The 53970-nt window shown below is 70.2% G+C and carries 60 protein-coding genes, 5 tRNA genes, 1 other RNA gene and 3 pseudogenes (1 of these 69 only partly in view); 42 read left to right on the top strand and 27 right to left on the bottom strand.

Annotated elements, in window-relative coordinates; all coding sequences use genetic code 11:
• Position 1: 1 nt before the first annotated feature.
• From ABCR83_RS17200 to ABCR83_RS17210, 3 genes are all read right to left on the bottom strand, one after another.
• On the bottom strand, positions 2 to 958 hold the full coding sequence (locus tag ABCR83_RS17200) for a hypothetical protein (RefSeq protein WP_462695911.1): 957 nt from the start codon (positions 956 to 958) through the stop codon (positions 2 to 4).
• Between the two features lie 238 nt (positions 959 to 1196).
• Positions 1197 to 1547, bottom strand: coding sequence for a DUF397 domain-containing protein (locus tag ABCR83_RS17205; protein ID WP_462695912.1), 351 nt, complete (start codon positions 1545 to 1547; stop codon positions 1197 to 1199).
• On the bottom strand, positions 1544 to 2359 hold the full coding sequence (locus tag ABCR83_RS17210) for a helix-turn-helix domain-containing protein (RefSeq protein ID WP_462695913.1): 816 nt from the start codon (positions 2357 to 2359) through the stop codon (positions 1544 to 1546). Before ABCR83_RS17210 ends, ABCR83_RS17205 begins: the two co-directional genes overlap by 4 nt.
• Before the next feature lie 245 nt (positions 2360 to 2604).
• On the opposite strand from ABCR83_RS17210, the gene ABCR83_RS17215 reads away from it, so the two are divergent.
• Positions 2605 to 3048, top strand: a complete 444-nt coding sequence (locus ABCR83_RS17215) for a hypothetical protein (RefSeq protein WP_462695914.1) — start codon at positions 2605 to 2607, stop codon at positions 3046 to 3048.
• 12 nt (positions 3049 to 3060) lie between these two features.
• Here the strand turns inward: ABCR83_RS17215 and ABCR83_RS17220 are convergent, their stop codons facing one another.
• The 5 genes from ABCR83_RS17220 to ffs all read right to left on the bottom strand — a co-directional run bounded on the left by ABCR83_RS17220 (position 3061) and on the right by ffs (position 7166).
• Positions 3061 to 3717 (bottom strand): DUF5063 domain-containing protein, encoded by a 657-nt coding sequence (locus tag ABCR83_RS17220; RefSeq protein WP_462695915.1) that lies wholly within the window; start codon positions 3715 to 3717, stop codon positions 3061 to 3063.
• Entirely contained in the window at positions 3710 to 4309 is a 600-nt protein-coding gene (gene recR / locus ABCR83_RS17225; protein WP_462695916.1) for a recombination mediator RecR, read from the bottom strand. The genes ABCR83_RS17220 and recR overlap by 8 nt, the downstream gene beginning before the upstream one ends.
• Before the next feature lie 61 nt (positions 4310 to 4370).
• Positions 4371 to 4712, bottom strand: coding sequence for a YbaB/EbfC family nucleoid-associated protein (locus ABCR83_RS17230; protein WP_462695917.1), 342 nt, complete (start codon positions 4710 to 4712; stop codon positions 4371 to 4373).
• A gap of 150 nt (positions 4713 to 4862) precedes the next feature.
• Entirely contained in the window at positions 4863 to 6995 is a 2133-nt protein-coding gene (locus ABCR83_RS17235; RefSeq protein ID WP_462695918.1) for a DNA polymerase III subunit gamma and tau, read from the bottom strand.
• A gap of 76 nt (positions 6996 to 7071) precedes the next feature.
• Positions 7072 to 7166: signal recognition particle sRNA small type (gene ffs / locus ABCR83_RS17240), an RNA gene on the bottom strand.
• Between the two features lie 110 nt (positions 7167 to 7276).
• Here ffs and ABCR83_RS17245 point away from each other — a divergent pair.
• From ABCR83_RS17245 to ABCR83_RS17265, 5 genes are all read left to right on the top strand, one after another.
• Positions 7277 to 7361 (top strand) — tRNA-Ser (locus ABCR83_RS17245).
• 267 nt (positions 7362 to 7628) lie between these two features.
• Positions 7629 to 10055 carry a helicase-associated domain-containing protein gene (locus tag ABCR83_RS17250; protein ID WP_462695919.1) on the top strand — a complete coding sequence of 809 codons (2427 nt, stop codon included), beginning with the start codon at positions 7629 to 7631 and terminating at the stop codon, positions 10053 to 10055.
• Positions 10056 to 10131: 76 nt separating this feature from the next.
• Positions 10132 to 10347, top strand: coding sequence for a type II toxin-antitoxin system VapB family antitoxin (locus ABCR83_RS17255; RefSeq protein ID WP_361525789.1), 216 nt, complete (start codon positions 10132 to 10134; stop codon positions 10345 to 10347).
• Positions 10344 to 10766 carry a PIN domain-containing protein gene (locus ABCR83_RS17260; RefSeq protein WP_462695920.1) on the top strand — a complete coding sequence of 141 codons (423 nt, stop codon included), beginning with the start codon at positions 10344 to 10346 and terminating at the stop codon, positions 10764 to 10766. Before ABCR83_RS17255 ends, ABCR83_RS17260 begins: the two co-directional genes overlap by 4 nt.
• Before the next feature lie 430 nt (positions 10767 to 11196).
• The gene (locus tag ABCR83_RS17265) at positions 11197 to 12192 is read left to right on the top strand and encodes a PP2C family protein-serine/threonine phosphatase (protein WP_462695989.1); all 996 of its coding nucleotides are present in this window, start codon (positions 11197 to 11199) and stop codon (positions 12190 to 12192) included.
• Between the two features lie 372 nt (positions 12193 to 12564).
• Here the strand turns inward: ABCR83_RS17265 and ABCR83_RS17270 are convergent, their stop codons facing one another.
• Complete coding sequence (locus tag ABCR83_RS17270) at positions 12565 to 13380, bottom strand: helix-turn-helix transcriptional regulator (protein WP_462695921.1); 816 nt, start codon at positions 13378 to 13380, stop codon at positions 12565 to 12567.
• A gap of 124 nt (positions 13381 to 13504) precedes the next feature.
• Between ABCR83_RS17270 and ABCR83_RS17275 the strand changes: the two genes are divergently transcribed.
• Positions 13505 to 14248, top strand: a complete 744-nt coding sequence (locus tag ABCR83_RS17275; RefSeq protein ID WP_462695922.1) for an SDR family oxidoreductase — start codon at positions 13505 to 13507, stop codon at positions 14246 to 14248.
• A 16-nt stretch (positions 14249 to 14264) separates the two neighbouring features.
• Here ABCR83_RS17275 and ABCR83_RS17280 read toward each other — a convergent pair whose 3' ends face one another.
• Complete coding sequence (locus ABCR83_RS17280) at positions 14265 to 15089, bottom strand: helix-turn-helix domain-containing protein (RefSeq protein ID WP_462695923.1); 825 nt, start codon at positions 15087 to 15089, stop codon at positions 14265 to 14267.
• 208 nt (positions 15090 to 15297) lie between these two features.
• Between ABCR83_RS17280 and ABCR83_RS17285 the strand changes: the two genes are divergently transcribed.
• The 3 genes from ABCR83_RS17285 to ABCR83_RS17295 are packed head-to-tail and all read left to right on the top strand — an operon-like array spanning position 15298 to position 18102.
• Positions 15298 to 15507: a ferredoxin gene (locus ABCR83_RS17285; RefSeq protein WP_462695924.1), complete on the top strand. Its 210-nt coding sequence runs from the start codon at positions 15298 to 15300 to the stop codon at positions 15505 to 15507.
• Complete coding sequence (locus tag ABCR83_RS17290; RefSeq protein WP_462695925.1) at positions 15497 to 16864, top strand: NAD(P)/FAD-dependent oxidoreductase; 1368 nt, start codon at positions 15497 to 15499, stop codon at positions 16862 to 16864. The genes ABCR83_RS17285 and ABCR83_RS17290 overlap by 11 nt, the downstream gene beginning before the upstream one ends.
• Before the next feature lie 17 nt (positions 16865 to 16881).
• Positions 16882 to 18102 carry a cytochrome P450 gene (locus tag ABCR83_RS17295; protein ID WP_462695926.1) on the top strand — a complete coding sequence of 407 codons (1221 nt, stop codon included), beginning with the start codon at positions 16882 to 16884 and terminating at the stop codon, positions 18100 to 18102.
• Positions 18103 to 18115: 13 nt separating this feature from the next.
• On the opposite strand, the pseudogene ABCR83_RS17300 reads toward ABCR83_RS17295, so the two are convergent.
• Positions 18116 to 18447: pseudogene (locus ABCR83_RS17300) on the bottom strand (RNA polymerase sigma factor); the annotation flags it as partial.
• 149 nt (positions 18448 to 18596) lie between these two features.
• Positions 18597 to 19802 carry an MFS transporter gene (locus ABCR83_RS17305; RefSeq protein WP_462695927.1) on the bottom strand — a complete coding sequence of 402 codons (1206 nt, stop codon included), beginning with the start codon at positions 19800 to 19802 and terminating at the stop codon, positions 18597 to 18599.
• 243 nt (positions 19803 to 20045) lie between these two features.
• Here ABCR83_RS17305 and ABCR83_RS17310 point away from each other — a divergent pair, with 243 nt between their 5' ends.
• Complete coding sequence (locus tag ABCR83_RS17310; protein ID WP_462695928.1) at positions 20046 to 20807, top strand: SDR family oxidoreductase; 762 nt, start codon at positions 20046 to 20048, stop codon at positions 20805 to 20807.
• Positions 20808 to 20816: 9 nt separating this feature from the next.
• Here the strand turns inward: ABCR83_RS17310 and ABCR83_RS17315 are convergent, their stop codons facing one another.
• Positions 20817 to 21752 carry an AraC family transcriptional regulator gene (locus tag ABCR83_RS17315; protein WP_462695929.1) on the bottom strand — a complete coding sequence of 312 codons (936 nt, stop codon included), beginning with the start codon at positions 21750 to 21752 and terminating at the stop codon, positions 20817 to 20819.
• Positions 21753 to 21868: 116 nt separating this feature from the next.
• Between ABCR83_RS17315 and ABCR83_RS17320 the strand changes: the two genes are divergently transcribed.
• The 3 genes from ABCR83_RS17320 (at position 21869) to ABCR83_RS17330 (ending at position 23986) form a co-directional block, all read left to right on the top strand.
• Complete coding sequence (locus tag ABCR83_RS17320; protein WP_462695930.1) at positions 21869 to 22786, top strand: SDR family oxidoreductase; 918 nt, start codon at positions 21869 to 21871, stop codon at positions 22784 to 22786.
• 137 nt (positions 22787 to 22923) lie between these two features.
• Positions 22924 to 23220 carry a type II toxin-antitoxin system VapB family antitoxin gene (locus ABCR83_RS17325; protein ID WP_004929488.1) on the top strand — a complete coding sequence of 99 codons (297 nt, stop codon included), beginning with the start codon at positions 22924 to 22926 and terminating at the stop codon, positions 23218 to 23220.
• Between the two features lie 103 nt (positions 23221 to 23323).
• Positions 23324 to 23986, top strand: coding sequence for a LytR C-terminal domain-containing protein (locus tag ABCR83_RS17330; protein ID WP_462695931.1), 663 nt, complete (start codon positions 23324 to 23326; stop codon positions 23984 to 23986).
• Between the two features lie 9 nt (positions 23987 to 23995).
• On the opposite strand, the gene upp is transcribed toward ABCR83_RS17330, so the two are convergent.
• Positions 23996 to 24631, bottom strand: coding sequence for a uracil phosphoribosyltransferase (gene upp, locus ABCR83_RS17335; RefSeq protein WP_462695932.1), 636 nt, complete (start codon positions 24629 to 24631; stop codon positions 23996 to 23998).
• Between the two features lie 182 nt (positions 24632 to 24813).
• On the opposite strand from upp, the gene ABCR83_RS17340 reads away from it, so the two are divergent.
• The 4 genes from ABCR83_RS17340 to ABCR83_RS17355 all read left to right on the top strand — a co-directional run bounded on the left by ABCR83_RS17340 (position 24814) and on the right by ABCR83_RS17355 (position 26418).
• The gene (locus tag ABCR83_RS17340; protein WP_462695933.1) at positions 24814 to 25044 is read left to right on the top strand and encodes a hypothetical protein; all 231 of its coding nucleotides are present in this window, start codon (positions 24814 to 24816) and stop codon (positions 25042 to 25044) included.
• A 155-nt stretch (positions 25045 to 25199) separates the two neighbouring features.
• Positions 25200 to 25754, top strand: a complete 555-nt coding sequence (locus ABCR83_RS17345; RefSeq protein WP_462695934.1) for a tRNA adenosine deaminase-associated protein — start codon at positions 25200 to 25202, stop codon at positions 25752 to 25754.
• A gap of 35 nt (positions 25755 to 25789) precedes the next feature.
• Positions 25790 to 26272, top strand: a complete 483-nt coding sequence (gene tadA / locus ABCR83_RS17350) for a tRNA adenosine(34) deaminase TadA (RefSeq protein ID WP_462695935.1) — start codon at positions 25790 to 25792, stop codon at positions 26270 to 26272.
• Positions 26273 to 26331: 59 nt separating this feature from the next.
• A tRNA-Ser gene (locus tag ABCR83_RS17355) sits at positions 26332 to 26418 on the top strand.
• Between the two features lie 67 nt (positions 26419 to 26485).
• Here ABCR83_RS17355 and ABCR83_RS17360 read toward each other — a convergent pair.
• Complete coding sequence (locus tag ABCR83_RS17360) at positions 26486 to 26740, bottom strand: hypothetical protein (protein ID WP_462695936.1); 255 nt, start codon at positions 26738 to 26740, stop codon at positions 26486 to 26488.
• Between the two features lie 452 nt (positions 26741 to 27192).
• On the opposite strand from ABCR83_RS17360, the gene ABCR83_RS17365 reads away from it, so the two are divergent.
• Together ABCR83_RS17365 and ABCR83_RS17370 are read left to right on the top strand one after the other, a co-directional pair.
• Positions 27193 to 28578: a family 2B encapsulin nanocompartment shell protein gene (locus tag ABCR83_RS17365; protein WP_462695990.1), complete on the top strand. Its 1386-nt coding sequence runs from the start codon at positions 27193 to 27195 to the stop codon at positions 28576 to 28578.
• Entirely contained in the window at positions 28565 to 29824 is a 1260-nt protein-coding gene (locus tag ABCR83_RS17370) for a SufS family cysteine desulfurase (protein WP_462695937.1), read from the top strand. The genes ABCR83_RS17365 and ABCR83_RS17370 overlap by 14 nt, the downstream gene beginning before the upstream one ends.
• Before the next feature lie 21 nt (positions 29825 to 29845).
• Here the strand turns inward: ABCR83_RS17370 and ABCR83_RS17375 are convergent, their stop codons facing one another.
• Positions 29846 to 30241 (bottom strand): STAS domain-containing protein, encoded by a 396-nt coding sequence (locus tag ABCR83_RS17375; RefSeq protein WP_462695938.1) that lies wholly within the window; start codon positions 30239 to 30241, stop codon positions 29846 to 29848.
• 631 nt (positions 30242 to 30872) lie between these two features.
• Between ABCR83_RS17375 and ABCR83_RS17380 the strand changes: the two genes are divergently transcribed.
• The 5 genes from ABCR83_RS17380 to ABCR83_RS17400 all read left to right on the top strand — a co-directional run bounded on the left by ABCR83_RS17380 (position 30873) and on the right by ABCR83_RS17400 (position 34304).
• Entirely contained in the window at positions 30873 to 31037 is a 165-nt protein-coding gene (locus tag ABCR83_RS17380; RefSeq protein WP_462695939.1) for a hypothetical protein, read from the top strand.
• A 29-nt stretch (positions 31038 to 31066) separates the two neighbouring features.
• A complete protein-coding gene (locus ABCR83_RS17385) occupies positions 31067 to 31360 on the top strand; it encodes a Dabb family protein (protein WP_462695940.1) in 294 nt (97 codons plus the stop codon).
• A 211-nt stretch (positions 31361 to 31571) separates the two neighbouring features.
• The gene (locus ABCR83_RS17390; protein ID WP_462695941.1) at positions 31572 to 32501 is read left to right on the top strand and encodes an RNA polymerase sigma factor SigF; all 930 of its coding nucleotides are present in this window, start codon (positions 31572 to 31574) and stop codon (positions 32499 to 32501) included.
• A gap of 199 nt (positions 32502 to 32700) precedes the next feature.
• Positions 32701 to 33534, top strand: coding sequence for an RNA polymerase sigma factor SigF (locus ABCR83_RS17395; protein ID WP_462695942.1), 834 nt, complete (start codon positions 32701 to 32703; stop codon positions 33532 to 33534).
• A 68-nt stretch (positions 33535 to 33602) separates the two neighbouring features.
• Positions 33603 to 34304 (top strand): hypothetical protein, encoded by a 702-nt coding sequence (locus ABCR83_RS17400; protein ID WP_462695943.1) that lies wholly within the window; start codon positions 33603 to 33605, stop codon positions 34302 to 34304.
• Between the two features lie 29 nt (positions 34305 to 34333).
• On the opposite strand, the gene ABCR83_RS17405 is transcribed toward ABCR83_RS17400, so the two are convergent.
• The gene (locus ABCR83_RS17405) at positions 34334 to 34555 is read right to left on the bottom strand and encodes a hypothetical protein (RefSeq protein WP_462695944.1); all 222 of its coding nucleotides are present in this window, start codon (positions 34553 to 34555) and stop codon (positions 34334 to 34336) included.
• A 195-nt stretch (positions 34556 to 34750) separates the two neighbouring features.
• Here ABCR83_RS17405 and ABCR83_RS17410 point away from each other — a divergent pair, with 195 nt between their 5' ends.
• A complete protein-coding gene (locus ABCR83_RS17410) occupies positions 34751 to 35236 on the top strand; it encodes a MarR family winged helix-turn-helix transcriptional regulator (RefSeq protein WP_462695945.1) in 486 nt (161 codons plus the stop codon).
• A 94-nt stretch (positions 35237 to 35330) separates the two neighbouring features.
• Positions 35331 to 36881, top strand: a pseudogene (locus tag ABCR83_RS17415) (MDR family MFS transporter); the annotation flags it as partial.
• 123 nt (positions 36882 to 37004) lie between these two features.
• Here ABCR83_RS17415 and ABCR83_RS17420 read toward each other — a convergent pair.
• From ABCR83_RS17420 to ABCR83_RS17455, 8 genes and pseudogenes are all read right to left on the bottom strand, one after another.
• Entirely contained in the window at positions 37005 to 37751 is a 747-nt protein-coding gene (locus ABCR83_RS17420; RefSeq protein WP_462695946.1) for a TetR/AcrR family transcriptional regulator, read from the bottom strand.
• A 269-nt stretch (positions 37752 to 38020) separates the two neighbouring features.
• A complete protein-coding gene (locus tag ABCR83_RS17425; RefSeq protein ID WP_462695947.1) occupies positions 38021 to 39511 on the bottom strand; it encodes an MFS transporter in 1491 nt (496 codons plus the stop codon).
• Between the two features lie 51 nt (positions 39512 to 39562).
• A pseudogene (locus ABCR83_RS17430) lies at positions 39563 to 39904 on the bottom strand (winged helix-turn-helix domain-containing protein); the annotation flags it as partial.
• Between the two features lie 64 nt (positions 39905 to 39968).
• Positions 39969 to 40859, bottom strand: a complete 891-nt coding sequence (locus ABCR83_RS17435) for an amidohydrolase family protein (RefSeq protein ID WP_462695948.1) — start codon at positions 40857 to 40859, stop codon at positions 39969 to 39971.
• A gap of 65 nt (positions 40860 to 40924) precedes the next feature.
• A tRNA-Met gene (locus ABCR83_RS17440) sits at positions 40925 to 41001 on the bottom strand.
• 42 nt (positions 41002 to 41043) lie between these two features.
• Positions 41044 to 41116, bottom strand: a tRNA-Arg gene (locus ABCR83_RS17445).
• A 183-nt stretch (positions 41117 to 41299) separates the two neighbouring features.
• Positions 41300 to 41398: transfer RNA gene (locus tag ABCR83_RS17450), tRNA-Ser, on the bottom strand.
• Between the two features lie 213 nt (positions 41399 to 41611).
• On the bottom strand, positions 41612 to 41842 hold the full coding sequence (locus ABCR83_RS17455) for a hypothetical protein (RefSeq protein ID WP_462695949.1): 231 nt from the start codon (positions 41840 to 41842) through the stop codon (positions 41612 to 41614).
• Positions 41843 to 42015: 173 nt separating this feature from the next.
• On the opposite strand from ABCR83_RS17455, the gene ABCR83_RS17460 reads away from it, so the two are divergent.
• The 10 genes from ABCR83_RS17460 to ABCR83_RS17505 all read left to right on the top strand — a co-directional run bounded on the left by ABCR83_RS17460 (position 42016) and on the right by ABCR83_RS17505 (position 48355).
• On the top strand, positions 42016 to 42489 hold the full coding sequence (locus ABCR83_RS17460) for a hypothetical protein (protein WP_462695950.1): 474 nt from the start codon (positions 42016 to 42018) through the stop codon (positions 42487 to 42489).
• The gene (locus ABCR83_RS17465; RefSeq protein ID WP_462695951.1) at positions 42489 to 42911 is read left to right on the top strand and encodes a hypothetical protein; all 423 of its coding nucleotides are present in this window, start codon (positions 42489 to 42491) and stop codon (positions 42909 to 42911) included. Before ABCR83_RS17460 ends, ABCR83_RS17465 begins: the two co-directional genes overlap by 1 nt.
• A 91-nt stretch (positions 42912 to 43002) precedes the next feature.
• Positions 43003 to 43233, top strand: coding sequence for a hypothetical protein (locus ABCR83_RS17470; RefSeq protein WP_462695952.1), 231 nt, complete (start codon positions 43003 to 43005; stop codon positions 43231 to 43233).
• A 74-nt stretch (positions 43234 to 43307) separates the two neighbouring features.
• Positions 43308 to 44681 (top strand): hypothetical protein, encoded by a 1374-nt coding sequence (locus tag ABCR83_RS17475; RefSeq protein ID WP_462695953.1) that lies wholly within the window; start codon positions 43308 to 43310, stop codon positions 44679 to 44681.
• A complete protein-coding gene (locus ABCR83_RS17480; RefSeq protein ID WP_462695954.1) occupies positions 44678 to 44845 on the top strand; it encodes a hypothetical protein in 168 nt (55 codons plus the stop codon). Before ABCR83_RS17475 ends, ABCR83_RS17480 begins: the two co-directional genes overlap by 4 nt.
• Positions 44842 to 45477, top strand: coding sequence for a hypothetical protein (locus ABCR83_RS17485; protein WP_462695955.1), 636 nt, complete (start codon positions 44842 to 44844; stop codon positions 45475 to 45477). The genes ABCR83_RS17480 and ABCR83_RS17485 overlap by 4 nt, the downstream gene beginning before the upstream one ends.
• Before the next feature lie 15 nt (positions 45478 to 45492).
• Positions 45493 to 45948, top strand: coding sequence for a hypothetical protein (locus tag ABCR83_RS17490; RefSeq protein WP_462695956.1), 456 nt, complete (start codon positions 45493 to 45495; stop codon positions 45946 to 45948).
• On the top strand, positions 45945 to 46727 hold the full coding sequence (locus tag ABCR83_RS17495; protein WP_462695957.1) for a hypothetical protein: 783 nt from the start codon (positions 45945 to 45947) through the stop codon (positions 46725 to 46727). The genes ABCR83_RS17490 and ABCR83_RS17495 overlap by 4 nt, the downstream gene beginning before the upstream one ends.
• Before the next feature lie 339 nt (positions 46728 to 47066).
• On the top strand, positions 47067 to 47429 hold the full coding sequence (locus tag ABCR83_RS17500; RefSeq protein WP_462695958.1) for a hypothetical protein: 363 nt from the start codon (positions 47067 to 47069) through the stop codon (positions 47427 to 47429).
• A gap of 317 nt (positions 47430 to 47746) precedes the next feature.
• Positions 47747 to 48355: an HhH-GDP family DNA glycosylase gene (locus tag ABCR83_RS17505; RefSeq protein WP_462695959.1), complete on the top strand. Its 609-nt coding sequence runs from the start codon at positions 47747 to 47749 to the stop codon at positions 48353 to 48355.
• Positions 48356 to 48594: 239 nt separating this feature from the next.
• Here the strand turns inward: ABCR83_RS17505 and ABCR83_RS17510 are convergent, their stop codons facing one another.
• Both ABCR83_RS17510 and ABCR83_RS17515 read right to left on the bottom strand, forming a co-directional pair.
• Positions 48595 to 48825, bottom strand: a complete 231-nt coding sequence (locus ABCR83_RS17510; RefSeq protein WP_462695960.1) for a DUF397 domain-containing protein — start codon at positions 48823 to 48825, stop codon at positions 48595 to 48597.
• On the bottom strand, positions 48822 to 49685 hold the full coding sequence (locus ABCR83_RS17515) for a helix-turn-helix domain-containing protein (RefSeq protein WP_462695961.1): 864 nt from the start codon (positions 49683 to 49685) through the stop codon (positions 48822 to 48824). Before ABCR83_RS17515 ends, ABCR83_RS17510 begins: the two co-directional genes overlap by 4 nt.
• 262 nt (positions 49686 to 49947) lie before the next feature.
• On the opposite strand from ABCR83_RS17515, the gene ABCR83_RS17520 reads away from it, so the two are divergent.
• The 5 genes from ABCR83_RS17520 to ABCR83_RS17540 all read left to right on the top strand — a co-directional run.
• Positions 49948 to 50421 carry an ATP-binding protein gene (locus ABCR83_RS17520; RefSeq protein ID WP_462695962.1) on the top strand — a complete coding sequence of 158 codons (474 nt, stop codon included), beginning with the start codon at positions 49948 to 49950 and terminating at the stop codon, positions 50419 to 50421.
• 191 nt (positions 50422 to 50612) lie between these two features.
• Complete coding sequence (locus tag ABCR83_RS17525; protein WP_462695991.1) at positions 50613 to 51923, top strand: UDP-N-acetylglucosamine 1-carboxyvinyltransferase; 1311 nt, start codon at positions 50613 to 50615, stop codon at positions 51921 to 51923.
• Positions 51920 to 53149 (top strand): bifunctional UDP-sugar hydrolase/5'-nucleotidase, encoded by a 1230-nt coding sequence (locus tag ABCR83_RS17530; RefSeq protein ID WP_462695963.1) that lies wholly within the window; start codon positions 51920 to 51922, stop codon positions 53147 to 53149. Before ABCR83_RS17525 ends, ABCR83_RS17530 begins: the two co-directional genes overlap by 4 nt.
• On the top strand, positions 53146 to 53685 hold the full coding sequence (dcd, locus tag ABCR83_RS17535; protein WP_462695964.1) for a dCTP deaminase: 540 nt from the start codon (positions 53146 to 53148) through the stop codon (positions 53683 to 53685). The genes ABCR83_RS17530 and dcd overlap by 4 nt, the downstream gene beginning before the upstream one ends.
• A protein-coding gene (locus ABCR83_RS17540; protein ID WP_462695965.1) for a dCTP deaminase crosses the window boundary here: on the top strand, positions 53682 to 53970 show its 5' portion. It continues 248 nt past the right edge of the window; the window shows 289 of its 537 coding nt (coding positions 1-289); the start codon lies at positions 53682 to 53684; the stop codon falls past the right edge of the window. The genes dcd and ABCR83_RS17540 overlap by 4 nt, the downstream gene beginning before the upstream one ends.

Consider the following 53970-nt stretch of genomic DNA (forward strand, 5'->3'; position numbering starts at 1 on the left):
CTCATACGTGGTTACGCACACCCACCCGACTTTGCGAGCCAGCAGGTGAGGACCCTCCCCTGGGCCACCCTGCGGTCTCGGCGATCAACGGGCGCTGTTCACGCGCCAATCGTGCCGCTTCTCGCAGTTCGTCACAGCGTCGGATCACGTTCTCATCGAGTGGCGGCGGTTCGGGGCAGAACATGTCTGGGAGTGACTTCTTTTCTTCGCACTGCTTACAGAAACCCCTGGGCATGGCCACCGCGCTGCCGGGCCGGTCGCAGCCGTAGCACTCGAAGAGCCGACCGATGACGATCTCCGGTTCGCGCAGCGGCGTGCTCTCGGGCGGCATCTTGCCCTCAAGTCGCCTGCGTACGAACCCCGCTGGGCTGTGCACCTGCGGCGGCAGTCCCGCCGCGAGCGTGGCGAGCAGCCGCTTGGGGCTGGCGTCGCGTTCCAGCCACTGCGCAGCGAGCGACTCCAGGGCCTTGCAGTCGGCGGCCGACAGCGTCAGGCGAGGGTCGGTACGACCGAGCGAGGCCAGCGCCTGGTAGGCGGGCGAGGATACGGGCTTGGCTGCCGCCGGTCCCGGTGCGGGTGTAGAGACGGGCTGGTCGCCGAGCTCGAACCGGGCCCACCAGTCCGCGTCGCGGGCGGTGCGGGAGAAGTACGTACGGGTCACCCACCGCGCACCGTGCTCGCCGATCTCGTGCACCCGGGTGCGGCGCAGGTGACCTGCGGCGACCAGGTTGTTGAGGGCGGTGCGGACGGCCGCCTGGCCGTAGTCGGGGAGCACCTTGGCCAGCGTCTTGGCGTCCATGGCGGCCCCTTCGGGCAGCCGGTCGACGAACGCGGCGATGGACGCCTCGCGCCGGGGGAGGTGGCCGAAATCGTGCGGGGTACGGGGCAACTGGTCGGGAACGTTGCGCTTGCCGTAGCCCGGGTTGGCCATGGCGACGGTAGAGTTGGCGGCAGCCACGGATCGACTCTCTCTCGATCTTGTCGGTCAGACCCCGGTTTGGTGTTTGCGCACCGCCGGGGTCGTTTGTTGTTCCGCACGTTAGAGGGTCGGCACGGGCCGTCGCAACCTGATCACAAATAGTCATCTCGGGTGTGATGCACGGGACTTGGGTGGGTGGGTGGGATAAATCCCACCACCCATTCCTCAAAGAGAGCGCTCGGGTTTCGGCGCTCGGAGCGCACCCGTCCCGCGACCTTCAGGAACCCACCGCGAAGTTGAGGAATTCCGCCCATACGGCGGGGGGAACTTCGAGCTTCGGGCCGTCCTTGTGCTTCGAGTCCCGGACGTGGACGGCGTCGGGGAGGCAGGCGGCGATCTCGACGCAGTCGCCGCCTTCATCGCTGCTGTGACTGGACTTGGTCCAGGCCAGGGCTACTTCGATACAGGCGGCGGCTACTTCGACGCAGGCCCCACCCTCGTCGCCGCTGTAGCTGGACTTGCGCCAGGTGAAGGCGACTTCGACGCAGGCTTCGTCTCCATCGCCGCTGTAGCTGGACTTGAACCAGCTCAGGTGTGCGTAACTAGGTATCCTTGACCAACCGTTCATAGCTCTCCTAGCACCTTTTCCAGCAGGCTCGTGCTGTCCTCGGGAGTAAGAGCCTGTGATCGCAAAATGGAATAGCGCATATTCACGTCCGACACGTCCTTGGGGTCGGAGAGCAGCACACTTCCCTTCTGCCCCTCGAAGTAGACCAACCGCTGCTGGTCTCGGGTTTCCAGCACGTACATTGGTCCGGCCAACCCGACATGAGCCTCCCGCTTGGTAGGCATGATCTGCAGATCAACATTGCGTAGCCCTGCCAACTCCAGCAAATGCCGAAGCTGCCCACGCATGACCTCTTTGCCACCAAGCCACCGCTCCAACGTGACCTGCTCAAGCACGACATTGACCACCACAGACGGAGTTCGCGACAGAAGCTGCTGACGCTCCATACGAGCGCACAAACGCTCTTCCATCTCGTCGTCTTCGAGCAGCGGCCGGTTACTACGGAACACCGCCAAGGCATAGTCCTTGGTCTGGAACAACCCAGGGATCACATGGTTGTGATAGATCCCCAGCGAAGCAGCCACTGCCTCGTACTTCGCGTACTCCTCGAACCAGTCAGGGAACTTGCTCACCACAATGTGCCCCGCGGCATCCCGCAACATCCCGCCTGCCCCGCACAACTCCTCCGCCACGTCAATCAACTTGTCCGAAGGGCGCCGCCTCCCCTGCTCCACCGAGCAGATCGTGTCCAGCGAATACCCCGCCGCCTCGGCCAGCTGCTCCCGGCTGACGCCGGCCAGGCGGCGCCAGCCCTGCATCACGCCACCAAACATCCGCATGGTCGCCGACTTGGATTGCCTACTACCGGACATACGTTCTCCTCCCCCGGCCTTCCCCTCGTACAAACCCAAGGAGTACGCGCCTCGTCACCGATCAGGGTAGGCGTGCTCACGCACCGTGTTTGCCGAAAAAACTGAAAATCCCCCACGCGAGCCCACAACTCCAGCAGCACATCGCGCTCGGCGCCAAGCACCACTACTGAACCCCTCGTACTTCCACGAGAGGTACGGCCGGCGTCACTTACCCGTACACAGCGCGCCCGCGCATCGTAGGCACCGTGAGAGACGAGAACTCCCCGCTCCGGTTGCCCCATCGCCCCGACTGGGTTCCCCGGTCCGGGCATCATCTATGGCGCTGTGGCGTGCACTTCGACGTACTGCGCCTGCACGGGGCGCGTGGTGCGGCGGTCGCCGAGTGCCTGGCCGCCAATGCGGAGCCCGACGCCGTCGGCCCGGTCGTCTGCGAGGCGACCGGCTTCCGGATGATGTACTTCCTGTTGCCGCCCGGAAGCGTACGGGAGCGTCAATGGCCCGCGGACATCCAGCAGTTCACCGGCCCCCGTGCCAGTGTGTACATCGGCGTCCCGGCGCTGACCGGCAACACCTGGCCGCTGCACTGGTACTCCCCGCCAACGGCCGCGGCCCCGTTCGTCGAACCGAAGGCGATGCTGCGGGCGCTGGCGGAGTGTCCCGTACCGCCGCCGCGTCTGCCGTACCGGTGAAGCGATCCCGCCTCAGACCGACCGCAGCCCCATCGGCTCGCCGATCTCCGCCGCCATGACCTTCCCGGCCTCCTCGGCCAGTTGCTCCTCGGTGGCGACGGCGTCCGTATCGAGTCCGTCCAGTTCGTCCAGCGGCTGGTCCAGCCGGACGTGGACGACCAGCGACTGGAGTGCGCGCAGGGCGGCGGAGGCGGTGGGGCCCCAGTTGGTCAGGTAGGAGAACTGCCACCACCACAGGGCCTCGCTGACCCGGCCGTTGCGGTAGTGCGCCATGCCGTGGCGCAGGTCGGTGATGATGTCGGCGAGGTCGTCGGAGATCCGGCAGGCGACGGGTGCGGTGCGCGGTACGTAGGGGTCGAAGACCTCGGAGTAGACGTCGACCGGGTCCAGCATCCGGGCGAACCGCTCGCGCAGCTCGTCGACATCCGGCTCGGGGCCGACGTCCGGCTCGTACCGCTCGTCCGGTACGAAGTCCTCGTGCGCGCCCAACCGGCCGCCGGTCAGCAGGAGCTGGGAGATCTCCAGCAACAGGAAGGGAACGGCGCTGTCGGGCTCGTCGCCACGGGACACCTCGGCGACGGCCACGATAAAGCTCTCGATCGAATCCGCGACGGAGACGGCGAAGTCGTCCGGATCGCGCTTGGCGTCATGGAGCGTTGCGTCAGACATCGAGAAGTCGTCTCCCTTCGAAGGCACGCCCGAGCGTGACCTCGTCGGCGTATTCCAAGTCTCCGCCCACTGGCAGCCCACTGGCCAGCCTGGTCACCTTGAGCCCCATGGGCTTCACCATGCGCGCCAGGTAGGTGGCCGTGGCCTCGCCCTCGAGGTTGGGGTCGGTGGCCAGGATCAGTTCAGTGACCGAACCATCCGCGAGGCGTGCCAGCAGCTCGCGGATCCGCAGATCATCCGGGCCAACGCCCTCGATAGGGCTGATCGCCCCGCCGAGCACGTGGTAGCGGCCGCGGAACTCTCGCGTCCGCTCGATCGCGACGACGTCCTTGGGCTCCTCCACGACGCAGATCACCGTGACATCGCGGCGCGGATCCTGGCAGACCCGGCACCGCTCCTCCTGCGCCACATTGCCGCAGAGGGCACAGAACCGGACCTTTGCCTTGACCTCGGTCAGGGCATGGGCGAGCCGGCGAACGTCGGCCGGTTCCGCCTGGAGGATGTGGAAGGCGATCCGCTGCGCGCTCTTGGGACCGACGCCGGGCAGTCTGCCCAGCTCGTCGATGAGGTCCTGGACCACGCCTTCATACACGGATCGGGTTCTCCCTCTTCTTCTGCTTCTGTGCTTCTACCTTCAGGCTGCTCGCCCGGAGTCAGAACGGCAGCCCGGGGAAGCCGCCACCGCCCAGTCCCGAGGCGAGCGGGCCGAGCTTCTGCTGCTGGAGCTGCTGTGCGGTGGCGTTGGCGTCCCGCACGGCGGCGACGACCAGGTCGGCCAGCGTCTCGGTGTCCTCGGGGTCGACCGCCTTGGGGTCGATGACCAGGGCCTGGAGCTCACCGGCGCCGGTGACCGTGGCCTTCACCAGGCCACCGCCGGCCGAACCCTCGACGGGAGTGCGTGCCAGCTCCTCCTGGGCCGCGGCGAGATCCTGCTGCATCTTCTGGGCCTGCTGAAGCAGCTGCTGCATATTGGGCTGGCCACCACCGGGAATCACGGGTTCGCTCCTGATGCTGTCGGCGACAACGGACAGGCCGAGCCTACGTGGTCCCCGGGCGCCACGCCCCATGCCGGGGGAAGAAGTGCGGGAGCGAGCGCGGGAGCGCGCGGGGGCTCCGCCCGGGGCGGGAAGAGCCCCTGCTCCCGCCTACTCGTTGGCGATCTCCTCGACGACCGTCGCGCCCAGCTCGCGGACGATCAGATCGTGGCCGGTCAGCGCGGTGTCGTCGAGATCCGGATCGTCCTCCTCCGGCATGTCGTCCTCGGGCGCGACCGGCGGGGGCTCGGGTTCCCGGTGCACCGGCGCGGAGGCAGGGGCGGGCGCGGGAGCGGCGGGCGGGGCCGCGAGGGCCTGCGACGCGGGAGCAGGTGCCGGGGATGGTGGTGCGTACGGGGCTTGCGGGGCGGGCGGGCGGGGCGCGGCGAAGCCGCCGCCCGCGGGAGCGCCACCGCCGCCGCTGGGATCGACGACCAACTCGACCTTCCACTGCACACCGAGCGCATCGCTCAGCCCCTGGCGCAGGACCTCCTCGCTGCCGCTGTTGGCGAAGCTGTCGCGCGCCCCGGCGGTGGCGAAGGCGACCTGGAGCGTACTGCCGTCGAAGCCGGTGACCTGGGCGTTCTGGCTGAGCAGGATCCAGGTGAAGCGACGGCGGTTCTTGACCGCCTCCAGGATCTGCGGCCACCTCTGGCGCACTTGCCCCACGTCTCCACCGCCCGCCGGCTGCGGCTGCGCGGTCTGCGGCACGGGCGGGGATGCGGGGGCCGACGGCTGCGCGGGGGCCTGCGCCGGAGCGGCGGCGGACGGCCAGGAGCCGGGCTGTGCGGCCCGGGCGCCCTGACCGGGGGCGGCGGCCGAGGGCCAGGCGCCGGGCCGGGCCGCGGGCTGCTGGGCGGGCGGTGCTGCGGGTGCCGAGGGCGCAGGTGCCGACGGGGCGGGAGCGGCGGCGGGCGCGACCGGGGCGGGCGCGGGAGCAACGGGCGCCGGGGCGGGCGCAGGCGCGGCCTGCGCGCCGCCCGGCGAGACCGCCAAGCGGGCCGCGGCCGGGCCGGACAGCCCGGGGGTCGCCGCCGGATCATGCCCCTGCGGCCCCGGTACGTACCCCACTCCACCGCCCGCGAGGGCTCCGCGCTCCAGGCGGTCGAGCCGGGCCCGGACCGAACGTTCGTCGTCGAAGGCGGCGGGCAGCAGGACCCGCGCGCAGATCAGCTCGAGCTGAAGCCGCGGGGAGGTGGCGCCGCGCATCTCCGTCAGGCCCTCATTGACCAGGTCGGCCGCTCTGCTCAGCTCCCCGGGGCCGAAGACGGAGGCCTGTGCCTGCATCCGCTCCACGACATCGGCCGGGGCGTCGATCAGCCCCTTCTCCGCCGCATCCGGCACCGCGGCGAGGATCACCAGGTCGCGCAGCCGCTCCAGCAGATCCGCGACAAACCGCCGTGGGTCGTTGCCGCCCTCGATGACCCGGTCGACCACTTCAAACGCGGCCGCGCCGTCACCGGCCGCGAACGCGTCCACCACGCTGTCGAGCAGCGAGCCCTCCGTATACCCCAGCAGCGAAGTGGCCATGGCGTAGGTCACACCGTCTTCGGCGGCACCGGCGAGCAGCTGGTCCATCACGGACATGGAGTCACGCACCGATCCGGCCCCCGCCCGGACGACCAGCGGCAGCACGCCGTCCTCGACCGGGATGGCCTCGCGCTCGCACACCTCGCCCAGATAGTCACGCAGCGTGCCCGGCGGAACGAGCCGGAACGGATAGTGGTGCGTACGCGACCGGATGGTGCCGATGACCTTCTCCGGCTCGGTGGTCGCGAAGATGAACTTGAGGTGCTCCGGCGGCTCCTCGACCACCTTCAGCAGGGCGTTGAAGCCCGCCGAGGTGACCATGTGCGCCTCGTCGATGATGTAGATCTTGTACCGGCTGGAGGCGGGGCCGAAGAAGGCCTTCTCCCTCAGCTCACGGGCATCGTCCACACCACCGTGCGAGGCGGCGTCGATCTCGATGACATCGATCGACCCCCGCCCGCTGCGCGCGAGGTCCTGGCACGACTGGCACTCCCCGCAGGGCGTCGGCGTCGGCCCCTGCGCACAGTTCAGGCAGCGGGCGAGGATGCGTGCGCTGGTCGTCTTGCCGCAGCCGCGCGGACCGCTGAACAGATACGCGTGGTTGACCCTGTTGTTGCGCAGCGCCTGCTGCAACGGGGTGGTGACATGCTCCTGCCCGATGACCTCGGCGAAGGATTCGGGGCGGTAGCGGCGATAGAGCGCAAGGGACGACACACCTACGACGATATCGGGCCCCACTGACAAGTGGCCCCGCTCACAGAATCCCCCGCCCCGGGACGACCGCCCCACGCAAAGGGCCCCCCACGCACCCGCCAGAGCCCACTTACCCTTGCTGCCTTCCGGCCCTGGGGGAGTTCGGTGAGATAGCGCCACGTGAGGGGCTTGCTTCCACCCTAGCGGATCCCCGGGGGTGCTCAGCACCCCGGTACCGGGCCGATGGATGCCCGGGGGAAGGGGTTCGCGAGCACTCCTTCGCGTCTTGTATTGTTTGCGGCGGAGGATTCGCCTAGAGGCCTAGGGCGCACGCTTGGAAAGCGTGTTGGGGGCAACCCCTCACGAGTTCGAATCTCGTATCCTCCGCAGTCGCCTGACCAGGCGAAACGAAGAGCCGAGCCGCGATTGCGGCTCGGCTCTTCGGCGTGCGCTGGTTGCATTTCTGGTTGCACTTATATGCCCCTCTTCGGGACATTTCAACCCTTCTGTGAGCGACGCCGCTCATGAGATGCCGACGCCCATGGGGAATCCGCCTGCTTCGACACCGGCGGCGAAGTCGAATGCGCCATGCTGGGCCCCTGTGCCGGAGCGGCTCCGGTGCTGTTGCGGCCCGGCGTGACGAGGTGCACCCCTATGAAGTCCCGATCGACGCTGGGAGCCTGGCTGGGCCGTCTCGACGGCCCGCGCCTGGCGCGCGTACTCGCGACGCGGAACGACGCGGTGTCACCTCCGGAGCCGCGCACGGTGGGGGAACTGGCGGACCGCCTCCAGCGCCCGGGGTCGGTGGCTCTCGCCCTGCCACGGCTCACGCTGCCGTGCCTGCAGGCAGCCGAGGCGCTGGCGGCACTGGGAGGACCAGCGACGCCGGACGCCCTGGCGAAGCTGCTGGGAGCGACAGGCGGCGAAGCCGCCCGCGGACTGGACGCCGTGCTGGAGACACTGGCCGATCACGCGCTGGTCTGGCCGGACGATAACGGGACACTCCGCATGGCCGCATCCTTGCGGCAGGCGTGGGACGCCCCTCTGGGGCTGGACGCTCCCCTGGAGAAGCTGCTGGCGGGCGCTTCCTCGGACGAGCTGCGCGGCATGCTGGTGACGCTGGGCATCAAGCCGCCCGGCACCAAGCAGCAGCGACTGGCCGCCTTGGTGGAACACCACAGCGACCCGGAAGCCATCGCCAGAGTGGTGGCACGAGCACCCGCGATCACGCAGAAGCTGCTGGCCTACCGAGCGGGGTCTGCGCCGAGGCAGCCGCAGGTCATCACGTTCGGCACCCCTGACCCCGTCCTCGAACCGGGGGCACGATGGGCACTCGACCGGGGGCTCCTGATCCAGGACCGCCACGGGTACGGTCCTGTGCGCATGCCCGTCGAAGTCGCGCTGGCGTTGCGCGGGCCCGGCTGGCAGGCCCCCTTCGACCCGCTTCCGCCCTCTGCTCAGCTGGTGTCCGTCACCTCCGCCGAGGTGGAGCGGGAGGCCGCTGCAACGGCCACGGCGTTCGCCGCCCATGCCGCCTCGGTCCTCTCGGCCTGCTCCTCGACTCCGCCGGCCAGACTCAAGTCCGGTGGGATCGGCGCACGCGAGCTGGCCCGGATCAGCAAGGCCGCCCAGGCCGACGATGCCGTGGTCCGCATCACCCTGGAGACCGCGTACACGGCCGGGCTGCTGGCCCGGGACGGCGATCGCGTGGCGCCGACCAAGGCATACGACGTCTGGGCGGAACAGGAGCCCGCGGAGCGGCTTGCCATGCTGCTCCAGGCCTGGCGCAACCTGCCGCTCACCCCCACCCAGGCGCGCGACGAGGACAACAAGGTGCTCCCCGCCCTCGCGGGTGCACCGCCCTGTAGCGGCTGCCGCCAGGCCCGGCACGGGCTGTTTGCCGCAGCGGCGCAGCTCCCGGCCGGCCAGGGTGTGAAGGCCGCCTCCGATCTCGGACCGACGGTGGCCTGGCACCGCCCGCTCGCCGACACCTTGCCCATGGACGCCACCCCGTTCGCCGCGGTGATCCGCGAGGCCGAACTGTTCGGAGTGATCGCCCGAGGCGCCCTGTCGGCTCTCGGCGCCCATCTGCTCGCCGACGACACACAAGGACTGGCTGCCGCCTGCCGACAGCTGCTGCCCCCGGCCACTGGAACGGCCCGGATCGGCGCCGACCTCACCGCCGTCGTCGCCGGCACACCGGCCGCGCGGCTCGCCGTGCTCCTGGATGCCACCGCGGACCGGGAAACCAGTGGCGCTGCGTCGGTGTGGCGGTTCAGCTCCGGCAGCATCCGACGGGCCCTGGACGCCGGCCGCGCCCCGGGGGACATCGCAGCCGATCTGGCCGCCATCGCCGCCGGGCCCCTGCCCCAGCCGCTGTCCTATCTCATCGCCGACACCGCGCGCGGCCACGGCCGTGTGCGCATCGCTCCGGCCGCCTGCGTCCTCCATGGCGAGGAGCCGGCGCTCCTCGCCGAGCTCGCCGCCCACCGCAAGCTCGCCAAGCTCGGCCTGCGGCAGCTCGCGCCGACTGTTCTCGTAAGCCGCAGCTCGCTCGACACGACCCTCACAGCACTCCGCGCCGAGGGCTACGCCCCTGTCGCCGAGACGGCCGGGGGAACTGTACGCGTCGAGAAGGTCCGGCCCCAGCGGGCGGCCGCTCCCGTTCCGGCCCCCCGGAAGACCGGCGACAAGCGCGGCACCCGAAGCACGGCCATCCGCACATCGGAGGGCCGGGCCGCCGCCGACATGGATGTCCTGGCCGCCCGACTGCTGGCCGCACCACCGACCGCGCCGGAACCCGACCCGTTCGGCAGTGGGGTCCCCTTCGGAACGGACACCGAGGAGATCGTCGCCGGATACGCGAAACACCTGTCGTACAGCGATGTCCGTCAGCTCGCCCACGCCATCGACGCCGGCACCGCCATCACGGTCGAGTACGTCGCCACCTCGGGCAGTCGCACCGTCCGCACCCTCAGCAGCCTGGAACTCGACCCGCCCTACCTGGAAGCCTGGTGCCACCTGCGCGAAGCCGAGCGCGTCTTCACCCTCTCCCGGATCCACGGCGTGCTGCCCGCATAGAACCCGGCGATCCGACCAGCACCCGATGCGCCTCGCGCGATATACTTGATCCCATATCCGATATCAGGAGGCGCGCATGAGTCGGACCGTCATCGATCTGGACGACGAGCTGGTCGCGGACGTGGCGAAAGCCCTTGGGACGAGCACCAAGAAGGAGACGGTCAACACCGCCCTGCGCGAGGTGCTGGAGAACCGGCGCCGTGCCCTGGCGCTCACCCGGCTCCGCGCCGCGGCCGACGAGGGCGCTTTCGACCTGGAGCTGTTCGAGAACAAGGGGAACTACCGGCGGTGAACGCGGCGCAGTTCCTGATCGACACCAGCGCGCTCGCACGCTTCCTGCGTGGGGACGCGGAGCAGTACGGCTGGGACCAGGCAGCAGCAGCCGGACTCATCGCCACATGTCCCATCACGGAGCTGGAGTTCTTCTACAGCGCCCGCTCGGCCGCGGACCGGGCGCGCGGTATCGAGGACATACGGCTGATCTTCGGCTGGGTTCCCGTCGACGACCGCGCCTACGACCGGGCCTGGCAGGTCCAGGAAGCCCTCACCAAGCAGGGGAAGCACCGAAGTGCGGGAGCGGTCGACCTCGTCGTCGCCGCGACGGCTGAGCTGCAGGGGCTCACCCTGCTCCATCGCGACCACGACTTCGAGTGCATCGCCGCAACGACCGGGCAGCCCCTCCAGTGGTACGGCCCGGAGCCCGGCAAGTAATTCGGCAGTGGTTGCAGTTCTGGTTGCATTCGCCTCCGTCCGGGGCCGCCCAGAGGGAGGCAGCCAGACCGCTACTCCGCAGGCCAGGACAGTGATGGCCCCTGTCGGACGGGCAGACGAACATGTGGAAAGCGTGTTGGGGGCAACCCCTCACGAGTTCGAATCTCGTATCCTCCGCCAGTGCCTCACCGGGCCCGTCGACGTTGTTCGTCTCGGTTTCGGAGCGACGGGACGGCCGGACCGGCTCCGGCCCACCAGCGGCTCTGGCCACCAGGGCGCCATGTCCATTTTGCATGGATATGCTATGAAAGTGAGTAATTCTGGACAGCTGCGGCTCCGTCGTCGTCACGGCCGGGGGCCGCTTACCCTGCTGTCGCCGGTGGTCCTGACCATTGTCATCGCCGGCCTGGCGTACAACACCCCCAGGAGCATGGCCTTCAGCCGCATCCTGCCCGCGGCGCCCGCCCTCGCCGCCGCCATGTGGCCGGTGCTTCCCACCGTCCTGCTGGGGACGGTCTGCCTCCTGCTCATGATCGGCCTCGGCATCATGTTCCCCGACCTGGGGACGGGGTACACGGCAGCGGGGATTGTCGCGGTCACCGTGGCGGCCGCGTATGGAAGTCATGTCCGGCTGCAGCGGGAGCGGACCCTCTTCCAGGTCCGGCTCGTCGCCAACGCGGCGCAGCAGGTGGTCCTCGGCCCGATGCCGCGCCGCTTCGGGGAGATCGAGATCGAGTCGCTGTATCTCGCGGCCGCGGCGGAGGCCCGGATCGGCGGCGACTTCTACGAGGTGGTCGACACGCGGTACGGGGCCCGGCTGCTCATCGGCGATGTGCGGGGCAAGGGTCTGCCGGCGGTGGGATCGGCCGCGGCGATGGTCAACTCCTTCCGGGAAGCCGCCTATGACGAGGCCGACCTGAGCGACATCGCGCGTCGCCTGGAGGCCAGCAGCACCCGATACAACGCCGCGTTTCCCCCCGACGACCTGATGGAGCGCTTCGCCACCGCCCTTCTCGTCGAGATCCCGCACAAGGGCAGCCGTATCGGAATCCTCAACTGCGGGCACCCCTCACCGCTGCTCCTGAACCATGGCGAACTCCGTGTCCTGGAGCCCACCGCTCCCTCACCGCTGCTCAATCTCGCGCAGCTGATCGGCGATGGGTACAGCACCGACACCTTCGGCTTCGCCCCTGGCGACCTGCTGCTTCTCCATACCGACGGGGTCACCGAGGCGCGCAACGGGGACGGCGAGTTCTTCCCCCTGGAGGACTGGATGCGCCGGCAGACCTCGGCAGGGCCCCGCGAGCTGCTCGACACCCTGCACCGCGACCTCCTCCGCCACAGCAGACGAGGCCTGGACGACGACATCGCCGCCCTCGCCGTGCGCTTGCGCGAACCCGCGGAGCGGGGCCGCACCCGGCGGTGACCCCAGGACGGGACAAGGCCCTGTTGACAGGGGCAGAATGGGCAGCAAACACCAAGGCGCAGGGGAGCCTTCGGGCTTGCCCGAGGCGGGCGTCCGTACTGTCGTCCTGAGCGATGCGGCCGGCCTGCGGGTGGAGTTCGTCGAACGGCCCGGCTCGAGCCCGGCCGCCCACCCTGACCCCTTTGCCGCCACCGTCGTGCAAACCTTCACCCACCTCGCCCTTCAAGTCCCGGACCTCGACACCGCGTTCGCCCGTCTGACCGGTGAATGCGGCGCCACCCCGGTGTCGCCCCCGCACCCGGCGCAACCGAGGGCATGCGCTACGCGTACATCGCCGATCCGGAAGGCAACCTCCTTGAGCTGATCGAGACATCACCCGTCTGACCCGCCGAGCAGGGCCAGGCGGCGGGCGTCGGGGCTGCCCGGCTCTGCGGTGCCGACCAGGAGGTACTGGCCGGGCGCGGCCTGCACCTCGAAGGTCTGGTAGGCGAGCGTCAGTTGCCCCGCCTGCGGATGGTGGAAGGTCTTGGTCCTGCTGCCCAGACGGCCGACGTCCTGCCGGCTCCACAGCGCCGCGAACTCCTCGCTCTCCGCGAGCAGTTCATCGATCAGGACGGACATCCGGGGGTCGTGCCGCTCATGGCCGTGGGCCAGCCGCAGCGCGGCGACGGTGTCACGGGCCACGGTGTGCCAGTCGGCGAACAGTTCCCGGGCCGCGGGATCGCAGAACAGGGAACGGGCCATGCCGCGCGGATCCGCAAGCGGGGAGAGCAGGGCACCGGCGAGTGCATTGGAAGCGAGGATGTCCAGGCGCCGGTTGACCACATAGGCCACGGCCGCCGGAAAGGCGTCTATCAGCCGCAGCAGTTCCGGTGCGACCGGTTCCCCATCCGCGGAGGGGACTTGGGGCCTCGGTACCAGCCCGGCCAGGCGGTAGGCGTGCCAGCAGGTGTCGGAATCCCAGTGCAGAGCCTGCGCGAGGGCGTCGACGACCTGGCCGGAAGGATGCCGCTCGCGGCCCTGCTCCAGACGGGCGTAGTAGTCGGCGCTGACTCCGGCCAGGACGGCGACCTCTTCGCGCCGCAGTCCGCTGACCCGGCGGCCTCGGGAGCGGGGCAGCCCCACGTCGGACGGGCCGAGCCGGGAGCGCCGTGCCAGCAGGAATTCCCCCAGTTCATTGCCGCTCATGCCGGGATCGTACGCATCGGTTCCTGGGAGCGGCGCACCCAGGAAGACCCGTCCTGCCGCATGCGCACGGTCGGACGCATCCTGGCAGCACCACTTCGATCCGATTCGATCCGAGGGGAAGAACATGTCCCACCCGTCCTCCACGGTCGCTCCGAAGGTGGTCCTGATCACCGGGGCCGGCAGCGGTATCGGCGAGGCCACCGCCAGGCGGCTCGCCGCCGCAGGCCACCATGTGGTCCTCGGGGCGCGGCGCACCGACCGCCTCGCCGCCCTCGCCGAGGACATCGCGGCCCGGGCGGGCAGCGCCTTCCCGCGCCACCTGGACGTGACCGACCCGGCCAGTGTGCAGTCCTTCGTCGCAGCCGCCCACGACCGGTACGGGCGCATCGACGTCCTGGTCAACAACGCCGGCGTCATGCCGCTGTCGCGTCTGGACGCGCTGCGGGTCGACGAGTGGAACCTCATGATCGACGTGAACCTGCGCGGGGTCCTGCACGGCATCGCCGCCGTCCTGCCGATCATGCGGGCCCAGCGCTGCGGGCACATCGTGAACATCTCCTCCGTCTCAGGACTGAGGGTCGACCCGACCGCAGCCGTCTACGCCGCCACCAAGCACGCCGTCCGCGCCCTGTCGGAAGGCCCGCGCCAGGAGAGCCGGGAACTGCGGGTCACCGTGATCAGCCCGGGCCTGACCCGAAGCGAGCTGACCGGGTCCATCGGCGACAGCCGGGTCAAGGACGCGGTGGAGGAGCAGATGGGCATCGCGATCCCCGCCGCCGCGATCGGCGAAGCGGTGCTCTACGCCATCGCCCAGCCTGCCGACGTGGACGTCAGCGAACTCGTCGTCCGGCCCACGGCACAAGGATGAAGAGCCACCAGCCCGCTCAGCCGGGCGAGGTACCGGCCGCCCCGGCCAGCCCCTTCAGCACCTCGGTGGTGAAGTCGTCGAGGGGGTAGAAGAGTTCGATCGCCAGCTCCGAGAGCGTCACATCGGCCGGGGTGCCGAAGGTGGTCATGGTGCCGAACAGGGCGAGCTCGCCCAGCGGGGTGCGGATGCGCAGCGGCACCTGGATCGGGCTCGGCTGCACCGCCGGGGCGGCGGGCCCGGCCTCCCAGCCCGCGGGGGCGGGGTACCCGCTCACCTCCTCGTGGAGTGCCCGCAGTTCCGCGTCCCCGGTGGCGCTGACCTGGCCCTGCAGCCGGGCCAGGGTGAGGGCCCGGACCTGGTCGAGGTTGGCCAGCCGGGCGGCCAGCCCCTCGGGGTGCAGGGTCAGCCGGAACACATTCGGCCTGGGCTCCAGCAGGTGCGGGGGTATGCCGTCCATCAGCACGGCCATGGCCCGGTTTCCGGTCACCACGTTCCAGAGCCGGTCCACCACCACGGCGGGGTACGGCTCGTGCGCGGTCATCATCATGTCCAGCGCGGAACGGATCGAGGCCATCTCCTCGTCGTCCAGGCTGCTCTCCCGGTACGCGGGCGCGTAGTCGGCGGCCATCAGCAGGGTGTTGCGCTCGCGCAGCGGGACGTCCAGCGCGGCGGACAGCCGCAGCACCATGGTCCGGCTGGGAAGGGCGCGGCCGGTCTCCACACAGGACAGATGGCGTGCGGAGGTGTCCGCCAGGAGGGCGAGCTCCAGCTGGCTAAGCCTGCGACGCTGACGCCACTCCCGTAGCAGGGTCCCCACCCGTGACTGCTGCTGTGCGCCCATGACGGGGAGGATAACGGGCCGGTCACCGGCCCTGACCTCGGAGGCCATCGCGTGCGGGACCGGGCCATCGCGTGCGGGACCGGACGGAAGCCTCGCTGCCCGCCCGTCGCTCCGGGTGACCCCCCGCCCGGCGTACCCCCGGCCGCGCCCCTCGCCCATCGGAGGTAGGACGGAGACGGACGGGTGACGCGACGGAGGAGTGAACCGGATGCGGATCGTTGTCGATCTCAATCGCTGTCAGGGCTACGCGCAGTGCGCGTTCCTCGCCCCGCACGTCTTCGAGCTGCATGGCGAGGAGGCCCTGCGGTACACCCCGCTGGTACCCGACGACCAGCAGGAGCGCGTGCACCGGGCCGCGGCGGCCTGTCCGGTGCAGGCCATCCTGGTGGGCGAACAGGCAGGCCCCCGTGGAGAGTGAGCCGCTCGACGGGCGGATCGTGATCGTCGGCGCATCGCTGGCCGGGCTGCGCGCCGCCGAAACCCTGCGCGCGGAGGGCTTCACCGGCTCGCTGACCCTGGTCGGCAACGAACCCCATCCCCCCTACGACCGGCCGCCGTTGAGCAAGCAGGTGCTGCTCGGGCGGGTGCGCGCACAGGACACCGGGCTGCCGCAGAGCCGTGCGGTGGACGCCCGGTGGAAACTCGGCGTGCGCGCCACCGGGCTCGACCCGGACGGGAAGCGGGTACTGCTCGCCGACGGCGAGCAACTGCCCTTCGACCGGCTGCTGATCGCCACCGGAACCCGGGCCCGCCCCTGGCCGCACCCCGAAGAGGCCACCCTGGACGGGGTGTTCACCCTGCGCACCAGCGAGGACGCGGGCCGTCTCGTCGAGCGGCTGGATGCCGGGCCACGCCGGGTGCTGGTGATCGGCGCCGGGTTCAACGGCTCGGAGATCGCCTCCGTCTGCCGGGAGCGGGGCCTGGAGGTGACGGTCGCCGAGCGCGGTCGGGCTCCCCTGATCGGCGCGCTCGGCGGGACGGCCGGTGACTGGGCCACCAGGATGCACCGGGCACACGGGGTGGACCTGCGCTGCGGGGTGACGGTCACCGCGCTCAACGGCAGCAACGGCCGTCTCACCGGCGCCGAGTTCTCCGACGGCAGCCGGATCGACGCCGAGGTCGCCGTGGTCGCCCTGGGCTCGGTCCGCAATACGGAATGGCTCGCCGAATCGGGGCTCGCCGCGGGGCCTCGCGGGGTGGCCTGCGACGCGGGATGCCGGGTGTTCGACATGCGCGGGATCGTCACCGACGACGTCTTCGTCGCCGGTGATGTGGCCCGCTTCCCCCACCCGCTCTTCGAGTACCAGCTGATCTCCCTCGAGCACTGGGGCAATGCGGTCGCCCAGGCGGAGGTGGCCGCCCACAACATGATCAGCCCGGGGCCGCGCAGACGCCCGCACCTGGCCGTACCGGTCTTCTGGTCCAGCCAGTTCGGCCTCAACATCAAGTCCGTCGGGGTACCGACCTTCTCCGACCAGGTGGTCATCGCCCAGGGCTCCCTGGCACAGCGCCGCCTGGTCGCGGTCTACGGCTACCGGGGGCGCATCACGGCGGCCGTCGGCGTCGACATGGCCAAGTCGCTGGACCACTATCAGCGCCTGATCGAGACGGCGGCACCGTTTCCCCCCGGACCCGGCGCCGCCGACCGGCTCGCCGACCTCACCCCCACCCCCTCCGATGTGCCGGACCCGAAGGTGCTCTCGCACGGGCCGACCGTCACCCTCACCGGCCACCTGCCGGACCGGCGGCTGACCCTGGTCCGTCCGGGCGGCTGATCCCCCAGGAGCGACCCTTGTCCACGGAAACCCTGTTCCACCGGATCACCGACTACGCCAACCGCGCCAACCCCTACCCGCTCTACGCCGAACTCCGGGAGAACGGCGTCTGCCGGCAGGACGACGGCAGCTATCTGGTCGGCACATACGACGAGATCGCCGCACTGCTCCACGACCCGCGCATCAGCTCCGACCTCCGCAACCGCGCCGAGCCGTACCAGGCCGGGCCGGAGTCCCAGGACGACGGACTGCCCCCGCCCTTCCTCCGCCTCGACGACCCCGAACACCACCGGCTGCGCCGCCTGACGATGCGGCCCTTCGGCCCGCCCCACTCCCCCGGCCGGATCGACGCCCTGCACCAGGACATCACCCGGATCGCCGAGGAACTGGCCGACGCCTTCGGGGACCGGGACCGCATCGACCTCGTCGACGACTTCGCCTACCCGCTCCCCGTCACCGTGATCGGCACGCTCCTGGGCGTCCCGCCGGAGGACATGCCACAGCTGCACGCCTGGTCGAACCAGATCATCTCCGGCTTCGACGGCACCCCCGGCGTGGACGACGCCGAGCAGCGCCAACGCGCCGTCCAGGAAGCCCGGCTGACCATGGGCCACTACCTGGCGGAACTCGCCGACCGGCGGCGCGGCCACCCCACCGGCGACATGCTCTCCGACCTCGTCAACGAGCAGGGCCCCGACGGGCGGCTGACCCGGGAAGAGCTGATGGCCACCTCGGTCCTGCTGCTCATCGCCGGGCTCGAGACCACCGTCAACCTCATCACCAATGGCATGCTCACCCTGCTCCGCAACCCGGATGCGCTGGAACGGCTGCGCGCCGAGCCCCGGTTGCTGCCCGGCGCCGTGGAGGAGCTGCTGCGCTATGAACCCCCCGTCCAGTTCCTGCCGCAGCGCACCCCGCTGACCGACATCGAGGTCGCGGGCGTCACCATCCCCAAGGGCGCCCCGCTGATCCTGGTGCTCGCCTCCGGCAACCGCGACCCGCTGCGCTTCCCCGACCCCGACCACTTCGATCCGGCCCGCGAGGACAATGTGCACTTCGGCTTCGGCAGCGGCATCCACAACTGCTTCGGCGCACCGCTCGCCCGCCTGGAGACCCAGATCGCGCTGGGCACCCTCCTGCACCGCCTGAACACCCCCCGGCTGCTCGAGGACCCGCCCCCGTACCGGCGGAGCCCGGTCCTGCGCGGGCCCCGCCACCTGCTCATCGAGCGGCGCTGAGGCGCATCGGCGGCTACCGGAGCCGCCCGCCGCCCGGGAGTTCCTTCTTGGCGTCCCCCACGGCCCGCTTGACGACCATGGTCTGGCCGATCACGGTGCCGGGCTTCACCGTCCCCACCGGCACGTTCAGTGCCTCGGCGGCCTCCGCATAGCTCAGGCCGGACCAGACGCACAGGGTGAGCACTTCACGTTCGGACCGGCGCAGTTTCGCCAAGGCGGTCTTGGCCGCGGCCAGTTGCTCGGCATCGGCCAGCCGCGCAGTCTCTCGCGCAGCCGCCACGCCTCGAGGAACGTCAGCGAGACGATGTCCTCGGCCATGGCCCAGTCGCCGGTCACTCGCACGGCGAATGGTTCACGGTGGGAGTTGTCCGCAGCCCGACGGGCGTTCCTGTGATACCCGTCACTTCAAGGCCGGCTCTGGGTCCTGCCCGGAGCATTTTGCCCCGTCTCGTCCTCCGGGAGGGACCGGGGGCCCGCCCGGAGGGGCCGGGGCGTCACCCCGCGACCGCGCCCTCCACGACCCGGCCGGATGCGCCCAGCGCACCCACCGACACCACCGCCACCACCACCCCGGCCACCAGAAAGGACCCCGGCGCCGAGACATCGATCAGCAGCGGCAGCAGCAGTATCCCGACCGTGCTCCCCGCCTTGGCCGCGGTGTGCTCGACGAGCATCAGCCGCAACCGCTGCGCGGGCGGGAACAGCCCCAGCCGGGCGCGCAGCGTCACCGTGGCCAGCGGGGAGACCAGCCCCGTCGTCAGCGACAGCAACTCCAGCGCCCAGACGTGCCACACCAGCCCCATGCAGGCCGTCGCCACCCCGTCGACCAGCCAGGCACCGCAGCAGACGGCCAGCCAGCCGGCCGGCCTCCAGCTCCCCGCGACCGGGTTGCCGATCAGCGCCCCCACCCCGACCGTGGCGGTGATCAGCCCGTAGACGCCCGCCCCCGCGCCATAGCGGGCGGCGAGCAGCACGGGCATGCCCACCGTCGCCGCGGCCGAGCAGAACGGCACCAGGCCGTGCACCCCGATCGCCAGACCGATCCGGGGGTGCCCCCGGAGCAGTGGCCAGGCCCGTACCGACGGCTGTTCCCCGCCCGGCGGTTCGCGGTCCGCGGCGGCCTGGCGCCGGGCCAGCCAGCCGAGTGCCGCCGCGGACACCGCGAAGGCCGCACCGTTGAGCGCGAAGAGCTCCAGCTTGGAGACCAGCAGGAGCAGCAGCCCGGCACACGCCCGCCCCGTGGTGCGGGCGATCCGGCCGGTCAGGTCGAACAGCCCGGTCAACTGCTGCACCCGCGAGGGCTCCACAAGGCCGGGCACCAGCGCCTCGAGGTTGGGGTCGAAGAGCGCCCCGAGCACACCGAGCACCAGCACACCGGCCAGCAGCACGGCCGTACCCCGGCCGCCGGGCACCCACAGCACCGGCAGGACGACGGCCACCGCCGCCCGTGCGGCGTCCACCCAGGACAGCGCGCGGTACGAGGAGAAGCGGGCGACCACCCGCTGCCCGGCGGTGCCGAGCAGCAGACAGGGCAGCGACTCGACCACCGCCACCAGCCCCATGAGCGAGGCCGAGCCGGTGCTCGCATACACGCTCCATATCACCGCGACTGCGTACAGCCGGTCGCCGAGGACGGAGAGGCTCCGTGCCAGCCACAGCACCAGCACCGGCCGCTCCCGCAGTAGCCGCACATATTCCATGCGCCCTCCTGGCCGAACCGCGGTTCACCCTAGGAGGCAGGGGCACATAAGTCGCCACTTTCCCCTGAATTGCGCCCGATAGGGGCAACTTGGATATACCTCGCCATCGTGGCGTCTCGTCAAGGAGAGCCGACTTCCAAGCCGACCTCCAAGCCGACTTCCAAGTGGTGCGATTCCGGCCGGAAGGCGACACTGATTTCTGAACAAGTGCCAATAAATGCCGCATACCGCAAGGAGGGTCCGGTGCCCGGTGTCCTGGACGGAAAGGTCGCCATCGTGACCGGTGGCTCGGCCAACCTGGGAAGGCGATTCGCCACTGCCCTCGCGCAGGACGGCGCCGATGTGATGGTGCACTACAACAGTGACGGCAAACGGGACCAGGCCGAAGAGGTCGCCCGGGAGCTGACCGGCCTGGGGGTGCGGGCGGCCACCCGGCAGGGCGACCTGACCAGGGTCGGCCAGGTGACCGAGCTGGTCGATGCGACGATCAAGGAGTTCGGCCGGTGGGACATCCTGGTCAACACCGCCGGGATGATCGTCCGCAAGCCCATCGCGGAGTTCACCGAGGACGAGTGGGACCGGATGTTCGCGATCAACGCCAAGATCCCGTTCTTCCTGATGCGCGAGGCCGCCACCAAGATGGCCGACCACGGCCGCGTCCTCAACCTCATCACCACGATCGTCGCCGTCACCGCCCCGACCTACGGCGGCTACGCGGGCAGCAAGAGCCCGCTGGAGCACTACACCAAGGCGCTCGCCAAGGAGATCGGCGGCCGGGGGATCACGGTCAACTGCGTGGCCCCCGGCCCGCTGAAGACCAGCTTCTTCTATCCGGCCGAGACCGATGAGAACATCGCCTGGCTCAAGAGCATGAGCGTCAACGGCGACATCGGCGACCCGGACGACGTGGTGCCGGTCGTCCGCTTCCTGGCCTCCCCCGAGGCAAAATGGGTGACCGCACAGACCGTCTATGTCAACGGGGGGCTGGTCGGCCCCGCCAGCTGACGATCAAGATCACCTGGCGGATCTGCGGAACTCCCCCGGCGGCACTCCGAATTCCTTGCGGAACGCCAAGTGGAAGCCCACCGCGCTCTGATATCCGATCAGTTGGGGAATAGCGGACTGCGGCACCCGCGTCTCGGCCAGCAGGCGCGCCGCCGCCCGCATCCGGTGTCCGGCCAAATGCTGCCCCGGGGCCTCTCCGACCAGTTCGCGGAATGTCTTGGCGAACGCCGACCGGGACATCCCGGCCCGCCGCGACAATGAATCCACGGTCCATGGCTCCGGGAATTCCCGGTATATCGCCAGCAGCGCCTTGCCGACCCCGGGATGACGCAGCGCCCGCAGCCCGGAGGCACTGTCGGTCAGCCTTTCCAGCTCCGCCCGCAGGGCCAGCACAAAGACCAGCTCGAATGCGCGGGTGACGATCAGCCGGGCCCCGGGATCCCGGCGGGCCGACTCGGCCGTGATGCTCGCCAGCGTCCGGGCCAGCAGGGTCTCCCGTTGCACCGCCGCGCGGTCCAGCAGGATGAGCTCGGGCAGCGCCTGGTAGACCGGAAGGCCGCCGACGGCGTCCTGGTGCAGTCCGGCACAGATCAGCTCGGTCTCGGCGCCGTCCGGCCCGCCGAGCTCGAGAATGCCGGAGGTGCCCGGACGGCGGTCCGGAAGCACCGCGTCCAGGGGCCGGTCCAGCGCGCTGGAAGAGTCCGCGATGACATGTCCGGTGCCATGCGGGAACACCGCGAGATCGCCCTCGCGGAGGGTCACGGACGCCGAGCCGCCGGAAAAACCGACCCGGCATTCATTGCGCAGCACATAATGCACGACCGCACAGTTCTCGTCCTCGCCCCGAATCGCCCAGGGCGCGCGAGCGAGCCACCGGCTGTGAAAGACACCGCGCAACCGGACGGGCATCAGCACATCGCTCAGCGCATCGTCAACATCACTCATGGACGATCCTTAACCACCGACGGCTTTTTACTCATTGAATCCTAACCGTGTGCCGGACCAGACTCCTTTACGGCAACCACACACCAACCAGAGCCAATGACCGGAGAGTTGACCTCATGCCCGACCTGACCGACCACTATCTCGTATTCGGCGCCGGCGGCTTTCAGGGCGGCGCGGTGGCCCGGCTGCTGGCCGCGCGGGGTCACCGGGTCCGCGGCTTCGCCCGGCGGCCGGCCGCCGAGGGCCGGACCGTCCCCGGCCTGTCCATGGTCCACGGCGACCTGGCCGACCCCTCGGCCGTCCGCCGGGCCTTCGAGGGCGTCACCCACGCCGCGATCACCCTGCCCCTGGTCTACGACGAGGCGACCGTGCGGGCCTACGCCGTGAACATCGCCGAGGCCGCCCGGGCCGCCGGCACCGTCCGGCGCCTCGTCTTCAACGTCAACACCCCGCTCCCGCGGGCCACGACGCCCCATGCCACCTTTGAGACCCGCCGGGCGGCCGAGGCGGTGCTCAGGGACAGCGGGCTCCCTCTGGTCGTCCTCCGCCCGCCGGTCTATCTGGACAACCTGTTCAGCCCGTGGAACGGCCCGGCGCTGGTCAACGACGGCGTGCTGGCCTATCCGCTGGCCGCGGACCGGCGGGTGGCCTGGCTGTCGCACGCCGACCTGGCCGCCGCGATCGCCGCGGCGCTGGAGCGCGCGGACCTGGCGGGCGAGACCATCGACATCGGCGGCGCGGAGGTCGTCACCGGCCCCGAGCTCGCCGCCGCCTTCGCCCGGGTGCTGGGCCGTGCCGTCGACTACCACCCGCTGCCCCCCGAGGAGTTCGAGGCCGGCCTCGGCGCGGTGCTCGGCCCGGACGTCGCCCGGGGCGTGGCCGGCGGCTACCACCACGCGGCCGGGGGCCACGACCCCGAGCTGTTCGCCGCGGATCCGCACACCACCCGGCAGCGACTGGGCATCGAGCTCACCCCGCTGACCGACTGGATAGCCGCCCAGCCCTGGCAGCACTGGGTGAAGGCCACCGGCTGAACTGCCGTCCACAGCCTGTGCACAATGCCATTCACTCCCCATGACCACCCGATATTTACCGATACACACCTTTTGATCGCCATCCCGCTCCCGTGCCATGGCTGCGCTCGGAGCCACTGGCCCGGTAGGCTTTCCGTGTGATCTTCAAGCGCATCGGAAACGGGCGGCCGTACCCCGACCACGGCCGGGAAAGCACCCGCCAGTGGGCGGATGTTGCCCCTCGCCCGGTACGCCTTGACCAGTTGGTGACCACCAAGCAGCAGCTCGACCTCGAGACGCTGCTCGCGGAGGACTCCACCTTCTACGGCGACCTCTTCGCCCATGTCGTGAAATGGCGCGGCGATCTCTACCTCGAGGACGGCCTGCACCGCGCGGTGCGCGCCGCGCTCCAGCAGCGCCAGGTGCTGCACGCCCGGGTGCTCGAACTGGACTGATGCACGGCGCCCGCCGCGGGCCGTTGGCCCTTTTGGGTTGGGGTGCCCGCAAGCCATTGATCATCTAGTAGGCAGCGGCCCCTGCCCGCACTACGCTGCGGCCATGAGCATGCTTACCCCTCCCGGCATGGGCGGAAAGTATCGCATCACTGGCCATCGCTTCCCCCATATGCGCCGCCGCCCGAGAAGCCCCCGCAGGATCGTGCTGGCGGCCGCCGTCACGGTTGCCGTGCTGGGGCTGGGCGGCTGGGGGACAGCCCAGCTCGTCGACGTCTTCTCCGGGGGCAGCGGCGGCGGCAGCAACCGGGCGGCGCAGCGCACCGGCGACTGCGACCGGGCATCGGGGGGCGATCACGCGGACGCCCGCGCGGCCGGACACGCCGCTCCCCACGACGACCCCCTGCCCAGGCCCGGCGACATCACGGTCAACGTCTACAACGCCACCCCGCGCAGCCGCCTCGCCCAGACCACGGCGGACGAGCTCAGGCAGCGCGGATTCAAGATCGGCAAGGTCGGCAATGCGCCGTCCCAGTACGACAAGAAAGTCACCGGCACGGCCCTGCTGCTGGGCTCCCCCGAGGCGGCCGACGGGCCGGTGAAGGTGCTCAGCGAGCAGTTCGGCGGGGCCGAGGTGAAGAGCGACGTACGCAAGGGGGAGGACGTCGACCTGATCATCGGGACCGGTTTCAAGGAGCTGGCGCCGCAGCAGGGCGGCGGTCAGCCCCCCGCCTCGCCTTCCCCCTCCGCGACCGCCTCGCGGTGCTGACCGGCGGGCTCAGCCCGCGGTGCCGTACATCCGGTCGCCCGCGTCACCGAGGCCCGGGACGATATAGCCGGCCTCGTTGAGCCGCTCGTCCACGGAGGCGGTGACCACGGTCACCGGCGCGCCCTCGAGCTCGCGCTCCATCACCTCGACCCCCTCCGGCGCGGCCAGCAGGCAGATCGCGGTGACATCGTCCGCACCGCGGGCGATCAGCTCGTTGATCGCGGCGACCAGGGTGCCGCCGGTGGCCAGCATCGGGTCCAGTACGTACACCTGGCGGCCCGAGAGGTCGTCGGGCATCCGCGTCGCATAGGTCTCCGCCTTGAGGGTCTCCTCATTGCGGATCATGCCCAGGAAACCGACCTCGGCCGTGGGCAGCAGCCGGACCATGCCGTCGAGCATGCCGAGCCCGGCGCGCAGGATCGGCACCACCAGCGGGCGCGGGTGCGACAGCTTGACCCCGGTGGTCGCGGTCACCGGCGACTCGATGTCGACCTGCTCGGTGCGCACGTCGCGGGTCGCCTCGTACGCGAGCAGGGTGACCAGCTCGTCGGCGAGCCGCCGGAAGGTGGGGGAATCGGTGCGCTTGTCGCGCAGGGTGGTGAGTTTGTGGGCCACCAGGGGGTGGTCGACGACGTGCATCCGCATGACATTGACATTAACCGAGCTTTCGGGCGCGAGCGCCCGCGCTGCGGTGGGCCGGTCATCCGGCGCCGGTCCGGAAGGCACCTGGCATGCGGTGGCATCAAACCACCACTTAGGGGGAAAGTGGGCACGTACGCCCGGTCTGTTCCTCCGGGCGAGGACCTCGGCACGAGGTGGTGCTGCCCATGGCCGACCGCGACCGACGCAAGCCCGGAGACCGGCCGGAAAGACCGGCGGATCCGGTGGAACCCACCGAGCCCGAAGGACCGGAGACCGACGCCGAGCGGCGGCACCGCCGGGCCCAGTTCCTCCGCGAGCTGAACGAGGCCAGGGAGCTGCGCGACCGGGTGCAGCCGCGCCGGGCCAGGGCCGCGAGGATGCGCCAGCAGATGCGGATGCGTACGTTCCGCTGGTGACCCGGCAACCCGGATGGCGGCCGTACGGACGTGGAGTGAGCGGCATCTCTTCGGACTGCTGCACGACGCAGCGCGGAAGACCTCTCGCGACGGCGAGGTTTCTGCCACGATTCCGAGTGGGCGGGGTGCTGTCCCCGTCCGGCCCGGCACCGCCTATGACCAGTGGGAGAGTCACGGTGTACTTCGCCGCACTGCTCGCGCGCACCGAAGACGGGTGGCAAGCGAGCGACACAGACCTCGACAACGTGGAAACCCTGTCCGACTTCGCCGACCTGGCCCGCGAGGCCGCCGTCGACGACGACACGGTCCTGGTGTTCATCGAGCAGGAGGACACCTGGTTCGGCGTCATCCGGGTGGACGGCGAGGACGACCCCCGCATCTATCTCTCGAACGCCGCCGCCGCCAAGCGCAGCTCCTACGGGGCACTGCTGGCCGACGAGCTGCTCGGCCACGACGAGACCGAGGACGACGAACTCGACCGCCTCGACCTCGACGGCACCGAGGACGGCGAGCCCGACCCGGACGAGGAGGACACCGAGGAATCCGAGGAGACCGCCGCCGAGCGGGCACCGCACGGGCCGCTCGGCGATGTGCTGATCCTCGACGACCTGGGAGTGAGCTCCAAGGAGCTCCAGGCCATCGACGAAGAGGCCCTCAGCACCATCACCGAGGCGCTCGGCTGCCCCGACGTCCTGGAGGCGGTCCGCTGACCCCTCCCGGCCGGACGCCCGCTCACACTGGTGCCATGAACGAAGCCGCCCCCGACCACGACCCCGTACGCGCCCCCTGGCACACCCCGATGCGGGCGGCCCTCGAGGAGGCCGTACGGGCCCCCGCCGCCGGCGATGTGCCGGTCGGCGCCATCGTGCTGGCCCCGGACGGCTCCGTCATCGGCCGCGGCCGCAATGAACGCGAGGCCACCGGGGACCCGACCGGCCATGCGGAGATCCTGGCGATCCGCGAGGCCGCGCGGGCCGTGGGCGAGTGGCGCCTGACCGGCTGCACCCTGGTCGTGACCCTGGAGCCGTGCACGATGTGCGCGGGCGCCATCGTCCTGTCCCGTCTGGAACGGGTGGTCTACGGCGCGGCCGACGACAAGGCCGGCGCGGTCGGCTCGCTGTGGGACGTGGTGCGTGACCGACGTCTCAATCACCGCCCCGAAGTGATCTCCGGCGTCCTCACCGAAGAGTGCTCGGCGCTCCTCACCGACTTCTTCCGCACCCGCTGACCGCGGGCCACCGGAATCCGATTTCGGAGCACGGCCCAACGTCCGCTAAGCTCTCTCTCGGTAGCGTGTCCGAGCGGCCGAAGGAGCTCGCCTCGAAAGCGAGTGTGGGGGCAACTCCACCGAGGGTTCAAATCCCTCCGCTACCGCTCTCACCGGAGGGTCCGGCCTTGCACAAGGCCGGGCCCTCCGTCGTTCACATTCGGCAGCCGTTCTCTAAGAGCGGTAGAAGTACAGCGCGAAACGGTCCATCTCCTGCTCGCACTTCCACCTCTCTCCGGAGGTCCTGCCCACTGCGAGGCACTCGTCAGCGGTGTCGTAATGATCCTGGTATACCCACCCGGTCACGCCGGTTGACGACGACCGGTGGGCGGGAGCGGCGCTTGCCGCGCTCGCCGTGGCAAGGCCCGCTCCGAACAGCAGCGCGGCGGTGAGACCCAGGGCGGGGATTTTCCGGCCGATCTGAGACATGGTCACTCCTGTCACATGAGGTACGGCTTGCACGCTGGCTTACTTCTGCCGCACACGTCACAAGGTGCGACGCGGAGGAGCATCGGCCGGACGCTCAGCCGACGTCAAGTGTCAGAGTCAAGTGTTTTCCCAGAATTGACTGGACAGTCTGTCAAATACACCTGGGCGGCGAGCCATGAAGGGCATTCCCGTACGTACGAACAGGCCGTTTCCGGCCAGTTGGGCCCTCCGGTCAAAACCGGTCAGGTCTTGGTACGGGCCATTCCGGAACCCTCCCCTCAGGGAAGATCCACCACCGCCCCCGGCGCGGCCGTATAAGCCGCCTTTTGAGAACCCCCCACCTTCGCCTTCAGGCTTTTCAGGACTCCCTCCGGAATCCGGTGACTTGTGGTCGACCCTCGGTGACCGCACGATCGGGTCTCGCCCCCCGCCACCAGCACCCGGAGGTCTCCATGAACGACCGGCTCAGCCTCGCCCCCGATGCCGCACGGCAGTTGGCCACCACCACCAAGACCACCCCGCAGATGCGCGGCATCACGCCCCGCTATCTGCTGCGCGCCCTGCCCTGGGTGGACGTGGAATCGGGCGTCTACCGCGTCAACCGCCGCCGTACCTTCATCCTGGGCGACGACCGGATCAGCACCTATGCCGAGGGCGACACCCATCGCGTGATCCCCGAGGACCTCCGCGAACTGCCCTTCCTGCGCGAGGCGGACGAGGCGCTGCTCGCCGAGCTGGCCGGGGCGTTCAGCCAGGTCGCCTTCGAGCCCGGCCAGTCGCTGGCCGCCGAGGGCCAGGCCGCCGACCGGCTGTGGGTGCTGGTCCTGGGCCGCGCCGAGAAGCGGGCGGCCGGGCGGTACGACGCGGACGCCCGGCTGGAGGTGATCGGCGACGGCCAGTTCTTCGACGCCGCCGCCTGGGCCCGCGACGAGCCGCTGCCCTATGGCGTCACCGCGCTCACCGCGGGCACCGCGCTCACCGTCGAGCGCACCGCCCTGGCCGCCCTGGCCGACCGGGACCCGGCGCTGCGCGCGGCGCTCGCGGCATACGCCGCCGGACGGCAGGCCGCACCCGGCGCCGAGGTGCCGGTGAACCTCGCGGCCGGACACATCGGCGAGCCCGAACTGCCGGGCACCTACGTCGAGTACGAGGACGAGCCGCGCGAATACCACATGAGCCTGGCCCAGACCGTACTGCGCATGCACACCCGGGTCTCCGACCTCTACAACGGGCCCATGGACCAGACCCGGGAGCAGGCGGCCCTGACCATCCAGGCGCTCCGCGAGCGCCAGGAGGCGATGATGCTCAACCACCCGGAGTTCGGGCTGCTGAACAGCATCGCACCGGGCCAGCGCGTCCAGACCCGGACCGGCGCGCCCACCCCCGACGACCTGGACGAGCTGCTGTCCAAGGTCTGGAAGCAGCCCGGCTACTTCCTCGCGCACCCCAAGGCCATCGCCGCGTTCGGCCGGGAGTGTACCCGCCGGGGAGTGCCCCCGGTCATGGACACCAGGTTCGGCAGCCCGCTGCTGACCTGGCGCGGAGTGCCGCTGCTGCCCTCCGACAAGGTGCGGTTCACCGGCGGCGCGGGCGGTACGGGCGTCACCGAGATCCTGCTGATGCGGGTGGGCGAGGCCGAACAGGGCGTGGTCGGGCTGCGCCCGGCGAAGGTGCCGGACGAGGTCGAACCGGGCCTCGCCATGCGGAACATGGGGACCGACCAGAAGGCGATCACCTCCTATCTGATGACCGCGTACTTCAACACCGCGATCCTGGTGGAGGACGCCGCCGCCGTCCTCCAGAACGTCGAGGTGTCCAAGTACCATGACTACTCCTGAGGTTGCCCAACGCCCGGGGCGGACGGGCTCCTTCACCCCCGAGGCCGCGCGCCGGGACGTCCCCGTCCTGCACCGCACCGTGAACGGCCGGCCGCTGGTCTGGCTGGACAACGGCGCCACCACCCAGAAGCCGCGCCAGGTGATCGAGGCGCTGGCCGCCTACTACTCGGCCGCCAACTCCAACATCCACCGCGGTGCGCACACCATGGCCCGGGAGGCCACCGAGGCGTACGAGGCGGGACGGGCGGCGGTGGCCGGGTTCCTGGGCGCCGGGTCGCCGGACACCGTCTGCTTCGTACGCGGCACCACCGAGGCGGTCAACCTGGTCGCCCAGAGCTGGGGCCGGGCCAACACCGGCCCGGGCGACGAGATCCTGGTCGCGACGCTGGAGCACCACTCCAACATCGTCCCCTGGCAGCTGCTCGCCAAGGAGAGCCGGGCCCGCGTGGTGCCCATTCCGCTGCTCCCGGACGGGAGCATCGACCAGAACGCCTTCGCCGATCTGCTCTCCTTCCGCACCCGGCTGGTCGCGATCAGCCATGCGTCCAACACCCTGGGCACGGTCCCGCCGGTGCGGGAGATGACCGCGCTGGCCCACCGGTACGGGGCCAAGGTGCTGGTGGACGGGGCCCAGGCGGTGGCCCATTTCCCGGTGGACGTCCAGGAGTTGGATGCCGACTTCTATGCCTTCTCGGGCCACAAGCTGTACGGGCCCACGGGCATCGGCGCGCTCTATGGGCGGCCGGAGCTGCTGGCGGAGATGGCGCCCTGGCAGGGCGGCGGGAACATGATCGACCAGGTGGACTTCTCCGGCAGCAGCTATGCGCCCGTCCCGCACCGCTTCGAGGCGGGCACCGGGAACATCGCCGGGGTGATCGGTCTGCACAGCGCCATCGACTGGCTGAGCTCGTTCGGCCGGAGCGAGGTCGCCTCGTACGAGGCGGCGCTGCTGGAGTACGCACAGCGGGCGCTGGGGGCGGTCGAGGGGCTGGAGGTCCTGGGCTCGGCACCGGAGAAGATCGCCGTGCTGACCTTCACCCTGGCCGGCCACGACCCGGCCGAGGTCGCCCAGTGGCTCGACCGGGACGGCATCGCCATCCGGGCCGGGCACCACTGCGCGCAGCCCTCGCTCAGGCACTACGGCCTGGACAGCGCGGCGCGGGCCTCGCTCGCGCTCTACAACACTCCTGAGGAAGTGGACCAGTTGACGGGCTCGCTGCAGCGGCTGCGAGCGTCCGCCCGCTGAGTTCCGGTGTCCGTACCTCCCCTACGCCGGGACGCTGCCGTGGGGGAGGTCGGCCTCGACCGGGGCCGTGTCGAGCCAGGTGAACGCCGTGCCGAGCCCGGCGATCCGGATCACCTTGGACACCCGTGGCCCACCGCGCACGACCCGCAGCCGGCCGCCGCACCGGGCCGCCCGGTCCCGCGCCCTGAGCAACAGCCGAAGGCCGCTCGCGTCCAGAAACGTCACTCCACGCAGGTCGACGACCAGGTCGAGGTGGATCCCCGCCAGCGCCTCCAGGCGCGGAGCCAGTTCCTGGTCCGCCAAGATATCGATCTCTCCCCGCAGTTCCACCATGACCGCTCCCCCCGCCACACGCTCCCGCATGGTGAAGGCGAGCTCGTACCCGCCCATACGAACCTCACCGTTCTCCTTCTTCACTGATCCACCGCACCGGACCATTCCGCGCGCACGGCGGGCCGCCCGCAGGAAGCCGGAGCGGTGCCCTGATGCCGTGTGCCTTTCTGGTGCCCAGGCGGTGGGCGCTTCTCACCTCTGTCGCACAGCCGTGATCCGGCCGCCGCCCCGCCGTGTGGTGTTGGCCAACCACCCGTTGTGCACGGCGCGTTGCCACCGGTGCGGGAAAGCGCGGAGCCCCGGCCCCGAACCGAGTGCGCGAACGGTTCGAAGCCGGGGCTCCGGCAAACGCAGGAGGGGGGAAGCGGCATCGGGGGGACAAGCCGCTTCCCCCCATGAGGACACGGTCTCCAAGTACGGGCCGCAGTCAGGGGGGAAGCTCGCGGCCCGGACCCCGCAGAGAGGCCCATGTCCCAGGCCCTTCGGATTCCTGCCAGATCCGGTGGGCACGTTCCATCCTCCGCCCCCGGGAAGGGCCGGAAGGGCGGCGAAGGGCCCAGCTTGCAGGGCCTTAAGTCCTTAAAAATGGTGTGAGGAGACGGTGCGGGGGAAACCCGCCGCCGCCATTACGGAGACCTCGTCCATATGTGCGCATAGACTTTTGGGACGCTTGGGGGACGGGCGAACAGGCGGTCGGCAGGGGAGGCAGTACGTCATGGCGCAAGCCAAGAGGGTCGTGTTGTGGGCCATTGTCATCTTTGTGGCGTACACGATCATCCATTCCCCGGCCCGGGCCGCCGAGCTGGTGCAGATAGGGTTCCAGGGGATATCCGACGCCGCCAAGAGCGTCGGCGAGTTCATGACCCAGTTGGTCAAGTGAGTCCATGCGTTGCGGAAGGCGGCAGCCCTGTGATCCGTCACCTGGTCCTCTTCAAGCTCAACCAGGGCGTCGAGCGCGACGATCCGCGGGTGACCGCCGGGGTGCGGGCGTTCGAGGAGCTGGCGGAGCTGGTGCCCGAGCTGCGCTTCTGGGAGTGCGGCTGGAACATCACGGACCGGCCGATCGCCCATGACTTCGCCATCAACTCCGCCGTCGAGGACCCGGACGCGCTCCAGCGCTACCTGGGGCATCCGGCGCACCAGGCGGCCGCCGCACGGTGGCACGAATTCGCCACGTGGGTGATCGCCGACTACCCCGTCTGAGCCACTCCGCCCGCCCGGGCCCCTCGCCACCCGGCGGGGGGCTCTTTTCATACCCAACACGGCACTATGCGGTGCTTGCACACAGTGGACATGTCTTGTGATGCTATGACCGCTTTTGACGACCTTGGTGATGACGCTTGTCGATGCCTCATCGACATTGACCACATATGCGCGTTGACCGTGCAGTCGACCGTGAAGGGGTGGTGTGACCGTGCCGGCCCGAACAGCGTCCGAAGCCCCCCTCCACCACCCCGAGCCGACCGCACCGCCCGGCCCGACCCCGAAGGCCCCCGGGAGGGACGAGCACGCCCCGGAGGCCCCCGAGAGGGACGAGCACGACCCGGACGAGCACGACGAGGCCCCCCGCACCCGGGAGAGCCGGGGCGCGGACGCCAGGGCACTGACCCAGGTCCTCTTCAAGGAGTTCTCGGCCCTGGACCCGGGCACGCCGGAGCACGCCCGCGTGCGCGCCGCCCTGATCGAAGCCAACCTGCCGCTGGTGCGGTACGCCGCGGCGCGTTTTCGCAGTCGCAACGAGCCGATGGAGGACGTGATCCAGGTCGGCACGATCGGGCTCATCAACGCCATCGACCGGTTCGACCCCGACCGGGGGGTGCAGTTCCCGACCTTCGCGATGCCCACCGTCGTCGGCGAGATCAAGCGCTACTTCCGGGACAACGTCCGCACCGTGCATGTGCCGCGCCGCCTCCATGAACTGTGGGTGCAGGTCAATGGCGCCACCGAGGACCTGACGGTGCTGCACGGCCGGTCCCCCACCACCGCCGAGATCGCCGAGCGGCTCAAGATCGGCGAGGACGAGGTGCTGGCCTGCATCGAGGCGGGCCGTTCGTACCACGCGACCTCGCTGGAAGCGGCGCAGGAGGGCGACGGCCTGCCGGGGCTGCTGGACCGGCTCGGCTACGAGGACCCCGCGCTCGCCGGGGTCGAGCACCGGGACCTGGTACGTCACCTGCTCGTCCAACTGCCGGAGCGTGAACAGCGCATTCTGCTGCTGCGCTACTACAGCAATCTGACCCAGTCCCAGATCAGCGCCGAGCTGGGGGTCTCCCAGATGCATGTGTCCCGGCTGCTCTCGCGGAGCTTCGCCAGGCTGCGCTCCGCAAATCGAATCGACGCCTAACCCTTACGGGTGACACCCCCCTCGATGTCATGCGGCAGATATGTCGACTTGACGCTACAGCGTGTTGCCGACATGTGACATTCTGCAGGAACTGCGTTTGCCACAGCGCAGCCTCCGGTATTCAGGTGGAGGCTGAACCCCTCGGCCGTACTCTCGACTGGGGGTTGCTGTGACCCGTCCGCGACCTCAAGGGGGTGGCATGTCCGTAGACCTGGGCAGCGCGAAGGTGCTCGCCAATGACGCACCGCACGCCGTGCTCGACGACTGCGAAGCCATCGACACTCGCACCCTCTCCCGCTCCCTCTTCATGCGGCTGGCCGCCCTGGAGCGGGACAGCGCCGAGCGTACGTACGTCCGCGACACCCTCATCGAACTCAACCTCCCCTTGGTGCGCTACGCCGCCGCCCGCTTCCGCAGTCGCAATGAGCCCATGGAGGACATCGTCCAGGTCGGCACGATCGGGCTGATCAAGGCGATCGACCGGTTCGACTGCGAACGGGGCGTGGAATTCCCCACGTTCGCGATGCCGACCGTGGTGGGTGAGATCAAACGCTTCTTCCGGGACACCAGCTGGTCCGTGCGGGTGCCGCGCCGCCTCCAGGAGTTGCGGCTCGCCCTGACCAAGGCCAGCGATGAGCTCGCGCAGAAGCTCGACCGGTCGCCGACCGTGCCCGAGCTGGCCCTGTGCCTGGGCGTCTCCGAGGAGGATGTGGTCGACGGCCTGGCGGTGGGCAATGCCTATACGGCCAGCTCGCTGGACTCCCCCTCACCCGAGGACGACGGCGGCGAGGGCTCGCTGGCCGACCGGCTGGGGTACGAGGACTCGGCGCTGGAGGGCGTCGAATACCGGGAGTCGCTCAAGCCGTTGCTGGCCAAACTGCCTCCGCGCGAGCGGCAGATCATCATGCTGAGGTTCTTCGCGAATATGACGCAATCGCAAATCGGCGAGGAGGTCGGCATCTCCCAGATGCATGTCTCACGACTGTTGACGCGGACCCTGTCCCAGCTTCGCGAGGGGCTCATCGCCGACTGACCGGCCGGCCATCCGGCCGACCGGCCGCGCATCTGTACTTGCTGACGCTTCGTCAGCACACTGGGGTGATGCGACGGAAGACGCACCGCGCGAAGTTCGTCTCCGCTTCAACTGCCGCACTCTGTCTGGGTTTGCTCCTCACCGGGTGCGGCAGCGGTGCGCGCGAGGGCCGCGTCGCACTGTCGGACGCCGGACCCGGACCGTCCGGGCGGGTGCCGCCGAAGGACGGTGTGCGGCTGGTGCCCCTGCCCTCGACCGGCGAGCGGGTACGCACCACCCCGGCACCCGCTCCACGGCGCACCCCCGGCGGCGGCCGTACGCACATCTCCCGGCCGAGTCCCGGCGGTGGGGCCCGTACTCCCGCGCCGGTGCGGTTGCCCTCGGCCCGGCCGCCGGAATCGCCTCCGGCTCCGGCACCCTCGCCGTCGGCGTCCCCGTCACCGGCACCTTCGCCGCCCGAGACGGAGACGCTCACCGTGACCGAGCCGCGCCGGACGCCCGGCGCGCAGCGCTGGTGCGAGGAGGTGGCCCTGGTCTTCGCCAACGCGGGCCGCGCTCCGGTGACGGAGGGCACCGTCATCCTCGGCACCCATGTCATCGGGCCGCTGGGCGCCGACTGGACGACGGTCATCTCGACGCAGCCCCTGCCGGTGCCGATCGCCCCGGGGCAGGCGACCGAGTGGAGCCGGCAGGTGTGCGTGGACGCCTGGCGGGTGCCGCCGGAGGCGCACATCGAGACGCGGGACGTCCGGGTGGAGTGGAGCTCCTAGGCCGCGCCCGAGGGGGCGGTCCCGAGGGGTCAGGACAGCGCGAGCCAGGCCACGGCCGCGACGACCACGATCGCCACCACCACGCCGATGAGCACGCCCGTCCGTGAACCGGACCGATGGGTGGCCGCCGGGGCGGCCGGAGCCGCGGCGCGGCGGCCGGGGGTGCCCTCGTCGACAAAGGCACGGAACATCTGGGTGCTGCCCGCGGGGTCGTAGTTGCCCTCGGGGCCCTGCTGTTGGGGGTTGGCCATGGGTCAGGACCCTAGCGAAGAGGGGTGGCGCCCCGCGCGCCCGGGCCTGGTTTGCCCCGGCCGACGGGCCGGCACATGACGTACCCACGGTGAATCCTTGGCCAGCTCTTTGCTTCGATTACCCGATTTTCCTTGCCTTCAGCAACCAATCATCCTCTATGGTTGCTCCAGGCAACTGAAACTCCGGAGGACCCCTTGACCACGCACGGGCAGTACGAGGAGCTCGCCAAGCAGCTCGGCGCCATCGGCGTGATCAAGCGCGGCCTCAGCCGGGTCCTCCCCCCGGACTGCCCGCCCACTTCGGCCATCGTGCTCGCGCTGCTCAAGCAGTACGGCGAGCTGCGGATGAGCAAGCTCGCCGAGCTGATGGTCATCGACACTTCGGTGACCAGCCGCCATGTCGCGCACGCCACCGAACGCGGCTGGATCGACCGGCAGCCCGACCCGCTCGACAAGCGGTCGCGGCTGCTGCGCATCAACCCCCGGGGCGAGGCGCTGCTGGACGAGGTGTCCACCCGGTACGCCCAGGCCCTCGCCGGCGTCCTGCACGACTGGTCCGACAACGACGTCGCCCGCCTCATCGGTCTGCTGGCGCGCCTCCGCGAGGGCTTCGGCGAATGCCGGCCCTTCCCCCTCCGCCCGCAGGGCGCGGCCGACCCGGCAACCCGTACACCCGCGTAACCACCTCACCAGGAAAAGGAAACCCATGGCCAACACCACACCGTCGGGTGTGCGGGGCAGCCACACCGAACCCACCGGCCCCGATGCCGCGCCCATGACCCACGGTCAGATCATGCGGGCGCTGTCCGGTCTGCTGCTCGGCATGTTCGTCGCGATCCTGTCCTCGACGATCGTCTCCAACGCCCTGCCGAAGATCATGCACGATCTGCACGGCAGCCAGTCCGCCTACACCTGGACCGTCACGGCCGCGCTGCTCGCGATGACCGCGACGACGCCGCTGTGGGGCAAGCTCTCCGACCTCTTCAGCAAGAAGCTGCTCGTCCAGGCGGCCCTGGTCGTCTATGTGACCGGATCCGTCGTGGCCGGCCTCTCCCAGAACACCGGCATGCTCATCGCCTGCCGAGTGGTGCAGGGCATCGGCGTCGGCGGTCTGTCGGCCCTCGCCCAGATCGTCATGGCCGCGATGATCTCCCCCCGCGAGCGCGGCCGTTACAGCGGCTACCTGGGCGCGACCTTCGCCGTCGCCACCGTCGGCGGCCCGCTGCTCGGCGGCGTCATCACCGACACCAGCTGGCTCGGCTGGCGCTGGTGCTTCTATGTGGGCGTGCCCTTCGCGGTCATCGCACTGATCGTGCTGCAGAAGACCCTCCAACTCCCGGTCGTGAAGCGGGCCGTCAAGGTCGACTGGCTGGGCGCGTTCTTCATCTCCGCCGCCGCCACCCTGCTGCTGGTCTGGGTCACCCTCGCGGGCAAGAACTACGACTGGCTGTCCTGGCAGACCTACACCATGGTCGGCGGCTCCGTGCTGCTGGCCGCGATCTTTGTGTTCGTCGAGACCAAGGCGGCCGAACCCATCATTCCGCTGCGGCTGTTCCGCAACAAGACGATCGCCCTCACCTCGGCCGCCAGCCTCTTCGTCGGCGTCTCCATGTTCACCGGCACCGTCTTCTTCTCCCAGTACTTCCAGCTGGCGCGCGGCAAGACACCGACCATGTCCGGCGTGATGACCATCCCGATGATCGCGGGCCTGTTTGTCTCCTCGACCGTCTCCGGCCAGGTCATCACCAAGAACGGCCGCTGGAAGATCTGGCTGATATCCGGTGGTGCCCTGCTCACCGCGGGCCTCGGCCTGCTGGGCACCATGCGCTACGACACCCCGTACTGGCACCTCGCCATCTATATGGCACTGATGGGCCTCGGCATCGGCATGATGATGCAGAACCTGGTGCTCGCCGCCCAGAACCAGGTGGCCGCCCAGGACCTCGGCGCCGCCAGCTCCGTCGTCACCTTCTTCCGCTCCCTCGGCGGTGCGGTCGGCGTCTCCGCGCTCGGCGCGGTGGTCTCCACCCGGGTCAAGGACTATGTGGTGGACGGCCTGACCGCCCTCGGCCCGCAGGGCGCCGCACTCGCCCACCGGGGCACCGGCGGCGGCATCCCGGACCTCAGGACACTGCCCGCGCCGCTGCGCACGGTCATGGAGAGCTCCTACGGGCACGCCATCGGCGATGTCTTCGGCTATGCCGCGCCCTGTGCGCTGATGGCCTTTGTGCTGGTCCTCTTCATCAAGGAAGTGGCGCTCAAGGGGCGGGCGGGGGCCGCGGCTTCCGCCGAGGCGGGTACCGCCGGCGAAGGCGAAGCGGCGGCCGAGCCCGTCAAGACGGGCTGATCCAGGCTCCGGCGGGGCGGGTGACGAGCGGACACCTGCCCGCCGGATGGGACCCCGGCGGGGCGTGCAACGGCAGGGGACGGCCCGCGCGCTCCACCGGGGTCAGCGGTCCCGCACCGCCTCGATGCCGGCGATCACCATGTCCAGCGCGATCTCGAAGTTCCGCTCCCACATCTCGGAGATGCTCTCGTCCCCGCGCGCCCGGGTCGCCTCGATCGTCTCCCGGTAGGCCTCCGCGTTCTCCAGCCGGCTCTCGACCAGGTCGGCGATCTCCGTGAAGTACGCGGCCTCGGACATGTTCGCGGCCTGCAGCTTCTCCTGGTACACGCCCTGCGTCGTCGCGAAGCCATAGACAAACTGGAAGACCGCGGACACCGCCCCGCTGACCATCGGCAATGGCACACCGCTGCGCCGCATCACATTGAGCACCGTGTCGGAGAACGCCATGGTGTGCGGGCCGATGTTCAGGTACTTGACCATCAGCTCCGGCAGCCAGGGATGGGCGACCAGCATCTTGCGGTACTCCCCCGCGACCTGGCGCAGCTGCTCCCGCCAGTCGGCCGCATCGTCGGCGCCGGGGAGCGTCATCTCGCCGCTCACCTCGTCCAGGGCGAGCTCCAGGAGACCGTCCTTGTTGTCGACGTACCAGTAGACCGACATCGCGGTCACCCCCAGCTCGGCGGCCAGCCGGCGCATGGAGAACCTCGCCAGGCCCTCGGCGTCCAGGAGGCGGACCGTGGCCGCGACGATCCGATCCCGGTCGAGGGCGCCCTCGTCCGCCTTCCGCTTGGCGGGCGGCGACTTCTTCCCGGCCAGCCAGATACTGGTCCGGGGGCTGTCAATGGTCATGCGCTCCCTCTCCGCTGCGCCGGTGGTACGTGCTGAATGCTAGGGCGCTGCGCTTGGCTGGGGGTGCGGGTGCGTTGTCGGGGTGCCGGAGCCCCCGGACCCCTCTGTCCGGTGGACGACCAGCCGCCAACGGCGCCCGGCCCCCACAAGTGAGCTCAACGAATCCACGTGTGCGCAACGGGCGGTGCGGGGTGGGGCTCCTACGCCCCGAAGGGGCGTGCCCACCCACCGTGCCGCGCACGGCAGAGCCGACAAGCCCGCGCAGCGGCCTAGCTGGTTCGTTCCGCCTTGCGGAGCAGGAGTGCGGCCAGGATGCCGCCGGCCAGGACGGCTGTTGCGCCCACCAGTTGGCCGGACTGGACGCCGGAGGCGAAGGCGTCCTGGATGGTGGAGCGTTGGGCGGCGGTGTGGGCATGGGCCAGGGCGGCGGGGAGGGAGCCCGCTCCGGCGGCCATGGCAGGGAGGAGGGCGGCGAAGCGGGAGTTGAGGACCGCTCCCAGGACTGCCACTCCCAGGCCGTTGCCGAACTCCATGAGGGTGCCATTGACTCCGGCCCCTACGCCTGCCTTCTCCGGGGGTATCGCGGACATGATGGCGCCCGCCATGGCGGGTTGGGCGACGGCGATGCCGATGCCCATGACGACCAGGCCGAAGAACATCCCGGTGTAGCCGTGGGCGCCCAGGGTGGCGATCAGGGCGAGGCCGATGGCGAGCAGGCCCATGCCGGTGCCGATGGCTGTCGGGGTGCCGAACTTCGGGAGGAGGCGGGCGCCCACGCCGGTGAGGTTGAGGACCACGATCACCAGGGCCAGGGGGGTCATGCGCAGGCCGGTCTCCAAGGGGCCGTAGTGCAGGACGAATTGCAGGTGCTGGCCCAGGAGGAAGAAGGAGCCGCCCATGCCGAAGGCGACCAGGATGCCACCGGTGACGGCGCCCACGAAGCGACGGTTGCTGAAGAAGTGCATGTCCAGCATGGGATTGGGGACGTGGCGCTCCCAGAGGGCGAAGGCGGCGAGGAATGCCACGCCGACGGCCGCCGAGAGGAGGGTGCGGGGAGCCGTCCAGCCGTGCACCGGGCCGGTGATGATGGCGAAGACCACGGACGCCATGCCGATGGTGGACAGCAGGGCGCCCAGGAGGTCGGGACGGTCTCCGGAGGGGTTCTTGGACTCGGGCACCAGCTTGACCACCGCAATCAGGGCAAGCATGGCCACCGGGATGTTGACGAGGAAGATCGAGCCCCACCAGAAGTGGTCGAGCAGCGCGCCGCCGATGAGCGGGCCGGCGGCGAAGCCCAGGGAAGCCACCGCGCTCCAGATGCCGATGGCCTTGGCGCGTTCGTCTTCCTGGAAGACCTGGACGACCACGGCGAGCGTGGTGGTCATCAGCAGCGCGCCGCCCACGCCCATGCCCGCGCGGGCGGCGATCAGCTCGCCCGTGGTCTCGGAGAGCGCGGCGCCGAAGGAGCCCAGGCCGAACAGGGCCAGGCCGGCCGCGAGCAGCTTTTTGCGGCCGTAGCGGTCGGCCGCGCTGCCGGCCGTGAGCAACAGGCCCGACTGCACCAGGGAGTAGGCGTTGATCATCCACTGGATGTCGGAGGTGGCGGCGCCCATCTCCTTGGTGAGGGAGGGGATCGCCACGGTGAGGACGGTGTTGTCGAGCAGGACGGTGAGCTGGGCGAGGCAGATGACGCCGAGGATTACCCAGCGGGCGGGATGGCGTTGTGGTGCGTCGGTGAGAGCGGCGGTAGGCGCCGACATGCGGACTCCCTTGTACGGCGTACGAGCGACGTACAACGTACAAGGGTTGCTCTACGGCGTACAAGATGTTTTTTTGGACCCGAGGAGTGTGGACCCGAGAGGCGCGGGCCTGAGGAGGTAGCCCGCGCCACGGCGGGTGTGGATCATGGGCGGACGGTTGGCGTCGATCTTCTTGCGGAGATAGGAGATATAGAGCTCGACCACATTCCCCCGGTGGGTGAAGGCATGGGGCCAGACCTGGTCGAGGATCTGCGACTTGCTGAGCACCCGGTTCGGGTGGCGCATCAGAAGGCGCAGCAAGGCGAATTCGGTGCCGGTGAGCCGGATCTCCGTGCCGTTCCGGGATGCCTCGCGGCTCTCCTCGTCGAGTACCAGGTCTCCGACGACCAGCACGGGCCGGGCAGTTGTCGATGTGGTCATGCCGCCAGCGTGCGGGCGGCCGGTGAGAGCCTTCTTTTCAGCGTCTGGGAATCGGCTGAGAAATCGCGAACAGACGGGCGGCGTTGTCGTGGCACACGGCTCGCAGCCAGGCGTCGTCGGGGGCGACCCGGGTGAGGGCCTGCAGGGCATGGACGTAGTCGTAGGGGATGTTGGGGAAGTCGCTGCCGAAGAGAATCCTTTCGCCGAGGGCGGCGAGGCGTGGCAGCTCGGCGGGCGGGAACGGCGTCACCCAGTCCAGGAAGTCCGTGAAGGCCAGGGTCGTGTCGAGGTGGACGCCGGGGTACCGCTCGGCCAGGTCGAGGAAGTCGCCGTACTCGGGCATCCCCAGGTGGGCGATCACCAGCCGCAGCGCGGGATGCCGGGCCAGCAGGCCTGCGATGGGGCCGGGCCCGGTGTGCTTGCCCGGCATGGGGCCCGAGCCGCAGTGGATGACGACCGGCGTACCGGCCTCGGCCAGCGTGCCCCAGACCTCGTCCAGCAGGGGGTCGGCCGGGTCGTACTCGCCCACCTGCACATGCGACTTGAAGACCCGCGCTCCGGCATCCAGCGCAGCCCGGACATAGCGCCCGGCGTCCGGTTCGGGGAAGAAGGTCGCGGTGTGCAGACAGTCGGGCGTACGGGCGGCGAAGTCCGCGGCCCAGGCGTTCAGCCAGGTGGCCATGGCGGGCTTATGGGGATAGATCATCGAGGTGAAGGCCCGCACTCCGAAGCCGCGCAGCAGCTCGAGGCGCTCCTCCTCCTGGTGGCGGTAGGCGATCGGCCAGGGGCGTCCGACGAGCGGGCCGGCGGCGTCGAAGCAGGCCCAGACCTTGGTCATCACCCGGTCGGGCATGAAATGGGTATGGACATCGATCAGGCCCGGCAGTCCCAGCGCCCGCCAGAATTCGACGATCTTCGCGTTCTGCACGATCCCACCCCCGGAAACCGGAAATACACCACAGGCCCGGCACCTGAGTGCCGGGCCTGTGGCCATGGTAGCGGGGACAGGATTTGAACCTGCGACCTCTGGGTTATGAGCCCAGCGAGCTACCGAGCTGCTCCACCCCGCGACGGTCGAGAGGGCCGGTTATGTACACCGGTCTTCTCGGCTGCGCGCTCGGCAGGATTCGAACCTGCAACCTCTTGATCCGTAGTCAAGTGCTCTATCCGTTAAGCTACGAGCGCTTGGCTTCCCGGCGGTTTTTCCTGCCGGTCGGCGTTGCGTGGACAACATTACATGACCCGCGCCGAGAGGTGAAATCCGTTTCCCTTGGGGGGTCTGACCTGGGAAAACGGCGTTTCATAGATCACCCGTAGATCAACGGAAAGAGCCCCGGCCGTCGATGACGATCAGGGCTCTTCCGGCTGCGGAGGCGGAGGGATTTGAACCCTCGATCAGCTTTAAAGCCGAAACCGCATTAGCAGTGCGTTGCCCCTCGTCCGGCCGGGGCGGGGGGCACCCCCTCCAGAGGGTCCTTGCAGGTCACCGGGCATCCCGCCCTCACGCCTATCCGGCCCCAACCGATCCCTTCCCGGCCTCTTGGTGCCATCGCTGTGCCATCAACCGGGGCATCGTTCCTTGCCAGTTGAGCTCTGGGTTTTGCCCTTGCCCGTGGCAGTGAGCTGACTGCCGCAGGCACGGCACTGCCACCTCGGCTGGCCGTCCGCATGCGGCTGGCGCTATTGGTCGCGCTCCTCGGAGGTGACGGTCCTGCTCGAAGCGGTCGGTCCGGCCGAGACGGGGCGGTCAGGCAGGGTTGCCCCGGGACGCCCCGCAAACCACTCGATGAACTGACGGCAGACCGCAGAGCGGTCCTTGCCGATCGCGCCGGCGGCGGCTTCGAAGTCGGCCCACAGCCCGTCGTCGATCCCGCGGACGCCGCGGAGCTTCTCCTTGTGCCGATTGGCCATGCGGGAATCCTCGCAGGGTGGTTGACCACCTGTCCAGCTTCTGCCATCGTGGAGGTGGTTAACCACCCGTGAGCAGTCCGGATGGCTACCAACGCAAACGGCCCTCGGCCGGTGCTAGTAACACCACGCCGAGGGCCTGACGGAACCCCTGACTCAACCAGGAGCCCGCTGTCATGCACCTTCTCATGTCCCCTGTCGCGGCTGGAACCCTACGCCGCCTCTCCAACCTCGTCGCCGACGCTTTCCGCTCCGTCCTCGCCCCGGCCGCCCTTGCCCACGACGGGCAAGGGGTCACCGATTCCGATCCGGCCGACATCTACGCGGCCGAGGAAGTGCCTACCGCCGGTCAGATCGAGGCTGCTGCTGCCGAGTTCGATCGTGCGGCCGACCAGGCCCGTCGGGCCGACCGCGGTAAGCGCGCCGCTCGAAAGATCCTCGACCGCCTTCCCGCCGGAACCTACGGCTCGTGGGTGATCTCCCGGGTGGCGTCGTCGCGGCAGACCGCCGACCTGGACGAGATCCGCCGCATCTTCACGGAGCACGGCCTCGGCCCGGTGCCGATGAAGGCCACGGCACCCTCGCTGAAGGTCCAGCGCGCCCAGGCCGTCCCGGTCGTGGGCGAGGCCGCCGAGGCGGTGACCATCTGATGGACGACACGGACCCCACGCTTCCCGAAAGCGTCACCGCGCTCCTGCGCGCTGTTCTCGATGCTCTCGACATCCCCTTTCCCGCCACCATCGGGGATGGCGAGATGCACGACAAGATCCTGAACGACCGCGTCATGCACGCCGTGATCGCCCTGCGCAGCGTTCTCGGCGACGGAGCCGCGTGCGATCTGGAATGGACGACCGCCTACCTGCGCGAGCGGCTGGCCACCGTGCCGCCCACCGGCTACCGCGTCTACGGCACCCCGCGCACGCCGTCGCTCCGCACGCCGTCCGAGCGCGGTGAGCAGTGCATGGCGGCCGACCGCCCGGACATGCCCCAGCTGTACAGCTGCCGGTGCTTCAGGGGCGGGCCGACGTGCCCGCGGCCGGGCAAGGCTGACCAGGGTGGTGGCCGGTCATGAGCAACCCGCCCCAACCGCGCCCCTGCACCACGTGCGGCGGCGCAGGCGGCACCAGCAAGGACACGTCGAGCGGTGGTATCACCCGCCGGACATGGCGTACCTGCAAGACGTGCCGGGGAAGCGGGGTGCGGCCTTGATGGGCACCCGCTACCCGGTGCGCCGTCCGACCGAGGACCCCGCCGTACACGCCGCCTCCCGGGCCCTGCCCCCGGTCCACGTGCTAGTCGCCGCCGTCGCAGCCGCACGCGCCGATGGGGACCGGCACGGCATGCAGCTCTTCGCCCTGGCCGCCGTCCGCGCAGCCGGCGCTTCCACCCGCTGAACCTCGCGTAGCCCCGCCCTGACGGCTGCGCCCCGGGGCGGGGCCGCGCTTCTCCCGTACTTCACGGAGCACTCATGGCTGTTGACGTACCTGCTCTCTGGGCGAGTACCTCCCCGTACCTGCTCGTCGGTCTCGGCGTACTCGCCGCCGTACTCCTCGCCGCCGCCCGTATGGCCCGCCGGGCCCGGGAGGCGACCGGAGGCGTTCCCGCTGCCGTGGTCGTCGCGGCGGTCGGGGCGGTGGTGAGTACGGCGTACTCCGCCGATACCTCGTGGAACTTCGCCGGGGACCACCTCGGCATGACCTCGACCGGCGAACGGGCGATGATGTTCGCCGCCGCCGAGATCGGCCTGTTCGCCATGGCGTTCATGGCCCGCCAGAACCTCCGCACCGACGGCGCCCCGGGTACGCCCGGCATCCTGGTGTGGCTCGTCACCGGGGTACAGGTGATCCCGGCGTACTCGGAGTCCGGCATCGTGGCCGGCACTGTCCGCGCGTTCGTCGGCCCCGTGCTGTCCGCGCTGCTGTGGCACCTCGCGTTGGGGATCGAGCTGCGGCACGACACCGGCGCCGACTCGCAGTCGCTCCCGGCGGTGCTCGGCCGGGAGGCGCGGGAGCGGCTGCTGTCCTGGCTCGGCCTCGCCCAACGCGGCCGGGACGCCGAGCAGATCACCCGCGACCGGTGGACCCGCATCGCCACCGTGCGCGCGGCCCGCCTCGCCGACCTCAAGGACACCGACGCCCGCCCCACACGCATCCGCCGCGCCCGCCGCCGCCTGGCCGAAGCCGTGGACCGCACCGACGCGGGCGTACTTCTGGAGCAGCGGACCGTACTCCTGGAACGGATCGGCGCCTACCGGCACGCCACCGAACTCGCCTTCCTCGCCCTGCCCTCCCCCTGGCAGGCATCGCCCGTTCCCGAAGCCGCCGAGGTTGTGGAGATCGAGCGGGTGCCCGTCCTGGCCGCCGAGTCCGAGGTGTACTCGGAGCTTCCGGCCGGCGCCTTCCCGGCGGCAGCGTCGGAGGACCATGGCGAAGCCCCGAAGAGGGTTGAGGGGTACGCCGCGCCGCGCGTACCGCAGGCCGTACCCGCGGGGGTTCGCCTGCTGCCGATCGTGGCCCGCCCGGTCGAGCAGCCGGAACCCGGCACGGTCGCCGCCGAGGCCCCGCGTACCCGCCTCGAAGTACACGCCGAGTACGTACCCGACCCCCTCGCCCCACCCGTACCCGAAGTCCCGGACGACGACGGGCCCGACCCCATCGACGAGCCTGCCGATGACAGCCCGCCTCCGCCCGCCGAGGACACGCTGACTCCTCGCGCGCGGGAGGACTTCGCCGACGTCCTCGCAGCCGGGAACGTGCCGTCCATCCGCGGCCTGAAGACCCGGTACGGCATCGGCCAGGCCCGAGCGACCCGCATCAAGACCGAGCTGGAGAGGGCGGCATGACCTCCCTCCTTGTCGCCCTCGCGTGGGCGGCGCTGACCGCCGGGGCCGGATGCGCCCTGGCGGCCGTCGCCCCGCGGGCCCTGCGCCCGGTGCTCGCCACCACCACGTTGATCACGCTCGCCGTGGCCTACGTCGCCACACTCTTCCGCTGGGGAACCCCATGACCGAGCAACTGATCCCGCCCCTCCCCGTGCACCCGCCGACGGTCGATGCACCGGCCCCGGCGTGGTGGGACGCCCTGTACGCCGACGACGAGCCGCAGCCCACCCCGCCCGCGGCGGCCCCGCGCCTGCCGGACTGGTGGAAGCCAAAGCCCACGTTGCCGACACCCGACCCGGCCCCGGAGGCCGAGGAGGACGAGCCCGCCGTCGGGACCGACGAGCCCGAACACGATCAGCTGGAGGAAGAGTTCGAGGAGCTGGAACAGCCGCGCGAGCACTTCGGCCAGCGTGGTCCCGTCCGTGCCGTCCTGGACACGGTCAGCGAGAACCCCAAGCATCGGCGTCGCCTCGAAGTGCTCGCGTACAACGCCTCGGCGGCCGGGGCCGGTTGGTGGGCCGGTGCTGGCCCGTGGGTCCACGACTCCCTCGTCTTCTACGGCCAGCACGACACCCCAAACGGGGTCTACGTCGGCTGCGGTGTCGTTGCCGTCGCCGCCCTCGCGGAGATCCGCTCCCACCACTGGCGCGGCCCCCACAACCACATCGTGGTCCGGCTTCTGGGCTGGCTCGCCCGCATCCCCCTCGCCGCCGCCGTGCTCGCCCTCGCCCTGTACACACCCGACGCCCGCTTCTGACCGGAGAAACCCACGATGCACAACGACATCACCCTCGCCGCCGCCGGTACGGGCGCGGAGATCCTCGGCAGCCTCGGCACCGGCGGAGTCGCCGCCGTCCTCACCACCGCCCTCGTCCTCGGCACCCGGGAGAAGGCCGAGCACCGGTTCAGCAAGGGCCAGGCCGTCACCTGCGGCCTCGTCGCAGGCACCGCACTGACCGCGGCCGGCCACGTCTGGGGCATGCCCAACGACCTCACCCTCGGCGCCCTGCACGCCCTCCACGTCGGCCACGGCTCCGGCCCGCTCGGCGACATCCAACCCGGCGCCGTCGCCCTGGCCCTCGTCCTGATCGCCTACCTCGTCAAGCTCAAGCCCCGCACCGCCGGGATCAACGGCCTGGCCATGGCCACCGTCTTCGCCAACGCCGGCGGCGGCTGGGCCATGCTCGCCACCAGCCTCGGCGAATTCGCCGTGGGCTTCGCCTCGTGAAGACCACCGCGCTCCACCTCGTCCGCGGCTCATGGGCCCTGACCTCCCGCGCCCTCGGCCGCACCTGTGCCTGGTGCATGGCCGGCGAGGGCTCCAACAAGGTCTGGCGCGCCCTCGGCCTCGTGGTCGGTATCGGCACCGCCTACCGGCTCACCGGGTCCTCCCCGGCCGTGGCCGGCGGCGTGTTCCTGGCCGGGCTCGGCGTCGCGTGGATGCACTCACCCCCGCCCGGCGAGGACCCCGAGGGCGTTGTGGAGGAGGGCGCCGGCCTGGCCGCCGAGGCAGGGAAGGCGGCGCAGCGCACTGCCAAGAAAGTAAATGCGCAGGTCACGGGCTCAACGGGTGGTGCAGACCTGCACCAACCAACGCCCTCCTATCCCCTCGAACCGGCCGCGTTCCTCGACCGACTCCGCACCCTGATCGGGGACCGCAACGGCGTGCTACTCCGGGACGTCGTCGCCGACCTCCACACCGCTGGCGTCCCCGCCGAGTGGGGAGTGCCCGACGCGCGGGCCCTGTGCACCACCCTGGGAGTGCCCGTGAAGGGCTCCATCAAGGTAGCCGGGGAAACCTCCGTCGGGGTCCACCGAACCGCCCTCCCGCCTGCTGCCGCCCCCTCTCCCCCCGCCTCTTCCATAGAGGCCCCCGAGGCGGGCAGTTCGGAAGGTAGTTCACCCATGACCTGCGGCGACTACCCGCCAACTACCTCCGACCCGGCCGGAACTACCGGCCTGGCGACCGGCATAGCTACCCCGGTCCGGCGCTTCTTCCGAAGGTGAAGGGAAGCCGCTCACCGGGCCGAACACGAACAGCTGCGCCCCGTTCCCAGGTCTCCGGGAGCGGGGCGCAACTGCGTTCGGGGGTCCGCGTCATTGCGGACCCTTTCTCCGCCCGGGTAGTCGGCCATGGATGCCGACTACCCGGGCCCCTTGGCCTGATCGGAGGTAGCTCCGCATGAGGGAGCCAACACGATCACCAGGGGTACGCACTGGTGCGTACCCCTCTGTGCTCGTCGCCGCCAAGGGGTACACGCCAGCGCGGACCCGGTTTTCGAGGCACTCGGCACCCACTGATGACCCTCAACCTGATCGTGGATCGCAACGAGCGCCGACAGCGACATGAACGCCGGCCAGAAGGCCATGGTGGCACTCGCGCTGGAGCCGATGTTCGCCGCCGCTCAGCCCAAGGGCCGCCCGAAGGAGGACGGCTCCGAGGCAGCCCGGTCACGGAAGGTGACGGAAACGGTCGCAGATCTGCGACAGCAAGACTTCTGGGTCGAGCCGCGGGCCCCCCGCGAGCGGAGGTCGAGTGAACGCGCAGCGAAGGCTGTTGGTGCCTCCGGCCGGGCTGTGCAGCAGGCCAAGGCCGTCGTCCGCGACGCACCCGACCTCGCCGCCAAGGTCCGCGCTGGCGAACTCGCCCTCGACCGAGCCGACCGCGAACGAAAACAACGCCTCGCCGCCCCGGCCCAACGAAGGTGAAGGGGTCCGGAGCAGTCCGGACCTCCATGGGGCCGACGCCGAGCCTGGCCGGAGTTGCTCCGTTACGGGGGCCGTCTTCAAGGGCTTTGACGGCACGTTACTGGGCGGCGGGTTCTCCAGGGTCGGAACTGCTCCATACCCTGCATCTCTGGGTGACGACAGTCGACGCCCCACCCCTTCGGGCAAGGGGAACGCACCAGTGTGCACTTCGCTGGCCGGGACGATGCTTCCCCGTGAGGGGTACTCACTGACAAGTACCCCTCACAGGATTCCGCGTTCATGTCCCGGATCGTCAGACTGGACATCATCATTGGTCGATGACTGCACTCAGCCACACCCAGCGGCTCATCGCCCACATTCGGACCGTCCTCGGCGACGGCCCTTTCCTCCCGCCCGGCGGCTGGGCCCACATGGGTGTTGTGATCTGTGACGCCAGCTTCCAGGCGCGCCGTAAGTACGAGTTGACGATCCGGCCACGGCTTCTTCAGCTCCAATCGGCATGGCCCGACGCCGCCACGGTCCGCGGCTTCCAATCGCGACTTGCTACGGAAGACCTCGCCGTCGCCATGAACTTCAAGAGTCCTCGCAGGGTCGCAACAGCCCACGGCATCACCGATCTGCTGGCGGCCAGGGGAGTCGATACTCGCGACGACCTCCACGCATGGCTCGACGACCAGTCCAACCGTGCCGACCTACGCGCTGTGAAGGGAGTAGGGCCAAAGACCGTGGACTACATCGGCAACCTCGTCGGCCGATCGCAGGTCGCCGTGGACGTACATCTGCGTTCCTTCGCCGCGGATGCCGGTGTCTCGGGCCTCGGGTACGAGCAGCTGCGAGCCGTGTACGAGGAGGCCGCCGCCGTCCTCGGACACGAACCAGGCGGGCTGGAGCACGCAGTCTGGCGGTGCAAGTCACAGGATGTGTAACCCATCCTGGACAGTCTCGCCGGCCGCTTCGGTGCTCGGATGTCGCCGTACACGCAGCCCCGTGGGGTTGCCCGGAACAGGACAGGAGACCAAAGGGGCTGGGACAGTGCAGCGTGGCGGTTCCGGCGGAGGTTGTCCGCTGCCGTGGCGGGGCAGAGTTGATTCTTGATGACCGGTCCGAGCGACTGTGTCTCGTTCGGACCGGTCTGTTCTCACTGCCGCCGGCAGACCTGTGCCGGTCAGGTGTGGATTGCTCCTTCCTCGGCGGTGCGGCCGAGGAAGGAGGCCCATTCATCGGGACGGAATCGCAGAACGGGCCCGCCGGGGTCCTTGGAGTCCCGGACAGCGATGATGCCGCCGGTCTCGGCGACTTCGACGCACGCCCCGTTGCCGGAACTGTGGCTGCTCTTGCGCCAGCGGGCGCCGTTCAGGTCGACCTCACGGACAGGCCGGCCGTGGTGGGTGTTCATGTCTGCTGTATCTCCCTTGCGATGTTCTCCAGTACGGCAGAGGTCTCCTGCGGATCGGGCCCCGCAGCTCGTACGAGGTCGAAGGTCTGGATGAACTTGCGGACATCGCGCTCCTTCTCCAGGTACACGTTTCCGGCGATCGAATCGACGTAGACCACAGTCGGCGCCTTTGTGCCGAACTCCATGAGCGCGAAGGTCCCGGCCATGGCCGCGTGGGCACCCTTGGCGGTCGGCATGACCTGGATCGTCACGTTCGGCAGGGCCGCGGCATGGATCAGGTGCTTGATCTGGGCTGCCATCACCTCCTTCCCGCCGACCGGTCGCCGCAAGGCGGCCTCCTCGACGACCACCCACAGCTCCAGCGGATCAGGACGGCGGGAGAGCAGGTCCTGCCGCTGCATGCGGAAACGGACCAGCCGCTCGACCTCCTCAGGCTCACCCGGCCGCACCGCCGCGATCACTGCTCTCGCGTAGTCCTCGGTCTGCAGCAGTCCGTGGACGAATATCGGCTCGTAGGCGCGAAGGGCGACCGCGTCGGACTCCAGCCCGGCATAGGTGGCCATGCCGGACGGCAGGACCTCCTCGTAGTGGGCCCACCAGCCCTGTTGCTGGGCGTCCTTGTGGATCTGCATCACGGCCTCCACCTGAACTGGGTCCTCAACGCCGAACCAGGCAAGGAGATCGCGCACGTCCCGCGCCTTGATCGGGGCCTGTCCGGTCTCCACCCTGCTGATCTTCGACATCGAGCACTCCAGGTGCTCGGCGACGTCCTCGATCCTCTTGCCGGCGCTCTCGCGCAGCCTCCGCAGCTCGGCTCCGAGCTGGCGCTTGCGTACAGTCGGTCCACTGGCCGTGGCCATCACCCCTCCTCGAGAACCCCCGCAAACGGCTCCTTGCCGTACGCAAGTGTGCCCTAGCGCCGTCAACTCCTACCGTCTGACAGGAGTTTGACGCCAGATAGCAGCCTGAGCAGCAGGCATATGCCCACTTGTTCCACGCACTTGCGTGAGAGAAGTGCACGGGGCCATTCTGAGGGCGCTTCACGATCCGTAGCGCGGCTGTCGCTGATCGTTAGTGGCCGGCGTGCGCGCGGATGCCGCCTCGGACGGAAGGAGCCCAGCCATGCACGCGGTGCCAGGCCAACGGCGCGAACGACCGAAGGACGAAGCCGACCCGGTGGCGGTGATAGACCGCTCGCTGCACTTCTCCGTCCCGACCACCCCGGGCGCCGTGCCGGCGGCCCGCCGAGAAGTCGCCGCCCAACTCGGCCTGTGGGGCCTGATGCCCGGGGCCGCGGTGGTGGAGACGGCCGTGCTCACCGTGAGCGAGCTGGTCACCAACACCGTCCGCCATGCTGCTAGGGCCTCGTCCCGGGCCGACGTCCATCTCGGCATGGACCACCGGCACCTGATGGTCGCGGTCCACGACCGCGACCCGCGGATGCCCCACCGGCCCAGGACCCCGCACCTCGACGGCAGCGGCGGCCGGGGCCTGCGCCTGGTCCAGGCCCTGGCCGCAGAGGCCGGCGGCAGGACCAGCATCCCCCGCGATGAGGACGGGGGCGGCAAGACCGTCACGGTCCTGCTGCCTTTGTAAGAGCACGTCGGCAGGCGGCGGCACGTTCCCGCCGAGGCGTCGCCGCCCGCCGAGCCGCACCCCAACGGCCCCACCCGGTGGTGCGGCAGGCGCCATTGCATCGCTGGCGCCCTCGGCGGGCCCGGACCAAGCGGCCGGGCCCGCCCCACGGACCTGACCGGCATTCCTAATTGGAGGCCCTGGTGACATCCCTGCCCACGACCGTGCCTGCCGCGGTCGTCCCCCATGCGCTCACCGTCCGTCCGGGCGACCCACTCAGTGGAGTCGTGGCGGTGGACGGCTCGAAGAACGCCTGTCTGCCGCTGCTGGCCGCCGCCGCGGCCACCGGGCGGCACGTGAAGCTCAGCAACGTGCCTGCCAGCGCGGACGTCCAGCAGATGCTCGCTCTGCTCCAGCAGACCGGCTTTCGCATCTCCTTTCCCGTTGGAGAGCCCGGCAGCCTGATCCTGTGGCCCGGCTCCTTCGGCCCGGCTGCCCCGGACCTGACCGAGGCCGCCCGCATCCGGGCCTCCTACTACCTGGTCCCCGCTCTCCTGGGCGTCTATGGCTCGGCGAGGCTGCCGTGGCCCGGCGGCTGCCAGGTCGGTGAGCGGGGCATGGGCGAACACTTCCGCGTGTACGAGACGTTCGGCGACACGGTGCAGTTCGACGACCGGCACTACCTCGTCACGGCCTCGGACCGCAGGCTCGGCCGGGTCTGCCTGACCCTGCCGTTCCGCTCGCGCGGAGCGACCATCGCCGCAGTGCTGCGGGCCGTCGTCGCCAACTGCCGCCTGGTCCTGGGGAATCCAAATCTCTCGCCTGAAGCGACAGCCGTTCTGGCCGCCTTGCACCAAGCGGGCTGGGACGTGCATGCGAACGAGGAGACCATCACCATCGCCCCGGCGGACACCACGGCTGGCGGCCTTGAGTGGTGGGTGCCCGGAGACAAAGTCGAGGCGGGCACGTTGGCTTGTGCAGTCGCGGCGACCGGCGGATCCGGACGCATCGAGGGACTGCACGGACCGGATGTCCGGCCACTCGCCGACGCACTGACCCACGCCGGCATCCCGGTGACCGTGGCCCCGGACGCGATCACCGTGCACCCCGCCCGGCTAACCGGCCGCCCCCTGCGGGCCATGGCCTCCCTGGCCCCGGACGGCCTGGACGCCGACTTCGAACCCCCGCTGATGGCCCTCTCGTTGGGCCTGCCGGGAACCCACCTGTTCGGCGACTCCATCAACCCCGGCCGCCACAGCAACCTCCTCCCCCAACTCGCCCGGCTCGACGCCCACATCGAAGCCCTTTCGCCAACCCAGTGCCGCGTGACCGGCCCTCAGCGGCTGACCGGCACAATGGTGGAGGCCACCGACATCCGCACCGGCTCCGCGCTGCTGATCGCCGCCCTGACCGCCCGCGGCCTCACCACGCTGACCGGCCTCGATCAGCTGCGGCGCGGGCACCCGGACCTGCCCGGCAAGCTCCGCTCGCTCGGCGCCGACCTCGCCGAGGTCGCACGATGACCGGCGCCCGCGTACTCGAGAGGATCCTGGCGACCACGGACTTCCACTCTGCCGTCGAGCAGTCCACCAGCATGCTCGCCCACCTCCATCAGGCCCGGCCCACCGCGCTGATCGGGGACTGCGGGGACTTCTTCGAGGGCAGCGGCTACTACCGGCTCGCCGGCGGCGCCATCGAACGAGCCGTGCTGACCGGGCTCTACGACGTGCTCGCCCCCGGCAACCACGGCTGGACCCACCACTTCGAACCCGACCTCCATCCGCTGACGGTCTGCGCGAACGCCATCGACGAGGCCAGCGGACGGCCGCTGTTCAACCGCGTGCGAGTCTTCCGCATCGGCGGCCGCCGGGTCGCCGTCACCGCCGTCATCGGTCCCGACGCCTTCCGCGACATCCCGGCCCAACAGCGCCACGGCCAGCGGGTCACCGATCCAGTACGGGCCTTACGGGAGGTACTGCTGGCCCACCATCACGAGGCTGACGCGTGGATGTTGCTGTCGCACTCCGGCTTCGAAAACGACCTGGCCCTCGCCGCCGAATGCCCGTTCCTGGACATCATCTTCGCCGGACACTGCCACAGCGACCACTACGCCCCCGAGCCGGTCGGCGACACCCTCGTCGTCAAAGGCCAAGAACTCGGCGCCGGATACGCACTTGCCGAACCAGTCGGCGCCGGCTGGGCCGCCCACACCTGCACCTTCCCTACCAGCTCGCCCGTCCTACCCGAGGAACTCGCCCCCGTGGCAAGGAAGATCACGGCCGTGCGCGAGCAACTGTCCGCCCAGATCGGCATCACGGCCGAGACCTACCGCGGCACCGTGCCCGACCGGCACCAGATCCTCAGCGAGGTCGCGACCCGGCTCCGCTCGGGCCTCGGCGCCGAGGCCGTCATCCTCAACGACACGGCGCTGCGACCCCAGCGCCTGGGCATGGTCCTGACCTTCGGGGACCTGCTGGCCCTCGAGCCTTTCGCCAACCATCTCGTGCACGCCCGCATCCCCGATGCCCACCGCTACGACCCCGCCGGCCTGGTCGCCCACCTGACCGAGCAGACCGGCCCCCTGGTCACCACGCCGGACCCCCTGCCGACCGGGCTTCGTACCGTGCTGACCACCGACTTCCTCGCCCAGAACTTCCTCGGCGGCCACGGCCGCCAGGCCGGAATCTCCCTCGGCCAAGCCATCCGCCACCTCCTCACCCGCTCCTCATCGGAAGGGCACTCGCGATGATCCTGACTGGCCCCGAGATCACCGCAGCCGTCTGCGACGGGCGCCTGCGGATCGACCCCTTCGACACCGACCAGGTCAACCCCAACAGCTACAACGTCCGCCTCGGCACCACCCTGTCCACGTACACCGAGGCCGTCATCGACGCCCACCGGCCCAACCCCACAACCGTCCACACCATCGGTGACGGCGGCTACGTCCTTGAGCCCGGCGAGCTCTACCTCGGCCACACCTTCGAACGGGTCGGCTCCGACCACTTCGTGCCGCTGCTGTTCGGCCGCTCCAGCGTCGGCCGGCTCGGCCTGTACGTCGAGATCACCGCCCCCATCGGCGACATCGGCTTCTACGGTCAGTGGACCCTCATGCTCACCCCCGTCCGCCCCCTGCGGGTCTACCGCGACATGGAGATCGGGCAGGTCATGTTCTTCGTCGCCACCGGTCCCATCGACCTCTACGCGGGCAAATACCAGGGCTCCAGCGGCCCCCAGCCCTCCCGGGCCTGGCAGGACCTCGCACCAGCCCAGGCGGCAGCGTCGTGATCCTCACCCAGGCGGCCATCGCCGCCGCCGTGACCGCCGGCGAGATCAGCATCGACCCCTTCGACCCCGCCAGGCTCTCCACGAACGCCTACGACTGGCGTCTGGGCGAGACCCTACGGATCTGCGACGGCGACCTCGACGCCGCCCGCCCCACCGCCTTCGCCGAGATCACCATCCCCGCCACCGGCACTGTTCTCCAGCCGGGAGTGCTCTACCTCGGGGTGACGTACGAGCGGACAGGCTCGGAGACGTACGCGCAGATGCTCAACGGCGACCACACCACCG

Source organism: Streptomyces xingningensis (assembly GCF_054957865.1).

Coding starts and splice junctions, on each gene's coding strand:
- ABCR83_RS17205 (WP_462695912.1), bottom strand. CDS start 1,547: ATGAACGGTTGGTCAAGGATACCTAGTTACGCACACCTGAGCTGGTTC.
- ABCR83_RS17210 (WP_462695913.1), bottom strand. CDS start 2,359: ATGTCCGGTAGTAGGCAATCCAAGTCGGCGACCATGCGGATGTTTGGT.
- ABCR83_RS17220 (WP_462695915.1), bottom strand. CDS start 3,717: ATGTCTGACGCAACGCTCCATGACGCCAAGCGCGATCCGGACGACTTC.
- ABCR83_RS17250 (WP_462695919.1), top strand. CDS start 7,629: ATGAAGTCCCGATCGACGCTGGGAGCCTGGCTGGGCCGTCTCGACGGC.
- ABCR83_RS17255 (WP_361525789.1), top strand. CDS start 10,132: ATGAGTCGGACCGTCATCGATCTGGACGACGAGCTGGTCGCGGACGTG.
- ABCR83_RS17265 (WP_462695989.1), top strand. CDS start 11,197: ATGGCCTTCAGCCGCATCCTGCCCGCGGCGCCCGCCCTCGCCGCCGCC.
- ABCR83_RS17270 (WP_462695921.1), bottom strand. CDS start 13,380: ATGAGCGGCAATGAACTGGGGGAATTCCTGCTGGCACGGCGCTCCCGG.
- ABCR83_RS17275 (WP_462695922.1), top strand. CDS start 13,505: ATGTCCCACCCGTCCTCCACGGTCGCTCCGAAGGTGGTCCTGATCACC.
- ABCR83_RS17280 (WP_462695923.1), bottom strand. CDS start 15,089: ATGGGCGCACAGCAGCAGTCACGGGTGGGGACCCTGCTACGGGAGTGG.
- ABCR83_RS17285 (WP_462695924.1), top strand. CDS start 15,298: ATGCGGATCGTTGTCGATCTCAATCGCTGTCAGGGCTACGCGCAGTGC.
- ABCR83_RS17305 (WP_462695927.1), bottom strand. CDS start 19,802: ATGGAATATGTGCGGCTACTGCGGGAGCGGCCGGTGCTGGTGCTGTGG.
- ABCR83_RS17315 (WP_462695929.1), bottom strand. CDS start 21,752: ATGAGTGATGTTGACGATGCGCTGAGCGATGTGCTGATGCCCGTCCGG.
- ABCR83_RS17320 (WP_462695930.1), top strand. CDS start 21,869: ATGCCCGACCTGACCGACCACTATCTCGTATTCGGCGCCGGCGGCTTT.
- ABCR83_RS17330 (WP_462695931.1), top strand. CDS start 23,324: ATGAGCATGCTTACCCCTCCCGGCATGGGCGGAAAGTATCGCATCACT.
- upp (WP_462695932.1), bottom strand. CDS start 24,631: ATGCGGATGCACGTCGTCGACCACCCCCTGGTGGCCCACAAACTCACC.
- ABCR83_RS17340 (WP_462695933.1), top strand. CDS start 24,814: ATGGCCGACCGCGACCGACGCAAGCCCGGAGACCGGCCGGAAAGACCG.
- ABCR83_RS17345 (WP_462695934.1), top strand. CDS start 25,200: ATGACCAGTGGGAGAGTCACGGTGTACTTCGCCGCACTGCTCGCGCGC.
- tadA (WP_462695935.1), top strand. CDS start 25,790: ATGAACGAAGCCGCCCCCGACCACGACCCCGTACGCGCCCCCTGGCAC.
- ABCR83_RS17360 (WP_462695936.1), bottom strand. CDS start 26,740: ATGTCTCAGATCGGCCGGAAAATCCCCGCCCTGGGTCTCACCGCCGCG.
- ABCR83_RS17365 (WP_462695990.1), top strand. CDS start 27,193: ATGAACGACCGGCTCAGCCTCGCCCCCGATGCCGCACGGCAGTTGGCC.
- ABCR83_RS17370 (WP_462695937.1), top strand. CDS start 28,565: ATGACTACTCCTGAGGTTGCCCAACGCCCGGGGCGGACGGGCTCCTTC.
- ABCR83_RS17380 (WP_462695939.1), top strand. CDS start 30,873: ATGGCGCAAGCCAAGAGGGTCGTGTTGTGGGCCATTGTCATCTTTGTG.
- ABCR83_RS17395 (WP_462695942.1), top strand. CDS start 32,701: ATGTCCGTAGACCTGGGCAGCGCGAAGGTGCTCGCCAATGACGCACCG.
- ABCR83_RS17400 (WP_462695943.1), top strand. CDS start 33,603: ATGCGACGGAAGACGCACCGCGCGAAGTTCGTCTCCGCTTCAACTGCC.
- ABCR83_RS17405 (WP_462695944.1), bottom strand. CDS start 34,555: ATGGCCAACCCCCAACAGCAGGGCCCCGAGGGCAACTACGACCCCGCG.
- ABCR83_RS17420 (WP_462695946.1), bottom strand. CDS start 37,751: ATGACCATTGACAGCCCCCGGACCAGTATCTGGCTGGCCGGGAAGAAG.
- ABCR83_RS17425 (WP_462695947.1), bottom strand. CDS start 39,511: ATGTCGGCGCCTACCGCCGCTCTCACCGACGCACCACAACGCCATCCC.
- ABCR83_RS17455 (WP_462695949.1), bottom strand. CDS start 41,842: ATGGCCAATCGGCACAAGGAGAAGCTCCGCGGCGTCCGCGGGATCGAC.
- ABCR83_RS17460 (WP_462695950.1), top strand. CDS start 42,016: ATGCACCTTCTCATGTCCCCTGTCGCGGCTGGAACCCTACGCCGCCTC.
- ABCR83_RS17465 (WP_462695951.1), top strand. CDS start 42,489: ATGGACGACACGGACCCCACGCTTCCCGAAAGCGTCACCGCGCTCCTG.
- ABCR83_RS17470 (WP_462695952.1), top strand. CDS start 43,003: ATGGCGTACCTGCAAGACGTGCCGGGGAAGCGGGGTGCGGCCTTGATG.
- ABCR83_RS17475 (WP_462695953.1), top strand. CDS start 43,308: ATGGCTGTTGACGTACCTGCTCTCTGGGCGAGTACCTCCCCGTACCTG.
- ABCR83_RS17480 (WP_462695954.1), top strand. CDS start 44,678: ATGACCTCCCTCCTTGTCGCCCTCGCGTGGGCGGCGCTGACCGCCGGG.
- ABCR83_RS17485 (WP_462695955.1), top strand. CDS start 44,842: ATGACCGAGCAACTGATCCCGCCCCTCCCCGTGCACCCGCCGACGGTC.
- ABCR83_RS17490 (WP_462695956.1), top strand. CDS start 45,493: ATGCACAACGACATCACCCTCGCCGCCGCCGGTACGGGCGCGGAGATC.
- ABCR83_RS17500 (WP_462695958.1), top strand. CDS start 47,067: ATGAACGCCGGCCAGAAGGCCATGGTGGCACTCGCGCTGGAGCCGATG.
- ABCR83_RS17505 (WP_462695959.1), top strand. CDS start 47,747: ATGACTGCACTCAGCCACACCCAGCGGCTCATCGCCCACATTCGGACC.
- ABCR83_RS17510 (WP_462695960.1), bottom strand. CDS start 48,825: ATGAACACCCACCACGGCCGGCCTGTCCGTGAGGTCGACCTGAACGGC.
- ABCR83_RS17515 (WP_462695961.1), bottom strand. CDS start 49,685: ATGGCCACGGCCAGTGGACCGACTGTACGCAAGCGCCAGCTCGGAGCC.
- ABCR83_RS17520 (WP_462695962.1), top strand. CDS start 49,948: ATGCACGCGGTGCCAGGCCAACGGCGCGAACGACCGAAGGACGAAGCC.
- ABCR83_RS17530 (WP_462695963.1), top strand. CDS start 51,920: ATGACCGGCGCCCGCGTACTCGAGAGGATCCTGGCGACCACGGACTTC.
- dcd (WP_462695964.1), top strand. CDS start 53,146: ATGATCCTGACTGGCCCCGAGATCACCGCAGCCGTCTGCGACGGGCGC.